The sequence below is a fragment of the Mycobacterium sp. NGS51 genome (assembly GCF_059812525.1).
On the sequence record NZ_JCALCV010000014.1, the window covers coordinates 1 to 56,574 of the forward strand.

The 56,574-nt window shown below is 66.3% G+C and carries 55 protein-coding genes, 1 pseudogene and 2 riboswitches (1 of these 58 only partly in view); of the genes and pseudogenes, 35 read left to right on the forward strand and 21 right to left on the reverse strand.

The window, feature by feature from the left end; all coding sequences use genetic code 11:
- Positions 1-66: 66 nt before the first annotated feature.
- Genes AC5Y5W_RS17060 through AC5Y5W_RS17070 form a run of 3 tightly spaced genes read left to right on the forward strand, consistent with a single transcriptional unit; the run spans position 67 to position 3,027 of the window.
- Positions 67-1,326 (forward strand): molybdopterin-dependent oxidoreductase, encoded by a 1,260-nt coding sequence (locus AC5Y5W_RS17060; RefSeq protein ID WP_500011977.1) that lies wholly within the window; start codon positions 67-69, stop codon positions 1,324-1,326.
- Between the two features lies 1 nt (position 1,327).
- On the forward strand, positions 1,328-1,834 hold the full coding sequence (locus AC5Y5W_RS17065; RefSeq protein ID WP_500011753.1) for a hypothetical protein: 507 nt from the start codon (positions 1,328-1,330) through the stop codon (positions 1,832-1,834).
- 44 nt (positions 1,835-1,878) lie between these two features.
- Positions 1,879-3,027, forward strand: a complete 1,149-nt coding sequence (locus AC5Y5W_RS17070; RefSeq protein ID WP_500011979.1) for an MFS transporter — start codon at positions 1,879-1,881, stop codon at positions 3,025-3,027.
- Here AC5Y5W_RS17070 and AC5Y5W_RS17075 read toward each other — a convergent pair.
- The 5 genes from AC5Y5W_RS17075 to napA form a co-directional block, all read right to left on the reverse strand.
- The gene (locus tag AC5Y5W_RS17075) at positions 3,024-3,671 is read right to left on the reverse strand and encodes an LON peptidase substrate-binding domain-containing protein (RefSeq protein WP_500011754.1); all 648 of its coding nucleotides are present in this window, start codon (positions 3,669-3,671) and stop codon (positions 3,024-3,026) included. The two genes, AC5Y5W_RS17070 and AC5Y5W_RS17075, sit on opposite strands and share 4 nt — an antisense overlap.
- Before the next feature lie 2 nt (positions 3,672-3,673).
- Positions 3,674-4,825, reverse strand: coding sequence for a glutamate--cysteine ligase (locus AC5Y5W_RS17080; RefSeq protein WP_500011756.1), 1,152 nt, complete (start codon positions 4,823-4,825; stop codon positions 3,674-3,676).
- Positions 4,806-5,507: a superoxide dismutase[Cu-Zn] gene (gene sodC / locus AC5Y5W_RS17085; protein ID WP_500011758.1), complete on the reverse strand. Its 702-nt coding sequence runs from the start codon at positions 5,505-5,507 to the stop codon at positions 4,806-4,808. Before sodC ends, AC5Y5W_RS17080 begins: the two co-directional genes overlap by 20 nt.
- 9 nt (positions 5,508-5,516) lie before the next feature.
- Positions 5,517-5,978, reverse strand: a complete 462-nt coding sequence (locus AC5Y5W_RS17090) for a LytR C-terminal domain-containing protein (protein WP_500011760.1) — start codon at positions 5,976-5,978, stop codon at positions 5,517-5,519.
- Positions 5,979-6,049: 71 nt separating this feature from the next.
- Positions 6,050-6,358, reverse strand: a complete 309-nt coding sequence (napA, locus tag AC5Y5W_RS17095; protein WP_065014214.1) for a nucleoid-associated protein NapA — start codon at positions 6,356-6,358, stop codon at positions 6,050-6,052.
- Positions 6,359-6,528: 170 nt separating this feature from the next.
- Between napA and AC5Y5W_RS17100 the strand changes: the two genes are divergently transcribed.
- The 7 genes from AC5Y5W_RS17100 to AC5Y5W_RS17130 all read left to right on the forward strand — a co-directional run bounded on the left by AC5Y5W_RS17100 (position 6,529) and on the right by AC5Y5W_RS17130 (position 18,923).
- Positions 6,529-7,122, forward strand: coding sequence for a peptide deformylase (locus tag AC5Y5W_RS17100; RefSeq protein WP_500011762.1), 594 nt, complete (start codon positions 6,529-6,531; stop codon positions 7,120-7,122).
- The gene (locus AC5Y5W_RS17105; protein WP_500011763.1) at positions 7,122-8,042 is read left to right on the forward strand and encodes an N-acetylglutamate synthase, CG3035 family; all 921 of its coding nucleotides are present in this window, start codon (positions 7,122-7,124) and stop codon (positions 8,040-8,042) included. Before AC5Y5W_RS17100 ends, AC5Y5W_RS17105 begins: the two co-directional genes overlap by 1 nt.
- Before the next feature lie 5 nt (positions 8,043-8,047).
- Complete coding sequence (locus AC5Y5W_RS17110; RefSeq protein ID WP_500011981.1) at positions 8,048-8,854, forward strand: exodeoxyribonuclease III; 807 nt, start codon at positions 8,048-8,050, stop codon at positions 8,852-8,854.
- 143 nt (positions 8,855-8,997) lie between these two features.
- Positions 8,998-9,459 (forward strand): hypothetical protein, encoded by a 462-nt coding sequence (locus AC5Y5W_RS17115; protein WP_500011765.1) that lies wholly within the window; start codon positions 8,998-9,000, stop codon positions 9,457-9,459.
- 37 nt (positions 9,460-9,496) lie between these two features.
- Entirely contained in the window at positions 9,497-13,945 is a 4,449-nt protein-coding gene (locus tag AC5Y5W_RS17120; protein WP_500011983.1) for a cation-translocating P-type ATPase, read from the forward strand.
- 49 nt (positions 13,946-13,994) lie between these two features.
- Positions 13,995-14,441, forward strand: coding sequence for a hypothetical protein (locus AC5Y5W_RS17125; RefSeq protein ID WP_500011766.1), 447 nt, complete (start codon positions 13,995-13,997; stop codon positions 14,439-14,441).
- A gap of 39 nt (positions 14,442-14,480) precedes the next feature.
- On the forward strand, positions 14,481-18,923 hold the full coding sequence (locus tag AC5Y5W_RS17130) for a cation-translocating P-type ATPase (RefSeq protein ID WP_500011985.1): 4,443 nt from the start codon (positions 14,481-14,483) through the stop codon (positions 18,921-18,923).
- Here the strand turns inward: AC5Y5W_RS17130 and AC5Y5W_RS17135 are convergent.
- A pseudogene (locus AC5Y5W_RS17135) lies at positions 18,838-19,026 on the reverse strand (hypothetical protein); the annotation flags it as partial. The gene AC5Y5W_RS17130 and the pseudogene AC5Y5W_RS17135 overlap by 86 nt on opposite strands.
- Between AC5Y5W_RS17135 and AC5Y5W_RS17140 the strand changes: the two are divergent.
- From AC5Y5W_RS17140 to AC5Y5W_RS17165, 6 genes are all read left to right on the forward strand, one after another.
- Positions 18,970-19,248 carry a hypothetical protein gene (locus AC5Y5W_RS17140; RefSeq protein WP_500011768.1) on the forward strand — a complete coding sequence of 93 codons (279 nt, stop codon included), beginning with the start codon at positions 18,970-18,972 and terminating at the stop codon, positions 19,246-19,248. The pseudogene AC5Y5W_RS17135 and the gene AC5Y5W_RS17140 sit on opposite strands and share 57 nt — an antisense overlap.
- A 60-nt stretch (positions 19,249-19,308) precedes the next feature.
- Positions 19,309-19,414: riboswitch (TPP riboswitch) on the forward strand.
- Entirely contained in the window at positions 19,406-21,037 is a 1,632-nt protein-coding gene (gene thiC / locus AC5Y5W_RS17145) for a phosphomethylpyrimidine synthase ThiC (RefSeq protein WP_499887484.1), read from the forward strand. It overlaps the preceding riboswitch by 9 nt.
- Positions 21,034-21,864 (forward strand): bifunctional hydroxymethylpyrimidine kinase/phosphomethylpyrimidine kinase, encoded by an 831-nt coding sequence (thiD, locus tag AC5Y5W_RS17150; protein WP_500011769.1) that lies wholly within the window; start codon positions 21,034-21,036, stop codon positions 21,862-21,864. The genes thiC and thiD overlap by 4 nt, the downstream gene beginning before the upstream one ends.
- Complete coding sequence (locus AC5Y5W_RS17155) at positions 21,861-22,493, forward strand: alpha/beta hydrolase family protein (protein WP_500011771.1); 633 nt, start codon at positions 21,861-21,863, stop codon at positions 22,491-22,493. The genes thiD and AC5Y5W_RS17155 overlap by 4 nt, the downstream gene beginning before the upstream one ends.
- A gap of 156 nt (positions 22,494-22,649) precedes the next feature.
- On the forward strand, positions 22,650-24,134 hold the full coding sequence (locus tag AC5Y5W_RS17160; RefSeq protein WP_500011772.1) for a flavin-containing monooxygenase: 1,485 nt from the start codon (positions 22,650-22,652) through the stop codon (positions 24,132-24,134).
- A 9-nt stretch (positions 24,135-24,143) separates the two neighbouring features.
- The gene (locus AC5Y5W_RS17165; RefSeq protein WP_500011773.1) at positions 24,144-24,419 is read left to right on the forward strand and encodes a hypothetical protein; all 276 of its coding nucleotides are present in this window, start codon (positions 24,144-24,146) and stop codon (positions 24,417-24,419) included.
- Here AC5Y5W_RS17165 and AC5Y5W_RS17170 read toward each other — a convergent pair.
- Positions 24,394-25,626, reverse strand: coding sequence for a TetR/AcrR family transcriptional regulator (locus AC5Y5W_RS17170; protein ID WP_500011774.1), 1,233 nt, complete (start codon positions 25,624-25,626; stop codon positions 24,394-24,396). The two genes, AC5Y5W_RS17165 and AC5Y5W_RS17170, sit on opposite strands and share 26 nt — an antisense overlap.
- Positions 25,627-25,755: 129 nt before the next feature.
- Between AC5Y5W_RS17170 and AC5Y5W_RS17175 the strand changes: the two genes are divergently transcribed.
- Genes AC5Y5W_RS17175 through AC5Y5W_RS17185 form a run of 3 tightly spaced genes read left to right on the forward strand, consistent with a single transcriptional unit; the run spans position 25,756 to position 27,207 of the window.
- Entirely contained in the window at positions 25,756-25,980 is a 225-nt protein-coding gene (locus AC5Y5W_RS17175; protein ID WP_500011775.1) for a hypothetical protein, read from the forward strand.
- Positions 25,977-26,864, forward strand: coding sequence for an oxygenase MpaB family protein (locus tag AC5Y5W_RS17180; protein ID WP_500011776.1), 888 nt, complete (start codon positions 25,977-25,979; stop codon positions 26,862-26,864). The genes AC5Y5W_RS17175 and AC5Y5W_RS17180 overlap by 4 nt, the downstream gene beginning before the upstream one ends.
- A 25-nt stretch (positions 26,865-26,889) precedes the next feature.
- Positions 26,890-27,207, forward strand: coding sequence for a hypothetical protein (locus AC5Y5W_RS17185; protein ID WP_500011778.1), 318 nt, complete (start codon positions 26,890-26,892; stop codon positions 27,205-27,207).
- Between the two features lie 17 nt (positions 27,208-27,224).
- On the opposite strand, the gene AC5Y5W_RS17190 is transcribed toward AC5Y5W_RS17185, so the two are convergent.
- Together AC5Y5W_RS17190 and AC5Y5W_RS17195 are read right to left on the reverse strand one after the other, a co-directional pair.
- Positions 27,225-27,809: an Rv1363c family protein gene (locus AC5Y5W_RS17190; protein WP_500011779.1), complete on the reverse strand. Its 585-nt coding sequence runs from the start codon at positions 27,807-27,809 to the stop codon at positions 27,225-27,227.
- A 24-nt stretch (positions 27,810-27,833) separates the two neighbouring features.
- Positions 27,834-28,442: a hypothetical protein gene (locus AC5Y5W_RS17195; protein ID WP_500022399.1), complete on the reverse strand. Its 609-nt coding sequence runs from the start codon at positions 28,440-28,442 to the stop codon at positions 27,834-27,836.
- Between the two features lie 219 nt (positions 28,443-28,661).
- On the opposite strand from AC5Y5W_RS17195, the gene AC5Y5W_RS17200 reads away from it, so the two are divergent.
- The 12 genes from AC5Y5W_RS17200 to AC5Y5W_RS17255 are packed head-to-tail and all read left to right on the forward strand — an operon-like array spanning position 28,662 to position 40,436.
- Positions 28,662-29,528 carry an MlaE family ABC transporter permease gene (locus AC5Y5W_RS17200; protein ID WP_500011781.1) on the forward strand — a complete coding sequence of 289 codons (867 nt, stop codon included), beginning with the start codon at positions 28,662-28,664 and terminating at the stop codon, positions 29,526-29,528.
- A gap of 51 nt (positions 29,529-29,579) precedes the next feature.
- Complete coding sequence (locus AC5Y5W_RS17205; protein WP_500011782.1) at positions 29,580-30,437, forward strand: ABC transporter permease; 858 nt, start codon at positions 29,580-29,582, stop codon at positions 30,435-30,437.
- Positions 30,438-31,976 (forward strand): MlaD family protein, encoded by a 1,539-nt coding sequence (locus AC5Y5W_RS17210; RefSeq protein ID WP_500011784.1) that lies wholly within the window; start codon positions 30,438-30,440, stop codon positions 31,974-31,976. It begins immediately after the preceding gene.
- Positions 31,973-33,052, forward strand: coding sequence for an MlaD family protein (locus AC5Y5W_RS17215; protein ID WP_500011786.1), 1,080 nt, complete (start codon positions 31,973-31,975; stop codon positions 33,050-33,052). The genes AC5Y5W_RS17210 and AC5Y5W_RS17215 overlap by 4 nt, the downstream gene beginning before the upstream one ends.
- Positions 33,045-34,088, forward strand: coding sequence for an MlaD family protein (locus tag AC5Y5W_RS17220; protein WP_500011787.1), 1,044 nt, complete (start codon positions 33,045-33,047; stop codon positions 34,086-34,088). The genes AC5Y5W_RS17215 and AC5Y5W_RS17220 overlap by 8 nt, the downstream gene beginning before the upstream one ends.
- Positions 34,085-35,200: an MCE family protein gene (locus tag AC5Y5W_RS17225; protein ID WP_500011788.1), complete on the forward strand. Its 1,116-nt coding sequence runs from the start codon at positions 34,085-34,087 to the stop codon at positions 35,198-35,200. The genes AC5Y5W_RS17220 and AC5Y5W_RS17225 overlap by 4 nt, the downstream gene beginning before the upstream one ends.
- A gap of 2 nt (positions 35,201-35,202) precedes the next feature.
- Positions 35,203-36,432 (forward strand): MlaD family protein, encoded by a 1,230-nt coding sequence (locus AC5Y5W_RS17230; protein WP_500011790.1) that lies wholly within the window; start codon positions 35,203-35,205, stop codon positions 36,430-36,432.
- On the forward strand, positions 36,429-37,679 hold the full coding sequence (locus AC5Y5W_RS17235; protein WP_500011791.1) for an MlaD family protein: 1,251 nt from the start codon (positions 36,429-36,431) through the stop codon (positions 37,677-37,679). Before AC5Y5W_RS17230 ends, AC5Y5W_RS17235 begins: the two co-directional genes overlap by 4 nt.
- A 15-nt stretch (positions 37,680-37,694) precedes the next feature.
- Positions 37,695-38,267, forward strand: a complete 573-nt coding sequence (locus tag AC5Y5W_RS17240; protein ID WP_500011793.1) for an Rv1363c family protein — start codon at positions 37,695-37,697, stop codon at positions 38,265-38,267.
- Positions 38,268-38,278: 11 nt separating this feature from the next.
- The gene (locus AC5Y5W_RS17245) at positions 38,279-39,064 is read left to right on the forward strand and encodes a mannan-binding protein (protein ID WP_500011795.1); all 786 of its coding nucleotides are present in this window, start codon (positions 38,279-38,281) and stop codon (positions 39,062-39,064) included.
- Between the two features lie 49 nt (positions 39,065-39,113).
- The gene (locus AC5Y5W_RS17250; RefSeq protein ID WP_500011797.1) at positions 39,114-39,548 is read left to right on the forward strand and encodes a MarR family winged helix-turn-helix transcriptional regulator; all 435 of its coding nucleotides are present in this window, start codon (positions 39,114-39,116) and stop codon (positions 39,546-39,548) included.
- A gap of 18 nt (positions 39,549-39,566) precedes the next feature.
- A complete protein-coding gene (locus tag AC5Y5W_RS17255) occupies positions 39,567-40,436 on the forward strand; it encodes an LLM class F420-dependent oxidoreductase (RefSeq protein WP_500011799.1) in 870 nt (289 codons plus the stop codon).
- A 7-nt stretch (positions 40,437-40,443) separates the two neighbouring features.
- On the opposite strand, the gene AC5Y5W_RS17260 is transcribed toward AC5Y5W_RS17255, so the two are convergent.
- From AC5Y5W_RS17260 to thiO, 9 genes are all read right to left on the reverse strand, one after another.
- Positions 40,444-41,877, reverse strand: coding sequence for an HNH endonuclease signature motif containing protein (locus AC5Y5W_RS17260; protein WP_500011801.1), 1,434 nt, complete (start codon positions 41,875-41,877; stop codon positions 40,444-40,446).
- A gap of 229 nt (positions 41,878-42,106) precedes the next feature.
- A complete protein-coding gene (locus tag AC5Y5W_RS17265; RefSeq protein WP_500011802.1) occupies positions 42,107-43,591 on the reverse strand; it encodes a M28 family metallopeptidase in 1,485 nt (494 codons plus the stop codon).
- Between the two features lie 30 nt (positions 43,592-43,621).
- Entirely contained in the window at positions 43,622-44,488 is an 867-nt protein-coding gene (locus tag AC5Y5W_RS17270) for an MEDS domain-containing protein (protein ID WP_500011803.1), read from the reverse strand.
- Positions 44,485-45,435, reverse strand: a complete 951-nt coding sequence (locus tag AC5Y5W_RS17275) for an anti-sigma factor RsbA family regulatory protein (protein ID WP_500011805.1) — start codon at positions 45,433-45,435, stop codon at positions 44,485-44,487. Before AC5Y5W_RS17275 ends, AC5Y5W_RS17270 begins: the two co-directional genes overlap by 4 nt.
- A gap of 83 nt (positions 45,436-45,518) precedes the next feature.
- Entirely contained in the window at positions 45,519-46,487 is a 969-nt protein-coding gene (locus AC5Y5W_RS17280; RefSeq protein WP_500011807.1) for an anti-sigma factor RsbA family regulatory protein, read from the reverse strand.
- A gap of 87 nt (positions 46,488-46,574) precedes the next feature.
- Positions 46,575-47,327: an SGNH/GDSL hydrolase family protein gene (locus AC5Y5W_RS17285; protein ID WP_500011809.1), complete on the reverse strand. Its 753-nt coding sequence runs from the start codon at positions 47,325-47,327 to the stop codon at positions 46,575-46,577.
- Positions 47,324-48,082: a thiazole synthase gene (locus AC5Y5W_RS17290; RefSeq protein WP_500011810.1), complete on the reverse strand. Its 759-nt coding sequence runs from the start codon at positions 48,080-48,082 to the stop codon at positions 47,324-47,326. Before AC5Y5W_RS17290 ends, AC5Y5W_RS17285 begins: the two co-directional genes overlap by 4 nt.
- Positions 48,075-48,272 (reverse strand): sulfur carrier protein ThiS, encoded by a 198-nt coding sequence (thiS, locus tag AC5Y5W_RS17295; RefSeq protein WP_500011811.1) that lies wholly within the window; start codon positions 48,270-48,272, stop codon positions 48,075-48,077. The genes AC5Y5W_RS17290 and thiS overlap by 8 nt, the downstream gene beginning before the upstream one ends.
- The gene (gene thiO / locus AC5Y5W_RS17300; protein ID WP_500011813.1) at positions 48,269-49,288 is read right to left on the reverse strand and encodes a glycine oxidase ThiO; all 1,020 of its coding nucleotides are present in this window, start codon (positions 49,286-49,288) and stop codon (positions 48,269-48,271) included. The genes thiS and thiO overlap by 4 nt, the downstream gene beginning before the upstream one ends.
- Positions 49,279-49,392, reverse strand: a riboswitch (TPP riboswitch). (Overlaps the previous gene by 10 nt.)
- 32 nt (positions 49,393-49,424) lie before the next feature.
- Here thiO and thiE point away from each other — a divergent pair.
- The gene (thiE, locus tag AC5Y5W_RS17305) at positions 49,425-50,096 is read left to right on the forward strand and encodes a thiamine phosphate synthase (RefSeq protein ID WP_500011815.1); all 672 of its coding nucleotides are present in this window, start codon (positions 49,425-49,427) and stop codon (positions 50,094-50,096) included.
- On the opposite strand, the gene AC5Y5W_RS17310 is transcribed toward thiE, so the two are convergent.
- Positions 50,080-50,688 (reverse strand): NUDIX hydrolase, encoded by a 609-nt coding sequence (locus AC5Y5W_RS17310; protein ID WP_500011817.1) that lies wholly within the window; start codon positions 50,686-50,688, stop codon positions 50,080-50,082. The two genes, thiE and AC5Y5W_RS17310, sit on opposite strands and share 17 nt — an antisense overlap.
- Positions 50,689-50,809: 121 nt before the next feature.
- Between AC5Y5W_RS17310 and glnX the strand changes: the two genes are divergently transcribed.
- Genes glnX through AC5Y5W_RS17325 form a run of 3 tightly spaced genes read left to right on the forward strand, consistent with a single transcriptional unit; the run spans position 50,810 to position 55,364 of the window.
- Complete coding sequence (gene glnX, locus AC5Y5W_RS17315) at positions 50,810-52,129, forward strand: protein kinase G-activating protein GlnX (RefSeq protein WP_500011819.1); 1,320 nt, start codon at positions 50,810-50,812, stop codon at positions 52,127-52,129.
- Positions 52,126-53,097 carry a glutamate ABC transporter substrate-binding protein gene (locus AC5Y5W_RS17320; RefSeq protein WP_500011821.1) on the forward strand — a complete coding sequence of 324 codons (972 nt, stop codon included), beginning with the start codon at positions 52,126-52,128 and terminating at the stop codon, positions 53,095-53,097. The genes glnX and AC5Y5W_RS17320 overlap by 4 nt, the downstream gene beginning before the upstream one ends.
- Positions 53,097-55,364, forward strand: coding sequence for a serine/threonine-protein kinase PknG (locus AC5Y5W_RS17325; protein WP_500011823.1), 2,268 nt, complete (start codon positions 53,097-53,099; stop codon positions 55,362-55,364). The genes AC5Y5W_RS17320 and AC5Y5W_RS17325 overlap by 1 nt, the downstream gene beginning before the upstream one ends.
- Here the strand turns inward: AC5Y5W_RS17325 and AC5Y5W_RS17330 are convergent.
- Together AC5Y5W_RS17330 and AC5Y5W_RS17335 are read right to left on the reverse strand one after the other, a co-directional pair.
- On the reverse strand, positions 55,361-55,666 hold the full coding sequence (locus AC5Y5W_RS17330) for a hypothetical protein (protein ID WP_500011825.1): 306 nt from the start codon (positions 55,664-55,666) through the stop codon (positions 55,361-55,363). The genes AC5Y5W_RS17325 and AC5Y5W_RS17330 overlap by 4 nt on opposite strands.
- Positions 55,667-55,728: 62 nt before the next feature.
- Positions 55,729-56,574 carry the final stretch of a serine/threonine-protein kinase PknD gene (locus AC5Y5W_RS17335; protein ID WP_500011827.1) on the reverse strand. 996 nt of this gene lie beyond the right edge of the window, so 846 of the gene's 1,842 nt are visible here — the last part of the coding sequence; its start codon lies beyond the right edge, outside the window — the gene reads right to left on this strand; it ends in the stop codon at positions 55,729-55,731.

Below are 56,574 nucleotides of genomic sequence, written 5' to 3' on the forward strand. Positions count from 1 at the left end.
GATCACCGCCGAGATCACGACCGTGGCTTCTGTTTGGCGAAAAGGGTGCACGGGTATGGCTGGCGGATGCCGCGCCCGCCCGGAGTCGACCGGTTGCACCGCTGGCGTAGCCCGCTGCGCGGACTATGGCTGACGTCGGTGTTCGGCGCGGTGCTGCTGGCGACGTTGCCGGTCGTCATCGTGACCGGCCTGGTGTCCTACATCGTCTACGCGCCGCAATTCGGAACTGCGGTACCCGCGGACGTGGGGTGGCTGAAGCTACCGACCTTCGACTGGCCAACCCACCCGGCGTGGTTATATCGACTCAGCCAGGGCTTGCATGTGGGCCTGGGACTGGTACTGATCCCGGTCGTGCTGGCCAAACTGTGGTCGGTGATCCCCAAGCTGTTCACGTGGCCACCGGCCCGCTCGATCGCCCAAATGCTGGAACGGCTTTCGATTGCGATGCTGGTCGGTGGCATCCTTTTCGAGATCGTTACCGGTGTGCTCTACATCCAATACGACTACATCTACGGGTTCAGCTTCTTTCCCGCACACTATTACGGCGCCTGGGTGTTCATCGCCGGCTTTTTGATGCACATCGCCATCAAGATCCCCCGCATGGTGGCCGGGCTGCGATCACGGTCACTACGAGAAGTGCTGCGCACCAACACCGCTGACACCACAGCAGATCCACCGGATGCCACCGGTCTGGTCGCCGCCGACCCGGCACCGGCGACGATGAGCCGCCGCGGCGCGCTCGCGCTGGTCGGCGGCGGTGTATTGCTGACGGCTCTGGTCACCGTCGGGCAGACGGTCGGCGGCATCGCCCGCCACTTTCCGCTGATGCTGCCCACCGGTGACACCACCGGCAGCGGGCCCAACGATTTCCGCATCAACAAGACAGCGATGGGAGTGGGCGTCGACCCCGCCCAGACCGGTGACCGCTGGCGGTTGACGCTGCGCGGCGGCCCGGCACCGGTGGTGTTGAGTCGCGGTCAGCTCACGGCAATGTCGCAACACAGCGCACGGCTGCCGATCGCCTGCGTCCAAGGTTGGTCCACCGTCCAAGGCTGGAGCGGAGTGCGACTGGCCGATCTGGCCGCCTTGGCCGGAGTACCGGCACCACGCTCGGCCACGGTGCAGTCACTCGGGCGCAAAGGCAAATTCAACCACGCAACACTGGAGCACAACCAAATCAGCCATCCGGATTCACTTTTGGCGTTGCGGGTCAACGACGCCGACCTGTCCCTCGACCACGGCTATCCTGCGCGGATCATCGTCCCAGCGCTCAATGGCGTCCACAATACCAAGTGGGTGACCTCCATCGAGTTTGAGGCGATCTGAGATGACCAGGGCGGCAACTGCTTTCCGCAGGCTATACGGGTCCAATCCGTTACACCTGCTGACGATGCTGGCCGGCTTCGCGTTGCTGGGTTATATCATCGTCACGGCGAACCCGTCGACGTTGTGGGTGCCGGAAGGCACCTGGTGGAAATCGATGGCGCTGTGGTTCGCCGCCGCAATCATCTCCCATGACCTCGTGTTGTTTCCGATCTACGCGCTCGCCGATCGGCTGCTGGGCATCCCCGGCCGACGGCGCGAGCGCTCCGGTGTCCCGGTGCGCAACTATCTGCGTGTACCGGCGCTGGGCTCCGGGCTGATACTGCTCATCTTCTTTCCCAACATCATCCGGCAAGGCGCGACACTGTATTTCGAAGACACCGGACTGACGCAAGAACCCTTCCTCGGACGGTGGCTGATGCTCACTGCTGTCATGTTCGCCGCCAGCGCGGTTGTTTACGCCGTCCGAGTCACGGTGGCGCACCGGACTACCGGGAGAGCGCGACCTTGAGCACCGAGACGACCGAACGGATCAGCGCCACCAGGCGCTGGTCGATGCTGGCCGTCTCGTTGGCAGCGACGCTGGCCGCCAACGTCTTCATCAACGGAGTGGCCTTCCTGATCCCCGCCCTGGCTCGCCATGGCACCAGCCTGGCCGAGGCTGCGCTGCTGGCGTCGGCGCCGAGCTTCGGCATGATGCTGACTCTGATCCCCTGGGGTTATCTGCTCGACCGGCTCGGTGAACGGATCGTGCTCACGCTGGGTCTGGGGCTCACTGCGGCGGCCGGCTTCGCTGCCGCGTCGGTGCACTCAATGATGGCGATGGGGGCGTTTCTGGTCCTCGGAGGCATGGCCGCGGCCAGCACCATCACGTCCAGCGGCCGGCTGGTGACTGGCTTGTTCGGAGATACTCAACGCGCCCTGGCGATGGGTATCCGCCAGACCGCGCAGCCGCTCGGCATCGCGGTTGCCGCCATCGTGGTGCCGGAATTGGCCAAACGCAATTTCTCGGTAGCGCTGCTGTTTCCGGCAACACTGTGCGCGGTGGCGGCGGTGGTCAGCGCGGTAGGGGTGCACGACCCGCCGCGTCCCGAGCGGCCGAAAGTCAAGCCGCATGAGCTGGCCGACCTCTACCGCGGAACACCGCTGTGGCGAATTCATTTCGCGTCGGCGCTACTGATGGTGCCCCAGCCGGTGGTGCTGACGTTCATGCTGATTTGGTTCATCAGCGAGCACCACCTGTCGCTGGCGTGGGCGGGTGTGTTGGTGGGCACCTCGCAGGTCCTCGGCGCGTTAGGCCGCATCGCCGCCGGCCGATGGGCGGATCGGGTCGGCTCGCGGATGCGGCCGATCCGCAAGATCGCCGTCGCCACGACGGTGGTCATGCTGGCGCTGGCGCTCACGGATCAGCTGGGCTGGCCGATCGCCGTGGCGGTCATGGTCGTCGCAGCCGGAATTACCGGTGACAACGGGTTGCCGTTCACCATGATCCCGGAGATCGCCGGGCCGTTTTGGAGCGGATGGGCGCTGGGCAAACAGAACACCTTCGAGCGACTGGTGGTGGCGGTTGCGCCGCCGCTGTTCGCCGAACTGATCATGGCGGCCGGATACCCGTTGGCGTTCGCGGTAAGCGGCTTGTTCCCGCTGGCGGCGCTGCCACTGGTGCCGGTGTCGTCCGGTGCTGATCAGCAAGACGAAGACTAGTCGGACAGCTGGAACTCGATCATCGCGGCGACGGTCTCGATGGCCTCGTCGAGAGCCGCCAGCCGGTCGGCCGCCGACGGCGCCGACAACACTGCGTAGCGATCTGCTTGGCCGATCGGGACACGCGATGCCAACGCATACAGTCGCGCGCCGGGATCGGCCGCATCGCCGGTACCCAGCAGCACATCGCGACTCGGGAGTGCGACACCGCGTGCGGCAGCAATCCGCTCGAACAGTGCCATCACCCGCTCCTCAAGTTCGCTGAGCTGGTCGTCGGTCACCGACGCGCCCGGCTCATCGGGCCACACCTGCACCATCGCCCGCGGATAGGGGTCGTCGGACAGCCAGTCGCACACCCGGATTCGCTCGCGTGTCCGGCAGCGCAGCGCATACCGCCCAGAACCGAGCTCGGTGCATTCGGTGATTTCGGCCAGCGCGCCCACGTCGCAGCGCGCATCACCGCCGCCCACCTCGCGGCCGCGCGAAATCAACACAACCCCGAACCGCGGATCCGAGCTGCGCATGCAGTCGGCCACCAGTGCGGTATAGCGGGGTTCGAAGATGCGCAGCGGCAAGTCATCGTCGGGCAACAGGGCCGACTCGAGCGGAAACATCGCCAGCTGAACGGCTTCCGCGGCAGCCATGATCAGATATCCAGCTCGGCGACCAGCGAGTCGACGACTGCGCGCAGGTCGCCGTCATGCTCTTCGGCGACGCGGCGCTGCCGCTGATACGACGCCCCTTTCTGCCAGATATCTGCGACAGCAGCCAGTTCATCGGTGCAGCGCAGCGACTTCGCAATGGGCTCAAGGCGGTTGAGCAGGTCGCCCAGATCGTCGGTGACCAGGCGTTCGTTGCTGTCGGCGTCGAGGATGATCACCGCATCCAATCCGTAGCGGGCAGCCCGCCACTTGTTCTCCTGATGGTGCCAGGGCGGCATCGTCGGCAGCGCCTCACCCGCGTCGAGTCGCCGGTCCAGATCGACGATCAAGCAGTGCGTCAACGCCACCAGCGCGCCCAGTTCGCGCACGTTGGACACCCCGTCGCAGACCCGTACCTCCAGGGTGCCGTTGTGCGGTGAAGGTCGGATGTCCCAACGGATTTCGTTGATGTCGTCGATGATGCCGGTCTTCTTCTGGTCGTACACGAACCTTTCGAACTGCGCCCAGGTCTGGAACTGAAACGGCAGCCCGGCGGTGGGCAGCTGCTGAAACATCATCGCTCGATTACTCGGGTATCCGGTGTCCTCGCCGCCCCACCACGGCGACGACGCCGACAGCGCCAGCAGATGCGGATAGTAATTCAACAACGACGACATGATCGGCATCACCTTGTGCGCCGAGGACAGCCCGACGTGCACGTGCACACCCCAGATCAGCATCTGACGTCCCCACCACTGGGTACGTTTGATCAGTTCGGCGTAACGCGGTGCGTCGGTGAACTTTTGAGTAGACCACCGCGCGAACGGGTGTCCACCCGCGCAGAACAATTCCATGCCCCGGTCGCGGACGATCTGGCGGACGGTGCCCAGTGTGACGCGAAGATCCTCCATCGCCTCAGCGGTGTAGTCACAGACACCGCTGACGATTTCAACGGTGTTGCGCAGCAGTTCCTTGTGGACACGCGGGTTTTCGCCGATGTCAGTCATGACGGCGGCGGCTTCGTTGCTCAGGTCACGAGTCTGCGCGTCGACCAGCGCGAACTCCCATTCGACGCCGAGCGTCGGCCGTGGTGAGGCGGCGAAATCCACACGCGTGGGTACCCTGCCAGCCGATTTGCTAACCGGCGCCGATGACACCGCACGCCACCCGCTTGCCGGCGTCGCCGGTGGACATGGTGGTCTGATCGGGACCCGCTGTTCCGTTGACTTGGTAGCGGTCCGGGATGTTACCGAAGTTGTCCGCGTCGGCGTGAATGACGATCGAGGTACCCTCGCCGGACGTCAGGTCTTCCTTGGTGAACGCGTCGGTGGTGGTCACCAGCAGCGCCGCACCGTCCTTACGCACCTGCAGCGACGTCAGGTCGCCGCTCATGGGGCCGCCGCTGTGCCCGGGCGCCTGGTAATGCCCGCCGGCCGAGTTGAAGTTGCCCGACTCTCCGTCGGTCGGGGCGACCGAGTCGGGCTCACACTTACCCACCTTGTGGATGTGCATCCCGTGGAAGCCGGGGGTCAACTGGCCCAGGCCGGTGGTTTCCACTGTCACGGTCACGTAGCCGTGGTCGAACTCGAATTTCGCCGTCGCGACCTTGGTGCCGTCCGGTGACTTCAGGTGCGCGGTCAGCGTGTCTGGCGGGACCGGTCCACCTTCGGGCGGCGTATTGACCGGCCCCGGCGATCCGCTCCACACCGACGGCGTGGTGCCGGGCGACGAGGCGGGCGACTCGTTGGGCGGCGAACACGCACTCAGCAACGCAACGGGAGCGGTAAGCGCTGCGAGTGCAGCGACGACGACGGTGCGGCTCTTGGCGGGCTTCAGCATGGGAAAAGACTAGCCCGTGACGACAACGATCACGCCGGGCGGTTGATCGACGACATCGGGGATTCGCGGTTCGACCGGCGCGCCCAGCACATTGCCCACAGCGTCGGCTGTCTCGTGCTCCCCGGGCGCATCGGTGAAATACACCGTGGTCGCCGTGACATCGTCTAGCGACGGGAGGTTGCCGACTTCGGTGACGTCGTAGCCCTCAGCCTTGAGTTGGTCGGCGGTGCGACCGGCGATGCCCTCTTGATCGGAAATGTTGAACACGCGCACCTGCGCCTTAGCCGGTGCCCGCGTCTTCGGCGGCATGGCGCTGGTCGTCACGGCCGAACCCGACGAGTCGTCGTCGGAGTTTCCGCCCGATCCCATGGCCTGAAAGCCGACCAACAGGAAAATGACGCCGAGAAACAGCAGCACCATCACCATGGCCCGCAGCGGAAGCCCGGAAGAATCCGGAACGCGTTCATTCATCGACGCCACTGTATCCAGGACTGGGCCAGAACCCACAACGACGCAGGGAAGCGTCGCACCTCAACAGGACCTCAGGTGACCTCGAAGCCGAGCCGCCGCGCGGCCCGGGCTTTCTGCCGGCTGGCGCGCAGCCGTCGCAGCCGCTTCACCAGCATCGGGTCGGCGGCTAGCGCTTCGGGTCGATCGACCAGTGCATTGAGCACCTGGTAATAGCGGGTCGCCGACATCGAGAACAACTCTTTGATGGCTTCTTCTTTGGCGCCGGCATATTTCCACCATTGCCGCTCGAAAGCCAGGATGTCGTGTTCGCGGCGGGTTAGCCCATCGGCGATTTCAGAGTCGTCCCCCGATCGATTAGCCCGCGCCATGGCGCTGTCCATATCGCTCCTGTGACCCTTCCAAGACCGTTCGAATGCACGCTGTATCGGCGAATATTCAACCACGGCGGTAACTGTTGACACGTAACCCTCGCCCGCGAGTCGCTCGTCGAAGTTTCGATTGCCACGCCACTTCGCGGCGCATATCGGCGGCAGGCTTAAGCTTGCCGACCATGGCAGTCGTACCCATTCGCATTGTGGGTGATCCGGTCCTGCACACCCCCACCACTCCGGTGCCGGTGGCCGCTGACGGTTCGCTACCGGCCGACTTGCCGGAATTGATCACGACCCTCTACGACACAATGGATGCGGCCCACGGGGTTGGCCTGGCCGCCAATCAGATCGGTGTGGGACTGCGGGTTTTCGTCTACGACTGCGCTGACGACCGCGGGCAGGCCAAACGCCGCCGCGGGGTGGTGGTCAATCCGGTGCTGGAGACCTCCGAGGTGCCCGAGACCATGCCCGATCCGGACCGCGACGACGAGGGTTGCCTATCGGTGCCCGGCGAGTCGTTTCCGACCGGGAGGGCAACCTGGGCGCGAGTGAGCGGGCTCGACGCCGACGCCAATCCGGTCACGATCGAGGGCACCGGGCTGTTCGCCCGCATGCTGCAACACGAAACCGGTCATCTGGACGGTTTCCTATACCTGGACCGGTTGATCGGCCGGCACGCCCGGGCCGCTAAGCGTGCAGTCAAATCGCAGGGCTGGGGCGTTCCCGGGTTGTCCTGGACACCGGGCGAGGGACCGGATCCGTTCGGGCACTGATGGTTTCGTGGCCCCCGATCGGAACCCGGGTGACGGTGCGCTACCGCCGGCCCGCCGGTTCGGTGCCACCACTGACCGACGCGGTAGGTCATCTCCTGCAACTCGACCCGGTGGTGCGGGTGCAGACGCGGGCGGGCGACTTCGTCGAGTTCGCCGCGGCCGATGCGGTGACGGTGCGCCGCCTGACCGATGTGCCGGTGCGCAACTCGCAGATCCGCGCCGTCGAGCACGCTGCCGCACTGGCCTGGCCCGGCGTGGAACAGCACTGGCTCGACGGCTGGTTGTTACGCGCCGGACACGGGTCGACGCGGCGCGCTAACAGTGCTGTGCCACTGGAGTTTACAGCCAGCGCCGCCGCTATCCCCGCGATCGTCGACTGGTATACGAGCCGCCGGCGCAGGCCATTACTGGCCGTTCCAGACCGGCTGCTGCGCCTGCCGGACGACACACCCGCCGAATGTGAAACCCGGATGCTGGTCGGCGAGCTGCCGAACGTCACGCTAGAGCAGCAGTCGCACCCGAGCGTCACGCTGGAGCAACGCCCGACGGCCGACTGGCTGGATTGCTATGCCCGCGACGTGCCGGTCGATGTGCTGACCGCCGTCGTCGACGGCGAGTTGATGTTCGGCAGCCGCGCGGGCGTCGCCATCGGGCGGGCCGCACTGACGGCGGCACCGGACGGCAGCCGATGGGTGGGCCTTTCGGAGGTACGCGTCACCGCCGATCACCGCGGACAGGGTCACGCCCGGGCAGTGTGCGCGGCGCTACTGGCCTGGGGCGCCGATCGCGGCGCCACCCGTGGCTACGCGCAAGTCGCCGACACTGCGGCGGCGCTCGGTCTTTTCGAGTCGCTGGGTTTCACAGCACAGCACCGCTGCCGTTACCTGACGGCGGAATCGCTGCACCGACCTACGCTGTAGGGATGCTGCGGCTGGCCACTTGGAACGTGAATTCGATTCGCTCCCGCCTGTACCGGGTGCTCGATTGGCTGGAACGCGCCGAAGTCGACGTGCTTGCCATGCAGGAGACCAAATGCGCCGACGAGCAGTTTCCGACGCTGCCGTTCTTCGAATTGGGCTACGAGGTGGCGCATTGCGGGTTCAACCAGTGGAACGGCGTGGCGATCGCATCGCGGGTCGGCCTCGACGACATCGAGGTCGGCTTCGAGGGTCAGCCCACCTGGAGCAGCAAAGCGGACATCGAAGCCGCGGCCGAAGCCCGCGCCTTGGGCGCCACCTGCGGTGGGGTACGAGTGTGGAGTCTCTACGTGCCCAACGGCCGGGCCCTGGGTGATCCGCACTACACGTACAAGCTCGATTGGCTTGCCGCACTGCGTGATACGGCGGAGGGTTGGCTTCGCACCGATCCGTCGGCGCCGATCGCGCTGGTGGGCGACTGGAATATCGCTCCAACCGACGACGACATCTGGAGCGTCGAGTACTACCAGGGCTGCACGCATGTCTCCGAGCCGGAACGCAAAGCGTTCAACGCCATCGTCGACGCACAATTCACCGACGTGGTGCGGCCTTTCACACCTGGCCCGGACGTGTACACCTACTGGGACTACACCCGGCTGGCGTTCCCCAAAAGGCGGGGCATGCGTATCGATTTCATCCTCGCCTCACCTGCACTGGCTGACCGGGTCACCGACGCCCAGATCGTCCGCGAAGAACGCAAAGGCAAAGCCCCCAGCGATCACGCGCCGGTGCTGGTGGACGTGCGGGACGCTTGATATGAGTTGTCTATGCGTTCGGCCTCCGCGGCCCACCAGAGCGGCGAATGCGGACACAATCGAGTTCATCGGGTGAACTCTGCGCGCGTACGGGCACACAACCGGCGCAAACGCGAAAAACTATGAAACGTCAAGGAGTCATGATGGGTGTTGTCGACGGCACAGTGCGCAACGTGAGGCGAACGGTGGGCCGCGCGGCAACGACGACCACTGCCGCCGCGAGTGCGGTGGGCGGTGCCGTGGTCAATGGTGTGACGGGCGCCGCGAACGGCATCCAGCGCGGGCTCAACGGTGACAATCGCTCGACGGCGGCGGCCGCACTGACGTTGGGCGCCCTGGGCGCCACCGGTTTGGTCGAGTGGCCGGTGCTGGTGGCCGTCGGTGGTGGCGCATTGGTGCTGCGGCGGCTGAACCGTGCGCGCGACACGACGTCCGCGCCGGTGAAGTCGGCCCCGGCCAAGGCGGCCCCGGCCAAGTCAGGCCCCACCAAATCGACTCGCCCCGCCAAGTCGACGGCGGCGAAATCCCCGGCACGACAAAAGTCTCCGTCCAAGCGGGCACCGGCGCGGCAATCACGCGGCACGCAGTCACGCGGCCGTCGCTAATTCAGGATTGCGTACCGTCGAACCCGTGCAACTATCCATGCCGCTGCGCGCGGCCGCAAAAGGAATGCAGGCGACCACCGCGCTCGTCGGCGCAACGATGCAGGGTGCGGCAGCCGCCACCGAGACCGTGGGGACGGTAGCGTCGGCGGCTCTCGACATCGCGACTATTCCGGTCCGCGAAGGCGTCAAGATACTGTCCGGCGAGGTTTCCAGTTCGACGCTGACGCGGCGCTGCTGGCGCGGTGACAACCGGGCGTGGATCGAGGTGCGCGGGCTGAACGGTGCCGGCGGCCACGAACGCGGGCGCGCTGTGGTCGAAGCCCTGCTGGCACAGCCGGGCGTCACCTCGGCCAGTCTGAACCGCACGCTGTCGCGGGTTGTCGTCGAAATCGACGGTGACCAGGTGTCGCTGCGTGACCTGTGTCCGGTCGTCGACGACGCCGAAAAGCGCTGCCAACCGACCGACGGCGCCGTCGGCGGGGCAGGCAGCCTGCCGGGCGATGGTCTGTTGCTGGCGACCACCGGCGCGATGGTGGGCCTGAACGCAGCGGGCCTCGGCATCGCGCTGGTAGGACGGGCGATGCGGTGGCCGCGCCTGCCGACCGCTGTCGACGCCGCCGTGGCGATCGCCAACTACCAACCGTGGCTGCGCCGCCAGCTCGAGGACCGAATCGGCACCGCCGCCACCGACACCGTGCTGTCGACGGCCACCACGATCGCGCACATAGTCACCTTGTCGCCGGCATCGCTGTCGGTGGATCTGATGATGCAGGCGCTCAAGGCCGCCGAGTGCCGCGCCGAGGCGCAGGCCTGGGCCCGCTACGAACCGGATCTGGCCAAGTATGCCGACCACACCGAGGTTCACCGCTCGTCGCGCCCGGTGCCGGCGCCGGAAGGGCCGGTCGAACGACACACCAAGCGCGTGGCCGTCGTCCAGGCGCTGGGTACTGCGCTGGTCGGCGCGCTCACCCGCAACGTCGGCATGGCGGCGACGGCCGCGGTGGTCACCGCCCCCAAAGCCATGCGCACCACCCGCGAATCGTTCGCGGCGACGCTTGGCCACGGCCTGGCCGACCGGCACGCGGTGCTGCCCTTGCGGCCCGAGAGCCTGCGACGCCTCGACAAGATCGACGCACTGCTCATCGACCCCCGCACGTTGTGCGATGACGCCTTGCGTGTGGTGCGGGTCCGCGGGGCCCGCGACGACGAGCTGGCCGAGGCCTGGGAACACGCTCAACGCCTGCTCGAACAATCCGGCCTGCGTGCCGGTTGGCATTCGGTCCCCGGGATAACGACCCGCAGAGCCCGACAAAACGGCGCGGTCGAGGCGCTGGTCCTGCCCGCGCAGCAGCCCTTGGCGTCCGCTGTGGTGACCGAGGCACGCGCGTCCGGCACGGAGATGGTCTCGGTCGATGCCGACATCCTCGGCGAGTTGCGGCCCGCCTTCGACGACATCCGGCCGGTCCAGGACGGCGCCATCGACGACGCGCTGGCCGACGCGGTGACCGACCTGCAACAGGCCGGCCGCACCGTTGCGGTGCTGTCATCGACCGGCGCACAAGCGCTTTCCCGCGCCGACGTGGCGTTGGGTGTCATGCCCACCGGCGAAGCCGCGCCGCCGTGGGATGCGGATCTGATCCTGGCCGACCTGGCCGGCGCGTGGCAGGTGCTGCGCGCACTCCCCGCCGCCAGGGCCGCAACTGAGCGCGGCATCGCGATCTCCACCGGCGCGTCGTCGCTGGGGGCGCTGCTGATGGTGCCCGGCGTCCGGGGGCTCCGCCGTGGGCGCGGGCATGGGCCCGGGCCCGTGACTCTCGGCGCCGGGGCGGGCATGCTCTCGGGATACCTGCTGGCCCGTGAGGTGGTCCGGATGCCCGCGCCGAGGCCGGCGCCCGCCTACGAGTGGCACGCGATGTCGGTCGAGCAGGTCCGCGAGCTGTTGGTGCCGGCCGACTCCGAGGCAGAGACACAGGTGGCCCGCGATGCCATCCAACCGAGCACGGCGCCACCCAACGCGATCTGGCAATTCGTCAAGGCCGTCCGGGCGGAGTTGTCGGACCCGCTGACCCCGGTGCTGGCATTGTGCTCGGCGGCCACCGCGATGTTGGGGTCGCCGATCGACGCGGTGATGGTGGGCACGGTATTGACCGGAAACTCGATCCTCGCCGCCGCCCAACGGCTGCGGGCCGAGAACCGGCTGAACCTCCTGCTGGCGCAACAGACCCCGTCGGCCCGCAAAGTCGCGGTCGGCGCGGATGGTGCGCAGACGTACAGCGAAGTGATCTCGGAGCAGTTGCTGCCGGGCGATCTCATCGAGGTGCGCAGCAACGAAGTGGTGCCCGCCGACGCCCGGGTGATCGAAGAACAGGACCTCGAGGTTGACGAATCGTCGCTCACCGGTGAGTCGCTGTCGGTGGACAAGCAGGTCGAGGCGACCCCGGGCGCCGATCTCGCCGACCGCCGCTGCATGCTCTACGCTGGCACCACTGTCGTCGCGGGCACCGCGCTCGCGCTGGTCACCGCCGTCGGAGCCGACACCCAGACGCGCCGGGCAGCCGAACTGGCGTCGGGCGACCTGCCCGAGGTTGGCCTGCAGCATCACCTCAGTCAGCTCGTCACTCGGGCCTTCCCGGTCAGCGTCGGCGGTGGCGCGCTGGTCGGTGGGCTCGGGTTGCTGCGCGGCGGGGGTCTGCGCCAAGCGCTGGGTAACGCCATCGCGGTCGCGATCGCCGCGGTCCCGGAGGGGATGCCGCTGATGGCGACGCTGGCGCAACATGCCTCGGCTCAGCGGCTGAGCGGTTCCGGCGCCCTGGTGCGGGTGCCGCGGTCGGTGGAGGCGCTCGGCCGCGTCGAAGTGATCTGCTTCGACAAGACCGGAACCCTGAGCGAAAACCGGCTGCGGGTCGCGCACGTGCATCCGGTGTCGACGTATTCGCGCGAGGACGTGCTGCACTGTGCAGCGCAGGCCGCACCGGCGCCTGAAAGCGCCGCGCATGCGCACGCCACCGACCAGGCCATCGTCGAAGCGGCGGCCGCGGCCAACGGTTCGGGTCACTGGTCTGAACCGGACGCCCACTTGCCGTTCCGCTCCGGTCGGGCCTTCTCGGCATCGGTGTCGGGAGCGGAGTTGACCGTCAAGGGCGCACCGGAAGTGGTGCTGGCGGCTTGCCCGGACGTCGGCGCGAGCATGGACCAAACGGTGCGTGAACTGGCCGCCGAAGGATTGCGGGTCATCGCGGTGGCACGCCGCAAGCTGACCGCCCAACAGGTTCGGGCGGTACAGGCCGACGAAGACACCATCGTGGACTTGTGCGACGACGGGTTGTCGCTGACCGGCTTCCTCGGGCTCGCCGATACCCCGCGAGCCGAAGCGCCCCAGTTGCTCACCGACCTGGCCGAGCGGGGGGTGGCCATCCGGCTGATCACCGGTGATCACCCCATCACCGCCACCGCGATCGTCGCGGAACTGGGCCTGCCGGTGACCGAAGATCAGGTCATCACCGGATCCGAGTGGAACCAGTTGTCCCGCAAAGATCAGGAGCGGGTGGTGTCGGAGCGGGTGATCTTCGCCCGGATGTCGCCGGAGAACAAGGTGCAGATCGTCCAGACGCTGGAGCGCTCCGGACGGGTGACAGCCATGGTGGGCGACGGCGCCAACGACGCGGCGGCGATCCGGGCCGCCACCATCGGCATCGGTGTCGTCGCCCGCGGCAGCGACGCCGCCCACACCGTGGCCGACGTGGTGCTGACCGATGGCCGTATCGAGTCGCTGGTGGCCGCCATCGACGAAGGCCGCCGACTGTGGCGGGGAGTGCAGGCGGCGGTGGCCGGCTTGCTCGGCGGAAACGCCGGCGAGGTGATCTTCTCGGTCATCGGCACTGCGATCACCGGGAACTCGCCGCTGAACACCCGCCAACTGCTGCTGATGAACACGTTGACCGACGCACTGCCGGCCACGGCTCTTGCGGTCAGCACACCCAGCGGACCGGTGCAGCACGTCCGGCAGGGCATCGAGGAACGCACGCTGTGGCGGGCGGTGGCGGTCCGCGGGGCGATCACCGCCGCGGCCGGCACGGCGGCGTGGACGATGGCTTCGGTCACCGGGACGCCGCAACGCGCGTCCACCGTGGCATTGATCGCATTGGTGTCCGCTGAACTGGGCCAAACCCTGGTGGATTCGCAGGCGCCGCTGGTGCTGCTCACCTCCGCCGGCTCGTTGGCCGCATTCATGCTGATGATCAGCACCCCGGGAGTCAGCCAGTTGCTGGGCTGTACGCCTGTCGGCCCGATCGGCTGGGCGCAGGCGATGGGATCGGCGGCTGCGGCGACCGCCGCGTTGGCCGTCGCGAGTCGGCTGCCCGCCGGCCGGTGGGGCTTGGAAACGCCGGCAGGCCACGACGACGCGGACACCGCCCCCAGCGACACCGTCAACGGCCGCGTCATCACCGAAAGCACTGGGTCGGTCCTGACGTCGGCTGTCGGCTGAAGTTCGCGGGTATACAACCGTCGTTAACGCGGGAACAATAGGAGTCATCATGGGTGTCGTCGGCGGCACAGTGCGCAGCGTGACGCGAACGGTGGGTCGCGCCGCGGCAGCGACGACTGCCGCCGCGGGTGCGGTGGGTGGTGCGGCGGTCAGTGGTGTCGTCGGCGGCGTGACGGGAGCCGCGGCCGGCATCCAGCGCGGGATCGACAGCGGTAGTCACTCGAAGGCGGCGGCCGCGTTGACGCTGGGCGCTCTCGGCGTCAGCGGCTTGGTCGAGTGGCCGGTGTTGTTGGCCGTCGGCGGTGGGGCGCTGGTTCTGCGGCAGCTGAATCGTCCGCGCGACACCACGACCGCGCCGGCCAAATCGGCCCCAGCCAAATCGAGCCCGGCCAAACCGACCGGGGCCGCGAAGAAGTCACAGCCTCGGCGACCATCGCCGACCAAACGGGCGCCGGCGCGGCAGTCTCGCAGCACACAATCGCGCGGCCGTCATTAGTTTCCGCGATTGAGTACCGTCGAATCCGTGCGAAGACCCATGCCGCTGCGCGCGGTCGCGGTGGGCATCCAGACTCTGAGCACCGCGGCGTCCATCGGCGCCAGCATGGTCACCATTCCGGTCCGGGAAGGCGTCAGAGCCTTGTCCGGAGAGCTGCCCGGACCACCGTTGAGCCGGCATGCCTGGCGTGGCGAGGGCCGCGCCTGGATCGAGGTGCGCGGACTGGACCGTCCGAACGGCGCTGAACTCGGCCGGGTCGTCCTCGATGCCGTGCGCGCCCGCCCCGGTGTCGCCTCGGCGAGTCTCAACCGCCCGCTGTCGCGGGTGGTCGTCGTCCTCAATGGCGATCAGGTGTCGCTGCACGAGTTGTGCCGGGTGGTCGGCGAAGCCGAAAAACGCTGTCCCAGAACCGGCGTCGCCGGCAGAGACCCTCGCCCTAAACCGCTGCCCGGTGACGGGCTGGTGGTGGCTACCAAGGCGGTGGCGGTCGGTGCCACCGCAGCGGGCATGGCTGCGGCCATGGCGGGCCGCGCGCTGCGCTGGCCGCGACTGCCGGACAGCGTCGAAGCGGCCGTGGTGGCGGTGGACTTCCAGCCCTGGCTGCGGCGTGTGCTCGAAGACCGCATCGGCCACGCGGCAACCGACACCGCGCTGACCGTCGCCATGACTGCGGCACATATCGTTTCGCTGTCGCCGGCGTCGCTGGCGGTGGACCTGATGATGGAGGCGCTCAAGGCCGCCGAGTGCCGCGCCGAAGCGCAAGCATGGCGCCGCCACGAACCGGCGTTGGCCCGGCATGCCGACCACCCCGAAGCCCACCCGTCGTCGCGGCCGGTGCCGCCACCGGCAGGCGCGGCCCAACGGCACGCGCAGCGCTTCGCCATCGCGCAAGCCGTCGCAGCCGCGGCGATCGGTGCGGGCACCCGAAGCCTGAACATGGCGTCTACGGCCGCACTGGTGACCGCGCCCAAAGCGCTGCGCACCACCCGCGAGTCCTTCGCCGCGACACTCGGATACGCCTGGGCCGACCAGCACGGCGTGCTGCCGTTGCGGCCGGAAAGCCTGCGCCGGCTCGACCAGGTGGACGCGCTGCTCGTCGACCCCCGGGTGCTGTGCACCGAGAAACTGCGGGTGGTCCGGGTGCGCGGCGCGCCGGAGAACGAGCTCACCGCGGCGTGGCACCGCGCCCAGGCATTGTTGGACGACGCCGGCCTGAGTTCGGGCTGGCACCCGATTCCCGGCATGCCGGGCCGAAGACCGAGGTCGCGCGTCGAGGCGCTGATCTGCCCGACGCACGATCCGATGGCGCCGGCGATGATGGCCGAGGCGCGCCGCTGCGGGGTGGATCTGATCTCCGTCGACATCGATTCGCTCGGCGAGCTGCGGCCCGCGTTCGACGAGATCCGGCCGCTGGACGTCGGGTCGGTCGACGACGCGCTCACCGACGCCCTGGCCGACCTGCAACAGGACGGTCACGTGGTGGCGGTGCTGTCGACGACCGGCGGCCAGGCGCTGTCGTCGGCCGATGTCGCGTTGGGGATCATGCCGCGCAACGATTCCGAGCCGCCGCCGTGGTACGCCGATCTGCTGTTGCCGGATCTGACCGCTGCGTGGCGGGTGCTGCACGCGCTGCCGGCGGCCAAATCGGCCAGCCGGCGCGGCATCGAGATCTCCACCGGTGCGACGGCACTGGGCGCGTTGCTGATGCTGCCAGGGGTCCGCGGCCGCGGGCCAGGCCCGGTGACCACCGGCGCGGCCGCCGGTCTGCTCTCCGGTTACTGGCTGGCCCGTCAGACGGTTCGGGCATCACCGCCGCGGCCGGCGCCTGTGCACGAGTGGCACGCGATGACGGTCGAGCAGGTCCGCCGTGAGTTGCCGCCGCCCGAAGCGCCCGAAATCGCCACGCCCAGTCGCGCGGTGGCCACCGCTCAACGCGGCGTCGAACTGGAGGGACGCCCACGTCGCGCAGTGTGGCAGTTCGTCACGGCCGTGCGCGCCGAGTTGTCCGATCCATTGACCCCGGTGCTGGCGCTGGGTTCGGCGGCCAGCGCGGTGCTGGGTTCGCCCGTCGACGCGGTGCTCGTCGGTTCGGTGCTGACCGGCAACGCCATCCTGGCGGCCAGCCAGCGGCTGCGCGCCGAGAGCCGGCTCGACCGCTTACTGGCGCAACAGGTTCCGCCGGCCCGGAAGGTGACCACCGGCCCCGACGGCACACCGGTCTACACCGACGTCGCCGCCGAGCAGCTGCGACCCGGCGACGTGATCGAGGTGCGCACCCACGAGGTGGTGCCCGCCGACGCCCGGGTCATCGATGAAGTCGACGTCGAAGTCGACGAGTCGACCCTCACCGGCGAATCACTGTCGGTGGAAAAGCAAGTCGACGCCACCCCGGGCGCCGAATTGGCCGAGCGCCGCTGCCTGCTGTTTGAGGGCACCACGGTGGTGGCGGGCACCGCGGTCGCGGTGGTGACCGCGGTCGGCGCCGACACCCAGGCTCGGCGCGCTGCCGAACTGGCGTCCGGCGAGCTGCCCACCGTCGGACTGCAACACCAGCTCAGCCAGCTCACCAATAGGGCGTTTCCGGTCAGCATGGCCGGTGGTGCGTTGGTCAGCGCGCTGGGAATCTTGCGCCGCCGTGGCTTGCGGGAAGCCGTTGCCAGCGGCATCGCCGTCACCGTGGCGGCGGTCCCGGAAGGGATGCCGCTGGTGGCCACTCTCGCGCAGGCGGCATCGGCGCGGCGGCTCACCACCTTCGGGGCGCTGGTCCGCGTCCCGCGTTCGGTGGAGGCACTCGGCCGCGTCGACGTGGTCTGCTTCGACAAGACCGGAACGCTGTCCGAGAACCGGCTGCGCGTCGCCGAGGTGCATCCCGTCGGCGGACATTCCCGCGAAGAGGTGTTGCGCTACGCGGCACACGCCACCCCACCGTCCAACGGCACGCCCCAGATCCACGCCACCGACCGGGCCATCGCCGAGGCGGCGCTCTCGGTGAACGGCGCCGGCCCCGCCCGCGACCCCGACGCGCATCTGCCGTTCCGCTCCGGCCGGTCGTTCTCGGCATCGGTGTCGGGAGAAGAGCTGACCATCAAGGGCGCACCGGAAGTGGTGTTGGCCAACTGTGCAGACGTCGGCCCGGACATGTGGAAAACCGTCGACGGGCTGGCCGCCGGCGGGCTACGGGTGATTGCGGTGGCGCAGCGACGGCTCACCCCTGCCCAGGCGCAGACCGTGCAGAACGACGACGACGCCATCGCCGGGCTGGCCGACGGCGAGCTGTCGCTAGCCGGACTGGTGGGACTGTCCGACACCCCGCGCCCGGAAGCCGCCGGCCTGCTCGCGGCGCTGTCCGAGCGGAAGGTGGCCGTGCGGCTGATCACCGGCGACCACCCGATCACCGCCACCGCAATCGCCCGGGAACTGGGCATGCCGGTGCCCCCGAGTCAGGTGATCAGCGGTACGGAGTGGGACAACCTGTCCCGCAAGGACCAGGAACGCGCGGTCGCCGAGCGGGTGATCTTCGCCCGGATGTCACCGGAGAACAAGGTGCAGATCGTGCAGACCCTGGAACGCGCCGGCAAGGTCTGCGCGATGGTTGGGGACGGCTCCAACGATGCCGCCGCCATCCGGGCCGCCACCGTCGGGATCGGCGTGGTTGCCCGCGGCAGCGACCCGGCCCGCACCGCGGCGGACGTGGTCCTGGTCGACGGCCGCATTCAGGCGCTACTGCAGGCCATCGAGGAAGGCCGGGAACTCTGGCGGCGGGTGCAGGCGGCGGTGTCGGTGCTGCTCGGCGGCAATGCCGGCGAAGTCGGCTTCTCGATCATCGGCAGCGCGATCACCGGTCGCTCCCCGCTCAACACGCGCCAGCTGCTGCTGGTGAACATGCTTACCGACGCGCTGCCGGCCGCAGCGCTCGCCGTGAGTCAGACGACCGGGGCGGACAACTGGGAGGGACGCGGACCCGATCAGCGTGCGCTGTGGCGTGCGGTCGGGATCCGAGGTGCAACGACGGCGGCCGCTGCGACGGCGGCGTGGGTGATGGCCGGCGTCACCGGGCGCCCCCAGCGCGCGTCGACCGTGGCGCTGGTCGCGCTGGTGGCTGCTCAGCTGGGCCAGACGCTGCTGGACTCACATGCCCCGCTGGTGGTGGGCACCGCCGTCGGCTCGCTGGCCGCAATGGCGACGCTGATCAGTATTCCGGGAGTCAGCCAGCTGCTCGGCTGTACACCGCTTGGCCCGCTCGCGTGGGCACAAGCGCTGGGAGCAGCCGCGGCGGCAACAGTCGCGGTGGCTGTGGCCACCCGGCGATCGGCTGGTCAGCGCCCTGCGGAGTCGGAACCCGATCAGGCTTCCCGACCTCCACAACGCCGACGCGCCACAACACCGCGTACAGCTCGATCACCGGCACCGTCAACAGCTGAGCGAGCGCTGAAGCTAGTGGATCAGCCAGAGCATCGGTCGTCGCCATACGTCCGACAGTGACGGCAACACCCGGCTCAGCGGCAAACTCAACGTTTCGGAAAGGCAAATGATGGTCGAAAAGAAATCGCGCCGCACCGCATCGCAACGCGAAGCGGTCGAACACATCCGCGAAGGCGAGACGTTCGCGGTCAACCTGCCGCTGGTCGGGCAGGTGCAGGTGCCGCGGCCCGAGCAACTGGCGTACTACGGCGGGCTGGCTGCACTGGCCGCATTCGAGCTCATCGACTGGCCGGTGGCGCTGGTCATCGCCGCCGGGCATGTCCTGGCCAGTAACCACCACAACAAGTTGCTCGAAGAACTCGGCCAGGCGATGGAAGAGGTCTAGGAGAGTCGTTTCCGAGCCCTTCTGACACCGCCGCAGTGCTGCGCTAGCGTGGGCAGGGTCCACAATCCACGCGGGAGCGCAGTGCGCTGAGAGGACGGCTCAGGGGCCGTCGACCGTATGAACCTGACCGGGTAATGCCGGCGTAGGGAGAGGAAATATGACCGCAACCGTCGAACCTGCTGTGACCACCGGCCCGATCGCAGGCAGCAGCAAGGCTTACCGCGACCTAGAGGTGCCCGGCGGCGGGGCCGGTCTTCGAGTGCCGTTCCGGCGGGTAAACCTGTCCAACGGCGAACATTTCGACCTCTACGACACCTCCGGCCCCTACACCGACCCGGACGCGGTGATCGACGTACATCGCGGCCTGCCGCCGCGTCCCGGTGTGGTGCGTGACCGAGGCACCCAGCTGCAGCGGGCCCGCGCCGGCGAGATCACCGCGGAGATGGCATTCATCGCCGACCGCGAAGGCATGCCGGCCGAGTTGGTGCGCGACGAGGTGGCCCGCGGCCGCGCGGTGATCCCGGCCAACCACAACCATCCCGAGAGCGAGCCGATGATCATCGGCAAGGCGTTCGCGGTGAAAGTCAATGCCAATATCGGCAACTCGGCGGTGACCTCCTCGATCGCCGAGGAGGTCGACAAGATGGTGTGGGCGACCCGCTGGGGCGCCGACACCATCATGGATCTGTCCACCGGCAAGGACATCCACGAGACCCGCGAGTGGATCATCCGCAATTCGCCGGTTCCGGTCGGCACCGTCCCGATCTACCAGGCGCTGGAGAAGGTCAAGGGCGATCCGACCGAGCTGACGTGGGAGATCTACCGCGACACCGTGCTCGAGCAGTGCGAGCAGGGTGTCGACTACATGACCGTGCATGCCGGAGTGCTGCTGCGGTATGTGCCGCTGACCGCCAAGCGGGTCACCGGCATCGTGTCGCGCGGCGGCTCGATCATGGCCGCCTGGTGCCTGGCGCATCACCAGGAGTCCTTCCTCTACACGCACTTCGAGGAATTGGCCGACATCTTCGCGCGCTACGACGTGACGTTCTCGCTGGGCGACGGGCTGCGGCCCGGCTCGATCGCCGATGCCAACGACGCCGCGCAGTTCGCCGAGCTGCGCACACTGGGCGAGCTGACCAAGATTGCCAAAGCCCATGGCGCCCAAGTGATGATCGAAGGCCCCGGCCACGTCCCGATGCACAAGATCGTCGAGAACGTGCGGCTGGAAGAGGAACTCTGCGAGGAGGCCCCGTTCTACACGCTGGGCCCGCTGGCCACCGACATCGCCCCGGCCTATGACCACATCACCTCGGCAATCGGTGCTGCGATCATCGCGCAGGCCGGCACCGCGATGCTCTGCTACGTCACGCCCAAGGAGCATCTGGGGCTGCCGGATCGCAAAGACGTCAAGGACGGGGTGATCGCCTACAAGATCGCCGCGCATTCCGCCGACCTGGCCAAGGGGCATCCCCGTGCCCAGGAGCGGGACGATGCATTGTCGACGGCGCGGTTCGAGTTCCGCTGGAACGACCAGTTCGCATTGTCGCTGGATCCCGATACCGCAAGGGAATTCCACGACGAGACACTGCCCGCCGAGCCGGCCAAGACTGCGCACTTCTGCTCGATGTGCGGGCCGAAGTTCTGCTCGATGCGCATCACCCAGGACGTGCGGGATTACGCCGCCAAGCACGGACTCGACAGCGAGGAAGCCATCGAAGCCGCCATGGCGGAGAAGTCGGCCGAGTTCGCCGAGCACGGCAATCGGGTGTATCTACCGCTCGCACAGTGAACTACCTGCCGCTGGCGCCGCCGGGCACGACGCCGCTGCGGGTGCTGGCCATCGCCGGATCGGACTCCGGCGGCGGCGCCGGCATGCAGGCCGACGTGCGCACCTGCGCGTTGCTGGGAGTGCATGCGTTGTGCGCCGTGACCGCGGTGACAGTGCAGAACTCGGTGGGCGTCAGGGGTTTCCACAAAGTTCCGGGCAACGTGATCGCTGCCCAGATCGAGGTGGTATGCCACGATATCGGCCTGCAGGCCGCGAAAACCGGGATGCTGGCCTCCGCCGAGATCATCGCCGCCGTAGCGGACAGTTGGCGTGCCCATGGACCCGATGCCCCACTGGTGGTCGATCCGGTGTGCGCGTCGATGCACGGTGACCCGCTGCTGGATGCTGGCGGACTGGAATCGCTTCGCGCCGAACTATTTCCACTGGCAACACTGGTGACACCGAATTTGCACGAAGTACGGCTACTAGTCGACATCGAGGTCATCGATTCCGATTCGCAGCGCGACGCCGCCCGCGCCCTGCATGCGCTGGGGCCGAAGTGGGCGCTGGTCAAGGGCGGGCATCTGCAGGGATCGGCCCACAGCACGGATTTGCTGTTCGACGGCACCGACTTTCACGAGTTCGAGTCGCCACGAGTGGACACCGCCCATGACCACGGTGCCGGTGACACATTGGCCGCCGCGACGGCCTGCGCGCTGGCTCACGGCTACGCCATTCCGGAAGCTGTCGCGTTCGCCAAAGCCTGGGTGACCGAATGCCTCCGCGCCTCGTATCCACTCGGCCACGGCCATGGCCCGGTATCTCCGCTGTTCCGGCTCGACACATGAACCTGGATCAGATCGCCGGGGTCGCGCACGAACCCGAGGGCACACCCATCGGCGTGGTGGTGTTGACACACGGCGCCGGTGGCAGCAGGGAATCTGCTCTGCTGCAACGACTTTGCGACGAATGGGCGCAGCGCGGCTGGCTGGCGGTGCGCTACAACCTGCCCTACCGGCGACGCCGGCCCAAAGGACCGCCGTCGGGTTCGGCAGCCACCGACCGCGCCGGCATCGTGGAGGCGATCACGATGTGCCGCGGACTTGCCGAGGGCCCGCTGATCGCCGGTGGCCACTCCTACGGCGGCCGGCAGACGTCGATGGTGGTTTCCGACGGTTCGGTGTCAGTGGACGTGCTGACGCTGTTCTCCTACCCGCTGCATCCGCCCGGTAAGCCGGACCGCGCCCGCACCGAACACCTGCCCGACATCAGCGCGCCGACGGTCTTCACGCACGGCACGTCAGATCCCTTCGGCACCCTCGACGAGTTGCGCGATGCTGCCGCCCTGATTTCGGCGCCGACCTGGATCGTCGAGATCACCGGCGCACGTCACGATTTGGCATCGAAGACCGTTGACGTGCCGGCGCTGGCGGTCGACGCCGCGCTGCGACTTTTGGGCCGGGCGCTGCCAAACTAACTGTTCACCGGCATCAGGGCTGGCGCACGCCGTCTATTTCGGGCGACGGTTGTCGACAAATGTGGCGAACGGCACTTTTGTGGATTGCCGTGACACGAGCCATTGCTCAGGCGCACCTAATTCCATACTTACTGTCAACTCAGGTACCGTTTTTTTATGACTACGAAGCAGTACGACGGTGTCATCGTCGGGGCGGGCTTCGGGGGAATCGGCGCGGCGATCCAGCTCAAGCGCCTCGGCTTCGACAACATCACCATTCTCGATCGCGAATCAGATCTGGGCGGCACCTGGCATGTCAACCATTATCCGGGCCTGGCCGTCGACGTCCCGTCGACCAGTTACTCGTACTGGTTCGAGCCCAACCCGTACTGGTCGCGGGTGTTCGCACCGGGTGCTGAGCTCAAGCAGTACGTCGACCACGTCGCCGACAAGTACGACGTGCGCCGCCACATGCGGTTCAACACCACCGTGGAGGGCGCCCGCTGGGACGAGGAGACGCAGCTATGGCGGGTCTCGCTGGCCGGCGGGGAGACGCTGACCACGCAATTCTTGGTCACCGCCACCGGTTTCCTGTCCCAGCCGCACACCCCGGATATCCAGGGCATCGGCGGTTTTGCGGGCAAAGTCATCCACACCACGGCGTGGGACCACAGCCAAGACTTCGCGGGCCGTCGGGTAGGGCTGATCGGTACGGGGGCCACCGCGATCCAGCTCATCCCCGAACTGGCGAAGACCGTCGCCGACCTGACGGTTTATCAGCGCACCGCGATCTGGGTGGCGCCCAAGCTGGACTTCCCGATCCCCCCTGCGGTGCAGCGACTGTTCGCTCGGATACCGCTCACCCAGCGGGCGCTGCGGTGGGTCACCGACGGGTTGCTCGAGTTCATGACGCTCACCGCTGTACTGAACTACCGCTATTTCCGGCGAATATCGATCGCCGGAATGGACGTGTGCAAGATGCACCGGTTCGCGCAGGTTCGCGATAAGGAATTGCGGCGCAAGCTGACGCCCAACTACGACCTCGGCTGCAAACGACCGAGCTGGTCCAACGACTACTACCGCAGCTTCACCAAACCCCATGTGCACTTGGAGACCAGCGGCATCGAGCGGATAGAACCGGACGGGATCGTCACCAAGGACGGGCACAAGGCTCCCATCGACACCCTGGTGCTGGCTACCGGATTCGACCTGTGGGAAGCCAACTTCCCCGCTATCGAGGTAATCGGCCGGAAGGGCCGTAACCTGGGCAAGTGGTGGCGCGACCACAGGTTCCAGGCCTATCAGGGTGTTTCCATCCCGTACTTCCCCAACTACCTGAGCCTGGCCAGCCCGTACGCCTTTGCGGGACTGTCGTTCTTCAACACCATGGAATATCAGATGCGGCACATGGACAGGTTGCTCGGCGAGGTAAAGCGCAGGGGCGCAACCTCTTTCGAGGTTACCGAAGAGGCCAATGCCCGTTTCCTGGATCGCATGACCCGGCACCTGGACAGCTCGGTGTTCTACTCCGGCGACTGTGTTACGTCGCGGTCCTACTATTTCAACCCAAGCGGCGAAGCCACGCTGCTACGGCCCACCTCCGTGCGTAATGCGGTGCGGGACGGGTCGCGATTCCCGTTGGACGACTACGCGATCGCGTAAAGGAGATTCATGTCCCGCAACAGCTCGCGCCTGGCCCGGTTCTCCGGTTTGACGCTGGCCGGCGTCGGGTTATCCCATTTCACCAGCCCGCAGCTGTGGGAGCCGATCAGCAAGCCGGTGTTTCCACGAGGCACCCGTCAGCACATCTACACCAACGGCGGTGTCGAGACCATGCTGGGCCTGGGCTTTTCCGATCGGCGCACGCGCAGCCTGGCGATCGTCGGGTTGATCGGCTACGCGGCCTACCTGCTCGGTACGGCTATTCGGAACGGCCAAACACAGTAGCCTGCATCAGCGTTCGCACGCAGGCCTGCGGGTAGGCCGCGTTGTCCGCCGGCACGTCGTACTGCACCAACCGGCCCAGGTCGACCACCAGCGCTATCGCGGCGTGCACCAGAAATCGGGCCTGTGTTTCGCCCAGTGCCGGCCGTGCCGATGCCAGCAGCCGCACCCACGAATCAATCGTTGACCGCTGCACGTCGCGCAGTAGCTCCTGATCGGCCCGGGTCAAATTGACCCGCTCCGTGTAGTAAATGGCGGCCAGTTCGGGGTTGGCGAACGATGTCGCCACGAACGCTTCGATCAGCACTGTCAGCATCTGGTGCGGTTCGGCGAGATCACCCAGGATCGCCGAGAGGTGGCCCGATACCCGGTCGGCCGCCCGCCGCAGACCGGTGGAAAGAATTTCGCACTTGCCCGAGAAGTACCGGTAGATGCCCGACACCGGGATACCGACCGCCGAAGCGATCTGCGCCATGCTGGTCTCGGGGTAGCCGTGGTGGTTGAACAACACCATCGACGCATGTAGCAGCGCTTCGTAAAGCCCGGCATCCGAGGCGAAGATGCGCCAGGTCGGCGGACGGGCGATGGGGTCGTCCGGGTGCGGAAGCTCGGCGTCCAGGACCGCCGCGGCAGCCTCGGCAAGCAACGGGCGGATTTCATCGTCGGGCAGCCGGACACGATGGTCGACGATGCTGCCGATGACGCTGAGCAGCCCTGACGAGAGCATCCACCGCTGCGATGAGGTCAGTGCCGGCCGGATCATCAGCAGCGGTCGTTGGATTCGCCGGTTAACCAGTCGAAGTTGGTCCTTCAACGTGGACTCGTCCTCGCCGTGCAGGTAGCGGGCCTGCCACCGGTAGAGGCCGCCGGACTCCCGGTTGGCCAACGTCACGTCGATCAGTGCGTCGACCAGCCGTCGCAGCGTCGCGGCCGGGTCAGCGTGGGCAGGTTCGATGTCGACGAAGTCGGTGGAGTCGACCAACTGCTGGCTCAGCGCCAACACCGCTCCGCGGAACAACTCGTATTTGCCCGAGTAATGCCGGTATAGCGCCGCCGCGGAAATCCCGACCCTTGCCGCGATGGCTTCCATGCTGACCGCGTGATAGCCCAGCGCGCTGAACGCCTCGGCGGCAGCCCGGGCGATCTGCGCCTTGCGGTCCTTCGGCCGCCGGCGAACTTCGGCTGCCGGGTCGGTACGGGCGGTCGTCACCGCCTAACCCTAGCGTCAGATTTGGGTCTGGAAAAACTTAACCGGAATCTACCGAAGAGTCAGAATTTCCATTAACATAATTGATACTAAACCCGCTTACCGAGGGTGCCGACGAGGAGGGAACCGCCCATGCTGGGCAAGGTACGCCAGCTGCTCAGCTTCCAGCTCACGATCGCCGAGCTGATTGGGCTCGGCTTGCTCGTTGGAACACCGTACCTGCTGGTTGGGGTGATTTGGTCGACCACTCACACCGACCATCTGCACCAGATGCACGGTGCCGATCTAGTGGTGTCCTTCCTCGGGTCGATCGTGTCGTGGCCGGTGCTGCTGTTCGCTGACGTGTGCATGACATGAGCACAGACGTTCCGTCGGCTCCGCTGACCACCGCCGACACCCGCATTCACATCGCTCGGCGTACAGCGCGGTGGGACGACCGTCCTGCCACGGTGGCCGATGCACTGGACTTCTGGTCATTTGCTGCCGGTGCTGCCAATGTCGTCATGCAGCTGTCCTCGCCGGGCGTCGGCTACGGAGTGGTCGAGAGCAAGGTCGACTCCGGGAGCCTGATGAAGCACCCCTGGAAGCGGGCCCGCACCACGTTCAGCTACCTGGCGGTGGCGATCATCGGCAGCCCTACCGAGCGCGCCGCCTACCGCGACGCCGTCGACGTCGCCCACCGCCAGGTTCGATCGGAGCCGTCGAGCCCGGTGAAGTACAGCGGCTTCGATCGTGACCTCCAGATGTGGGTGGCAGCATGCCTTTTCGTCGGTTTGGAGGACACCTATCAACTGCTGCGCGGCCAGCTGTCCGGCGAGCTTGCCGAGCACTTTTACCGGTCGGCGTTCCCGCTGGGCACCACCCTGCAGGTCACCGAGGACCAATGGCCCGCGACCCGAGCCGAATTCGACCAATACTGGAACGACGCTTGCCAACGCGTTGTGATCGACGACGTCGTGCGCAACTACCTACAGGACCTGATCAACCTCACCATGATCACGCCGCTGCTGCGGCCATTCGTGCCATTACTACGGTTTCTCACGTCGGGATTTCTGGCCCCGGTATTCCGGGACACCTTGCAAATCAAGTGGACGCCGGGACAACAGCGCCGATTCGAATACCTGTTTCTGCTGGTGGCTTTCGTCAATCGCTTCCTGCCCAAGTTCATCCGACAGGGCGGCAGCTACGTGTTGCTTGCCGATGTGCGATGGCGAATCCGTCGGCGCCGCAACCTGATCTGAAGGGAGCACCGTGAAGAATCGGCACTTGTTGCTCGCCATCGCAGGCATACTGCTGGTGGTGGTCGGACTCATGGCGTTGTGGTGGCAGGTCTTTCTGGCCCAGTATGACCAGTACGGCATTCAGATCACCTGCGGCAGGGCCTTTAACGCGAACATGTCCCATGCCGCCGATGCAGGCGGCGACAACCTCGTCGCGCAGTGCGGCAAAGCGCTGCTCGTGCGGCGCGCCTGGGCGATCCCAACCGCGATCATCGGGTGGCTGTTACTCACCGCCTTGGTAGCGGGGTGGTTGCACCACGCCCCGACCGACCAGGCACACGAGGAAGAAGCCTCGCGCGTCTGATCGGTCCCAGGCGAATCTCATGGCAGCTCAACCTTGCTGGCCAGCCATCGGCCGTCCACCTTGTCCATGGTCATCGTGACCCTGCTGCGGTCCAACTGGGGTTGCGGAGCAGCGGCGTTGCTTACCGACTGATCGACGAACAGCACAACCTCGACCTGGTTTTCAGTGGCGGACTTGACCGCCGCGTCGATCACAGTGCCGTGCGCCGCCGCCTTGTTTTCGACCAGCACCTGGCGCAGTTGTGCACTTGATTCGGTGTACATGTCTTTGAACTCACCGGTCGCCCCGTCGAGAACCTCGGTGAAGTTTTTGTCGAGCGCATTGGTGTCGACGCTGGTCAGTGTCAGTGTGTATTTCATTGCCGCGTCGAGCGCCTGGGCAGCGGCGACATCCCGCTGATGGTGTTGAAACAACAGCCAGCCTTCGTAGCCTGTCGCCGCCAGCAAGGCAGCCAGCACAATGGCCGCAGCCCACCGAATGGGCTTGGCCTGACGCGCTTTTCGCTTTGACTGCTCATTTTCAGCGCGCTCGGCGACAGAATCCTCGTCCGCATCGCTGGAGTCGTCGGCGGCCGCCTCCGCAGTATCTTCCGAGAGCTTCATCTCACATCTCACCTCCCATATTGGTCACGAGCTGCATGCTCCGGAGTCGCGGAGCGCGTCGCCCCACCCGGTGGCCGCAACGATGTTGGCGTGTGTCACTCCTGATGAGTCCTTCTTCTTGATGCTGGCACTGATTCGGGATAGCTGAAATGCCATGCTGGTCATCGACTCTCCGCCGTATATCGGCGAATACGGGCCGAAGTTGTCCAGGTTGTTGGTGATGACCAACGGCTTCACCCGGGGCGCCAAGAAGGCAGTCGACTGGTCGATGTTGGCGACGACGGCATCGGCTTGCCGTTGCACTCCGCCGGCCGAGTAATCGTCGTGTTGGTCGCCGAGGTGGCGGTTGAACTCGTTGATCTGGCCGATCAATGGGTCGAACTGGGCATTGAACCACTGACATGAGTCCGACATGCCGCTGACCATCTCGGGCGTCACCCGGTACGCGAACGTGTTGTACGGCCAAAGGTCGAAGTTCGGTGACCAGTCGCTCGGCGACGGGGCGAACACCGGCAGCGGCGGCGGCGGACTGGTATCAGCGGTGGCGTGGCCGGACAGCACCAGAGCGGTGGCGAGGACCGGCCCGGCGCACGCCACGCTGGCACTTCCCCGCCGCAAGCTTTTCGGCCGCATTCGCATCCTCTCCACCTTGACGGTCGGAAATTGCCATTCACATGCTCGACGTGCACCGGATCTTCCCGCGAACCTCGCAGGAGGTCAAGCGGGGTCTCACTAAACATATGTCTGATGGCGGCCGAGGTCAGTAGGCATTTGCGCGCCCACTGTGCGGTTCGGCCGGCCAAGCATCCAGGTTTCGCCGAAACCTTTCGCTTAATCAGAATGATGATTAACATGCTCGCCGTGGAGCCTGGTATCGGCAGCGTTCAAGCACGCGACGATGTGGCCGCCATCGAGCAATGGACCGTTGGTTACGTCAGACGCCATCCGGTTGCCTCGCTGACCACCGTGGGCGAGCAGTACGTCCTGGCGGTCCGTACCATCCAGTACTTCTTCATCGACCTGTTCACCGGCCGCTTCCAGTGGATCGAGTTTCTGCGGCAAGGCGCGTTCATGGCGGGCACGGCCGTACTGCCGACCGTCTTGGTCGCACTACCGATCGGCGTGACGCTGTCCATCCAGTTCGCGCTGCTGGCCAATCAGGTCGGCGCCACGTCACTGGCCGGTGCCGCCAGTGGGCTGGCGGTCATCCGCCAAGCCGCCTCGTTGGTGGCCGCGGTACTGATGGCCTCGGCTGTCGGATCCGCAATCACCGCCGACCTCGGCTCCCGCACCATGCGCGAGGAAACCGACGCCATGGAGGTCATGGGCGTGTCGGTGATTCGCCGCCTGGTCGTGCCACGCTTTGCCGCCGCGGTCATGATCGGTGTCGCGTTGACGGGAATCACTTGCTTCGTAGGCTTTTTGGCCAGCTACCTGTTCAACGTGTACTTCCAGCGCGGCGCTCCGGGCAGCTTCGTGGCCACCTTCTCGTCGTTCGCCACTACCGGCGACATGATCGTGGCGCTCCTCAAAGCCGTTGTGTACGGCGGCATCGTGGCGGTGGTGGCCTGCCAGAAGGGTCTGTCCACCAAAGGCGGCCCGACCGGCGTCGCCGACTCGGTGAATGCGGCCGTCGTTGAATCGATTTTGGTGCTGATGATCGTCAACGTCGGCATCAGCCAGCTCTACAACGTGCTGTTCCCCCGGACGGGGCTGTGACATGCGCGCCGGCGACGATGCAGAGCGCAGCGATGCTGAGGAGCGGCACAAATGACCGTGTCGACCTATGTACCGACGATCGCGCGGCCGGTCGTCGCTGTTTACCGCCGGGCAGCGACACCGACTGTCCGCTTGGGGCACATGCTGGTGTTCTTCGTCCGGGCCGTGCTTGCGGTGCCCGCATCGTTGCGTCAGTACCGGAAGGAATTCCTGCGGCTGCTGTCGGATATTGCCTGGGGCAATGGCTCGATCGTGGTGGGCGGCGGCACCGCCGGCGTCGCGGTCGTGCTCGGTTTCACTGCCGGCGCCCTGGTCGCCGTGGAGGGCTACAACTTTCTGAACCTGCTCGGCTTGGGTCCGGCGACCGGCATCATCTCATCGCTGGTGAACACCCGAGAGCTCGCGCCGATCATGGCATCACTGGCCTTCGCGATGCAGGCCGGTTGCCGGTTCACCGCACAGTTGGGCGCGATGCGCATCGCCGACGAGATCGACGCCCTGGAATCGCTGGCGATCCGTCCGATCCCGTTTCTGGTCACCACCCGGCTGATGGCGTCCGTGATCGCCGTCGTTCCCCTCTACGTGGCCTGCTTGGCAGTCACCTACCTCACCTGTCAGGTCGTCGCAGGTGTCATCAGTGGCGGCTCCGTCGGGCCCTACCTGCACTACTTCACGATGATGTTGAGCGGCAAGGACATCATCTATTCGGTTCTCAAATGTGTTGTTTTCGTGTGGATTTCATCCACTGTGCAGTGCTACTACGGGTTCTACGCCGGTGGCGGCCCGGAAGGCGTCGGGGTGGCTGCCGGGCATGCGATGCGCGCCAGCATCACCGTCGTGATCATGGTCAACATGCTGCTCACCATGGCGTTGTGGAGCATCGATGCCGGCGCGAGATTTGGTGGCTAGATGGCGAATTCGTTGGATCTGGACGGCCGCGGCCCCTCCGAGCCGCAGTTGTTGGCATGCGGGGTGACTGTGCTGCTGGTCGTCGCAATGGTCACCGGCAGCCTGCTGCTGAAGTCCACCGGGAAACTCAACGACTACGTCCGGGTGGTTGCCGAGCTGGTGAACGTCGGCGACGGGCTGCCTGCGCGTTCCGACGTCAAGTACCACGGATTGCTGGTCGGCGCCGTCGACAATGTCATTCCGGCCACCTACGGCAAGCCCAACTTCGTTCACATCAACCTCAAACCCGAGTACGCCAAGGACATCCCGGCCACAGTGACCGCACGGGTAGTACCCAGCAATGTGTTCGCGGTGTCGTCGGTGCAGCTGGTCGACGGCGTGCGTAGCGCGAGCATCCGCAACGGTGCGCACATCCCGGAAAACACCGATCTGTCAACGGTGATCTTCCAGACGACCATCAGCAAGCTACGTGACATCCTCGCCGCGACCGGCCGGGGGCGCGAGGATCACAGCGTCGGCATTCTGGCCGCCGTCGGGGCGGCCACCGAAAACCGCCGCGGCACCCTACTCACGGCTGGCGCTCAATTATCCCGCATGCTCAACGAACTCAATGCCATCGTCACCACCGACCCGGGACCGTCGACGGTCTCAGCCCTGCTGGATGCCACCCGTGGTTTGCAGGCCACCGCGCCGGAACTCGTCGATGTGCTGCATGACGCGGTCAAACCAATGCAGACCTTGGCCGAGAAGCGGGCACAATTCACGTCATTGATCGCCGGCTCCCAGCACACGTTCAGCGTGAACCGGCAGGCCTTCGACAACCACACCGACCAGCTGATCGAAATGACCCAGAACCTCACCCCCGTGCTGGGCGTGCTCGCATTGCACAGCGACCAATTCCTGCCGATCTTCACCAGATTGAATCGGCTGTCCAACAAATTCTTCGAAGAGGTGTGGGACCCCGATCTCGACACCGGGAACATGCGGGTCAACCTGGCGCTCACCCCCACCTACACCTACACGCGGGCCGACTGCCCGCGCTACGGCGAGCTGAAGGGTCCGAGTTGCTTCACCGCCCCGGAGATCGCGGTGCGCGCCGATCTACCCGAGGCGTTGCTGCCGCAGAACTATCACCCGCCTGCTGATCTCGCGCCGCCGCCGGGCACCGAGTTCGGGCCGGACGGGAACTTGGCCGCGGTCGCGCCGCCACTGGTCAATCCCAATTCCAGCCTGCAGGATCCCAACCCACCGCTGCCGTGGTGGCCGTGGCCCACCGGCCCGGCTCCCAGGGTCCCGGGAACCGCCGACCCAGATGATGCACCGCCGCCGCCCGCGGGGCAGCCGCTGCCTGCCGAGGCTGCGCCGGCGTCGTATGGCGGAAACGTCGGCCCGGTCGGCAGCCAACAGGAGCGCAACCAGCTCGGACTGATCACCGGCCAGCCTCATCCCGCGTCTGTGGCCACCCAACTGTTGCTGGGCCCGGTGGCCCGCGGAACGACGGTCTCGCTGCGGCCCGAGCCAGCCGGGAAGCCGAAATGACCTTCCGCGGACCGCTGATCGGCTTATCGATCTTCATGGCAATCGCCACCGCCGTCACCTGGCTGGTGTACGCCACCCTGCGGCGCGACGTGGCCGGAACGACGACGCCGTATGCGGCGATGTTCACCGACGTGTACGGCCTGCGGGTTGGCGACGATGTCCGGATGGCCGGCGTGCGGGTCGGCCGGGTCGAAAGCATCGAGCTTGCCGGGAAACTGGCCAAGGTCTCGTTCATCGTCCAAGACGACCAACACCTCTACGGCAACACCGTGGCCTCGGTGACCTATCAAAACATCATCGGGCAGCGCTATCTCGGCTTGTCGCTCGGCGAAATCGGCAACCACGACCTGCTCCCCGCGAAAAGCGTCATCCCGGTGCAGCAGACGGATCCGTCATTCGATGTCGGAAAGCTGCTCAATGGTTTCGAGCCGCTGTTTTCCCTGCTGAATCCCAAGCAAGCCGACGACCTCACCAAAGGTGTTCTGCAGTCGCTGCAAGGCGACCGCGCATCCATCCCGCTGCTGGTGGAGCAGACGTCGACGCTCAGCAAGACCTTGTCCGCACGCGATCAAGCCCTCGGTGACCTCATCTCCAGCCTCACCAAAGTCAGCGACTCCGTGGCTGTGCAAAACGACGAACTGGATCATGCCCTCACCCAAACCCTCGGCGTAGTAGGCGATTTCGATGCCCGCCGACCTTCGCTGCAGTCCTCGGTCGGCTCGCTGGCCCAGGTCACGCGACGGCTCTCCGCGATCGCTGACGACGTCTACCCCGCATTGGACCAGCTCATCACCCGCCAGCCCGGTTTCAGCAAGCACATGGCCGGCATCGAACCTCAGCTGGCGTTCACCGGCGACAACCTGCCGCTGTTGTTGAAGGGCTTTGCCCGGGCCACCGGTGAGGGCTCCTACGGCAACGCCTATGCCTGCGACCTCAACGCCGCCGGGTTCTTCCCCGGGCTCAACGACTTGACCACCTTCATCGTCAACGCGGCGACGCCGGGCAACGCCTACCCGATTACCACTCAGAACCTTGGCTGGCATACGCCCCGATGCAGGAACATGGCCAATGGCTAAAACCTTGTTGCCGCGGTTGCGGCGCCGTCCGCTGGAGTCCTACAACACGACATTGCTCGGCTTCGTCGCATTGGCCGTAGTCGCGGTGCTTGTCGCGGCATCGCTGTTGGTGAAGCTGCTCGGTGCCGGCTATACGCGCTACACCGCCGAGTTTCTCCAAGCCGCTTCGCTGCGCCCGGGCAACCCCATCACCATTGCCGGCATCGAAGTGGGCAACGTCTCGAGCATGAAGCTCGTCGGCGATCACGTCGAGGCCGGCTTGAAGGTGCGAGACAACATTGTGTTGGGCAAGAACACCACGGCAGTCATCAAGGTCATGACCATCCTCGGCTCCCGCTACCTGGAGCTATTGCCGGACGGCCCCGGCTCGCTGCCGGGCAAGACGATCGGCCTGGCCCACACCGAGGTTCCCTACGATTTACAGTCGCTACTAGAAGACGCCACAACGACATTCGAGCAGGTTGACTCCGACCAGTTCGCGCAATCACTGGCCGTCCTGGGCACGCAACTCGACGGGGTGCCGCCCCTGGTTCCGCAAGCCATGGCCAACCTGCACACGTTGTCGACGATCACCGCCGACCGGCGAGATCAGCTCGGCACCCTGCTGGCCAGTACCCAACGGGTGGTCAACACGCTGCGGGCACAGCAGACAAATCTGGGTAACTTGATGGACCAGGGCCAGGACCTACTCGGCCATTTGGTGGCGCGAGAGGCCACCTTTCACGCCATGTTGGCGGCCTTGACCCAACTCGTCGACAAGCTCGAGAAGATCGTGGTCAACGACCGGCCGATGCTCGACGAGTTGTTCACCAATCTGCATGAGCTCACCAATATGGTCGGCCACCACGACGACCTGTTGCGCAGTCTCTTGCAGGCCGCTCCCTTACCGCTGCGTGGCTTGACCAACGCCACCGGCTATGGTCCCGTCGTCGAGTTCAATCTTCCCAACGGGTTGGCTATCGACTCGTGGATGTGCGCGATCAGTGGCCGCGCCAAGGAATTCGGCATGATCCAGTACTTCAAGGACTGCAAATGATTACCCGTAGGCGCAGGATCATTGCGCTCGTCGCCGCCTTCACTGTCCTGGCCGCCGTGGGCACCGGGGTGGTCAGCTACTACGTCAAGTCACAGCTCGACACCATCAGCCTGACCGCTCAATTCGACAGCGCCGCGGGGCTTTATGAGGGCAATGCAGTCGCGGTCCTTGGCATGCCGGTGGGGAAAGTCACCAAGGTCACCTCAAGGGGGAGCTACGTCGAGGTTGACTTCACCGTGGACAAACACGTCAAAGTCCCCGCCGCCGCGCACGCGGTGACCCTTACCACCTCGATTCTCACCGATCGCCAGATCGAATTGACGCCGCCCTATCGCGGGGGCCCGGTGATGAAGAACCACGACACGATCGGCCTGACCAGAACCAAGACGCCCGTCGCCTTCGATCGGGTGCTCGACATGCTCGACAAAGTTTCGAAGTCACTCAAAGGCGACGGCAAAGGTGGTGGGCCGATGGCCGACGTGACCGATGCCGCAGTCGGAATCGCCGACGGCAACGGCCAAAAGATCCTGTCCGCACTCGACGAACTCTCTAAGGCGTTGCGGCTCAGCTCGGAGCGCGGTGTAACCACCCGGCAGCAGTTGACCACCATCATCACTGACCTCAGCTCGATCGTGGAGGCCACCGCCCGCAACGACGCCAAGGTGCGGCAGTTCGGGTCCACAACCCACCAGCTCAGCCAGATGCTCTCCGAGGAGCAATTCGGTACCGGCGTCACCGGCCGCACCATGAACAAGATCCTTGATCAGGTAGCCACCTTGATCGAGGCGAATCGGGAAAACCTGAAAGAAGCCGTCCGCAACGGCGATACCGCCGCGAAGACTCTCATCGACAACCAGCGCGGGGTAGCCGAAATGCTCGACGTACTACCGCTGACGCTGGAGAACCTCTACAACACCGTCGACCAGAACAACGGCGCCATCCGCGTGCACGGCCTTCTCGTCAAGGCACTCACCGACAGTCAGAGCACCAAGGAAATGTGCAACCTGATGCATCTACGCCAATTGGGCTGCAGCACGGGGACATTGCAAGACTACGGTCCCGACTTTGGCTTGACCTATATTCTCGACGGCCTGTCAGCGATGGGGCAGTAGTGATGAGCCTGGGGAAGAAGGTGTTTGCGGCAACACTGACGGTCGCGGTCCTCACCTCTGGCTGTGCGACCAATGGGCTGAGCAGTCTGCCGCTGCCGGCGCCGGGCATGGGCGGTGGAGGTTATCTGCTCAACGCCGAATTCTCGAACGCGCTGAACCTGCCCGCACACGCCAAGGTCAAACTCGCCGGCGCCGACGTCGGGCAACTCGAGACAATGACCGCGCGAAACTACACCGCGGTCACCACATTGCGGATCATGGACGGCGTCCGAGTCCCGGCCGGAAGCACGGCGGAGTTGCGATCAGCGACGCCTCTTGGCGACGTGTTCGTCGCGATCAAGCCACCGAACCCGCTGCAGCCCAATGCGCCGCTGCTGAAGAACGGTGACACCATCGGCCTGGATTCCACCAGGGCGGCCGCCACGGTGGAATCCGTGCTCAGTTCGGCGGCACTGCTCGTCAATGGCGGGGCGGTCCGTAATTTCACGAATATCGTCAACGGCGCCGGCAAGGCGACCGGCGACCAGGGGCAGGCGTTCGGTGACTTGATCAACCAGACCAATGCGCTGTTGGTCAAGCTCAACACCCGGTCCGATCAAATCGACGCGGCAGTGACACATACCGCACGGCTTGCCGATCGGCTCGACGAAAAGAACCAGGCCATCACCGACGTCTTGCAGGCCATCGGGCCGGCGACCAATGTGTTGTCCAGCGACGCTGACGAGGTCGCCGATGTCGTCGAGCTATTAGGCGCTACGACACGACAGCTGAACAGGTTCCCGTCGATCGCCGGAACTGACAAGTCCGGTCGCAGCGTTATCAAAGATGCCAATAGCATTGCCGGCGCGTGGAATGACGTCGCGCTGAGCCCCGACACCAGCCTGGCCGGCTTGAACCGGTTGATGCCACCGTTCGTCAAAACCACGACGAGCTCGGCGATATCGGTACGCGGCAGCTTCGACCGGCTGGTCATGGGATCGCGGCCGGGTACCGGGGCGGAGTCCGGGGGATTCAAAGGAGATCCGGCCTTCCACGGCCCGATGCACCGTGACATCAACAAATTCATCGGCTCGCTCAAATACGCCCTGTGGCGGCTGCAGGAACGGGTCGTCGGTCGGGGCCCGGATACCCCGATGGGCCAGGACCAATGGGCGCCGGTCGGCCCGCCGCTTCCTCCCGCGCCGCCCGGCGAAGCGCCGCCGGATCCGTTCGGTCAGGAGCCCCCGGGATGATCGACACGGTCAGCCGGTTGATCGTCGCCATTGTCCGAGCCGGGCATCGCCGGCGGGCGTGGCTCTCCGGGATAGCGCTCGGGATGACATTCGTTGTCGCGGTGGCCTATCTGTTGGTCGGTGCCCTGCGGGTGAACCCCTTCGACTCGACCTACCAGATCAGGGTGCAGCTGCCCGAATCCGGTGGCCTGCTGGCCAATCAGGACGTCGCGGTGCGCGGGATTCGGGTCGGGCGCATTGAATCGCTGCAGGCCACGTCGAGCGGCGTTGAGGTAATCGCAAATATCAAGACGAGCGTCAAAATCCCGGCCGCCAGCCAGGTACGCGTGTCGGGGTTGTCTCCGGCAGGAGAGCAGTACGTCGATTTCGAGCCCGCGTCAAACACCGGCCCGTTTTTGGCCGACGGCAGTGTGATCGGCCCGCAGCGGACCACCACACCGGTTCCACTGTCGCAGCTGCTCGCCGACGCCGATGGCCTGCTAGCTCAAACCGATCCGAAGAAGCTTGAAATCGTCAAGCGCGAGCTGAGCCTAAGCGTGGCAGGCCCGCAGAAGCTCACCGACATCATCGATGGCGGTACTTTTCTGCTGTCCACCATGGACCCAGTGCTGCCGGAGACCGTCAGCGTATTGAAAACCAGCCGGGTTGTATTGACCACGTTCGCCGACAAGAACACCGGGCTGGCTGCCACCACACGGAATCTCGGTCAGCTGATGACCGGCGTCAACAAGATGGACGCCGGGTTCCGCAAGTTCGTCGATCAAACACCGGGAGTGCTGGCGTCGGTGGACAACCTGTTTGACGACAACTCCGACACCATGGTCGGGCTGCTGGCCAACTTGGTCTCGACAGCGCGACTGGTCTACGTCCGAGTTCCGGCGCTCAATGCGCTCTTCCCGAACTATCGCGGCTCGACGCTGGAGGCTTTGACCACCACCATGCATGAGCACGGGCTATGGGCAACCGCCGACATCTACCCCCGCTACACCTGCGACTACGGCACCCCGCGCCGACCGTCGTCGTCGGCGGACTATCCCGAACCATTCCTGTACACCTATTGCCGAGACGACGACCCCGAGGTGCTGATCCGTGGGGCGAAGAACGCTCCCCGGCCAGGCGGTGACGACACCGCTGGACCGCCTCCCGGTGCGGACTTGGGCCAGACCACCGATCCAACGCCCAAGGGTCGCTACACGATTCCCACACCGTACGGCGGGCCGACACTGCCCGTCGAGCCACCCCGATAACCAAGGAACATCAGTATGACCGTGACAACTGATCAGGAGCTGGAGCTCGACGAAACGGAATGCACCGCCGAGCCCGACACCCACGCCGACGTCGAAGCCACCCGACGACCTTGGAAACGCTATGCCCGTCTAGGGCTGGTGGCCGCGGTCTTCGCCGGAGCGTTCGGCACCACCGCGGTGCTGGGGTGGACGTTGTGGCACGAGCACACTGTGACCCAGGCCGCTCAGACTGCCCGCCAGACCGCAGTCGACTACGCCCAAGTACTGACCAGCATCGACTCGAATCAGGTGGATCAGAACTTCGCGGCGGTACTCGCCGGTGCCACAGGTCAATTCAAGGACACGTACACCAAGGCGAGTGTGCAGCTTCGCCAGTTGCTGATCGACAACAAGGCCGCCGCGCACGGCGTCGTCGTTGAGTCCGCGGTCCAGTCGGAAGCCAAAGACAAGGTGGTGGTGCTGTTGATGGTCGACCAGACGGTCAGCAACACCGGGCGGCCGGACGGGCGGGTCGACCGCACCCGGATGAAGGTCACGATGGAAAAGGTCGATGGTCATTGGCTGGCAAGCAAAGTCGAACTCCCGTAAGACCTACTGACATGTGGACGGCGCGGCTTACGGTGAGCGTGGCAACGGTAATGGCGGTGGTCCTGACCGCACCGCCCGCGTCAGCCTCGGCGCCTTCGTTGTGCGGCGACTTCGGCGGCGAATGGGACGGGCAATATTGCCACGCCTCGGTGCTGTCGGAGCGAAAAGCGGTCCGCGACATCAAGATGGCCATCCCGGGTGATCTGGTGGACAACCCTACCGCCGGGCCGGTGATCCGCGACTACTTGCGCACTTTGTTCAGCAGTTGGCGAACCAAGGGATCCTCGATGGTTCAAGACAGTTGGGGCGAAGAGAACTATCAGGTGTTCCAACATGGACCCGCACTCAGTGTGGTGCTCCATGAGGACTACCACGCCGACGGGCCGTGGATCAACAACGCCTACCGCACGTTCACGTTCGATATGGTCGGCGGCAAGCGGTTGGAGCTCACCGATATCACCAAACCCGGGGTGGATCCTCGGGTGGCCATTCCGCCGTTGGCCGAACCGTTCATCCAGGAGGCACTGGACCGGGCGGCGTGGCAACACTCGCCCGGAAGCTATCCGTTCACACTCGACCGTTGGACACCTGACAAGGTGTACTCCGGCGGCTACAAAGCCTGGGTCATCACACCCGACGAGCTGATCCTCTATATGCCCGATTACCCAGTCGGACAAGACTCCCCAATCCAGTACGGCCAGTCACAGCAATGGTCGATGGACGGCGGCACCGTCGAGCCGCACATCCCGCTCAGTGCGTTGAACGCGATCCTGCGGCCCGAGTTCGGCGGTGTGTAATAGCCAGTCTGAACTGTTCAGCCTGGACTGTCTAATGTAGAGTAGGGGCGTGGACGGGGTAAGCGACTCCGCCGCGCGGGCGGCGCGCGATCTACGGGTCTTCTTCAGCCGGCTGCGCCGCCGAATGCGTGAGGTCGGCACTGACGACGACCTCACCCCATCACAGACGGCGGTGCTGACGCGGCTCTGGAAAGACGGCCCGTCGTCGACGAGCGTGCTGGCCAGCGCCGAGCGGGTGCGGCCGCAGTCGATGGCCGCCACGCTAGCCGCATTGGATCGACACGGATTGATCCGACGGGCGCCGGATCCCGACGACGGTCGGCGACAAATGCTCTCGTTGACTGCCAGCGGCCGACGGCGCATGGAAAGCCATCGCCAACTGCGCGGGGAATGGCTGGCTCGCGCCATACAGGAGCAGTACTCGGATAGAGAACGCCGCGTCATCACCGAGGCCCTGTCACTGCTGGAACGCTTAACCGAATGAGAGGGTGGGCTTTTCACCATGGAAGTAGGAGTACACTTCATCGATTTTCTACCGGGCAATTCGGCGCAGCTGGCGCCGACGCTGGCGGCGACCGCCAAGGCCGCCGAAGACATCGGCGCCACGATGTTCACGCTGGCAGATCACTTCTTCCAGATGGAAGGCGTTGGGCGCGCTGAAGATCCGTTTCTCGAGGGCTACACGTCGCTGGGCTACTTGGCCGGTCAGACGTCCAAGATCACCCTGGCCATGCTCGTCAGCGGGGTCACTTACCGGTATCCAGGGCTGCTGGCCCAAACCGTCACCACGCTTGATGTGCTTTCGCAGGGCCGCTCGATGTTCGGCATCGGGGCGGCCTGGTACGAGCGTGAACATCTTGCACTGGGTGTCCCCTATCCGCCGGTGCGCGAGCGGTTCGAGATGCTGGAAGAGACGCTGCAGATCTGCCAGCAGATGTGGAGCGACGACAACGGGCCCTACAACGGCAAGCATTACCAGTTGGCCGAGACAATCTGTGAGCCGCAGCCGATTCGGCGCCCGCCAGTGCTTATCGGCGGGCAGGGCGAGAAGAAGACGCTACGGCTGGTCGCGCAGTACGCCGATGTCTGGAACACCACGGTGTCCGAACCCGATGAGCTCAAACACAAAATCGACGTGTTGTCCCGGCACTGCGCAACCGTGGGCCGCGACCCCGCCGAGATCCGGAAGACCGTCGGCTTGTTCGCCGATCCGTTTCCCGAGCCCAGCGCATACCTGAAAACCGTCGAACGATATGCCGAGCTGGGTATCGAGATGATCGTTGTCGGTCCTCTGCCGGGCAGCCCGGATCCGGCCGCTTTCGTGACGCGGTTCGGCCAGGAACTCATGCCGCGACTCGCTGAGATCGGTTGATTCCCAACTAGAATGGCGGAGGCTCATCCCCGTCACTCGAAGGTGGTGGTGCCGGGCCCAACGCGGCGGCTTGGCGGGCTTGCCGTGCTTCTCGGTTGCGTTTGCGTTCGGCGCGGATGTAGGCGGCGCGGTTTTGCGCGCGGGTGCGTCGACGCTTGGGCATCATCACGCCGCGATCGCCGCACCGGTCGGTGCGGGGGGATGTCGGCTGAGTCAGCTCTCCGGTCGGCACACACAGGGTCGGGAACAGCAGCGCACTGCCGGGGGTGGTCACATAGATCTGCCCCGCCGGCGAGGTCCAAACAACCGTGCCATCCGGTAGCTGTTTGTCTCGCCAGCCCCAGAACGTTTTCAGCAGATGGTGCTGTCGGCAAAGGCATTTAAGGTTCGACGCATGCGTGGGGCCACCATCACCATAGGGGATGGTGTGGTCAATATCAGTCGCGGTCGCCGGCCGATCACAGCCCGGGAACCGACACGTCAGATCGCGGCACCGGATAAAGTCGGCCAACGCGTCCGAGGGCCGATAGCCCGGCTCAGCCGGCGCGTCGGCGGGATGAATCAATGGCCGCAGCTTGGCCGAACTCGCAAGTTCAGCAATCAACTCGGCAGGTATGAGCTCATCGGCGCCGATCATCGATCCTGGCGTTGACGCCGCACCGTCCAGCGTGGTCTGCTCGGCAATCACGTGCACCACCACCGGGCCGGGCGCCGGGCGCGCGGCGGCCGGACAATCCGGTCGCCCGCAGCGGCAGTGCAGCCGATCGCCCCCGGCCGCCAAGGCCCCCATCGCGTCGGCACGGCGCTGCTTGCGGGTCCGCGGGTCATCGGCACACACCGTGTCGGCCAACGCATCCAAGCGGGCATCCACCGCGTGGGCGTCGGTAGTGACCAACCGGCCGAACACTTCGGTCACGCCGTTGGGGCCATCCGAGATGGAAAACTCCCGATCGGCCTGCGCCTTCCGCCGTTGGCGCACCGCATCGCGATCGGCCCTCGCCACGATCCGGTCGACGTAGGTAGCCAACCGGCCCTGCGTCAGCCCGGGCCAACGCGAAACCCGTGCCGCCAGCCGCGCATCGACCCCGGCCATCACGTCGGGGTCGGTGATCAGATCGGTGCGGTAGACCATCGTCTGAAACATCCAATAGGTGATATCGCCGGCGCACAGCAGCGCCCCCACCCGCGGCAGCCGGCTGCGCATCACCCGCGCGTAATACAAATAGCTGGTCGCCAGCGCGTGGGTGATGGTCAGCGCCGCGGCCACCTCGGCGCTCACCGCCTCCTGGGTATCGGTCATCCAGGTCTCCCGCTCACCGAGCTCCCGCAACCGCACCGCATCCAACTCCGCGATCGCCGCCAGCCGCTGCCCGGCCGCTTGGTTCTCGGCCCGCGCCGCCGCACACATGCGCTCCAACGGGTCAGGAATCTGTTCGAACATACGTTCGATATTATCACAATCCACACGCACTGACTCATACTTTTTGGCAGGGTCGCGTTATCCACATCGCGGCCACCGTTGAAGACGGTTGGGTGGGTGTCATGGCCAGGTCACGGCGATCGAAGGTCGCACCGGAGGGCAAGCTGCGGAGGGTGTTGTCGGTGCTGGGTGGTGAGATGAGTTGCCGCGAAGCGGCGCGACGCTTGGGCGTGGACTCGGCCGACCGCCGTCACTTGGCCAGCTCGTGCCGGACGCGGTCCGCGCGAACCGGACTACCGTTGTGGCCGCCGAGATCCAGAGCGTAGAGCCCGGTCACATACGCGACGCCGCCCCCGTGGATACCCAGCGCGGTGCTGTCGACGTGGTCGTAGGTGTCAGTGTCCTTGTGGTAGTTGGGGTCGAACGGTTGGTCCGCGTCGCCGCCCCACAGCTTGGCTTGCTCCTCGGACATCTTGGCTTCCGCGCCGGAGAACAGCCCGCCGGCCGGGATGCCGGCCAGCGTGAAACCGTCGTAATCCGACCGGCCGTCGAATGCGAAGTCCTGCGGTGACTTGCCGGCCGAATTCAGGTAGGCAGCCAGCGACCGCTCGATGCCGGCCGAGCCTTCGGGCACCACCGGCTGGCCTCGCTGGTCCAACGGCAGCGACTGGTCCCCGTCGTAGGTGAAGTAGCCCGGATTGGGCGAGCCGAGCATGTCGAAGTTCATGTAGAGCGCAATGTCCTTGAGCGCGTCGGTATCCAGCGACTCCACGTACTTCCGTGAGCCGATCAGCCCGAGTTCTTCTGCGCCCCAGAATCCGAACCGCACCGCGTTGTGCACCTGCGGCGAGCTACCCAGCTGCAGCGCGGTTTCCAGCACAGCGGCCACCCCAGAGCCGTTGTCGTTGATGCCCGGCCCCTCGGGAACGCTGTCGAGGTGTGCACCGATCATCACCACATCGTTGGCCGACCCGGTTTTGGTTTGCGCGATCACGTTGCGGGCCTGGATGTTCTTGGTCTCGGCCTTGAGTTTGACCGTGATCGGGCCCGGCTTGCGTCGCAGCTCCGCGCCGGCGGCTTTGGTGACACTGACCACCGGGATCTTCACATCGGTCTTCTCGCCCAGCGTTCCGCCCATTTTCTCTTCGAGGACGTTGTCGGCGATGATCAGCGCGACGGCGCCGCGCTGCACCGCGGCGTCCTCCTTCTCCGAAAACGGGCAGGTGCCGCGATCCACCAGCACGACCGCGCCTTTCACCGGCAGCTTGTCGTAGTCGGAGGGAGTGCAGCCCGGGCTGTCCTCGATCGGCGCAGGCACCAACGGCCCGGTCACCCCGTCGGGCGCAGTGGGCAGGCTGAACTCCAACGCACGCGCCTCGAAGGTGTTGTCCCCGATCGCCACCGACCCGGTCTCGGCATGGAACACCCGAGCCTCGAATTGTGGGGTTTGCACGTCAAAACCCTTGTCGCGCAACTTACCCACGACGTAGTCGATGCTGGCGTCATAACCCGGAGTACCGACCGCGCGGGTGTTGTTATTCGCCCCGGCAATATCCTGCAGCTTCGACAGGTGCGCCATCATCGCATCGGTGCTGACTCTCTCCCGCAGCGCGGAAGCGAAATTGGCAGCCGACGACGAGGCGGCCGGCCTGGAATCCGGTGAGTCACCGCACCCGCCGATCAGCAACGCAACGGCGGCGGTCACAACGAGGATGAGCTTTGGCTTAGTGTCCACGCGCCCACGTTAGCCGCTGCCGACGGTGCGTCAGCCGGCGGCAAAGAACGGCGGCAGTATTTCCGTCCGCAGGTTGGTCAGCTCCAGCAGGTCAGCCAGTCGCGCGACCATCGGCTGGTCGGTTCGAAACACCACCTGCCGACCGTCGGCCCCGGCCAACTGATCCAGAGCAAACAGCTGCCGGTGGGTGACGAAGTCGAGACAGTGCGCGCCGACAGTCACCTCATCCGCGCTGGCTAATGGCCAGATCCGTTGCAGCGCAACGCTGAACGCCTCGTCGCCGGCTGCATCAATCTCACCGGCCAATGCGAAATCGCTGCCTTCTTCAGCGTAGATGCGAAAGCTCGATGCGCCCCGACTGACAAATGGGTGTAGGCAAACCACTTCTTTGGCGGCGTCAGCCAAGATCTTTAGGTTGTAGGCGCACAGCGCCGAGAACGGCAGCGCTGTCATCTTCTGGTCGACGAGGTACTCCAGGCGGCTGAATGCATCGCGTTGCTCCGGTGTGCGGACGAACGCGGCCCCGTCGACCACCGCCCGGCAGCCGCTGCATCCCGCTGCGACAACACGCTGCAGGGCCGTCACGGCGTCGGCCACGGTTGCCTCCGGATCAACCACGTCGCTGCCGGGAACAAACCGGTAGTGCTCGTCCACTGGTGTCGCCGAGATCAGCCCGGCCCGGAGTGCGTCGGCGAACCCCATGTCGACCAGCTCGTTCAGTAGCTCAGTGCGGCTACCGTCGCTGGCATACAAGATCCGGTGGTTTCGCCGAAGGCCGTCGGCAATGTACTCGGCGGCGCGGGCCAGAAACACCGACCGGTCGTGATAGCCCCAGCCCACGTGCGCGTGCGCCCCAAGGCCCGCGACGGAGGTGACAGCGCCTTGGCGGCGTGTCATGCCTCGACCAACGGACGGTCAAGCCGCAGGTAGGCCTGGATGGTGGTGCCGGCCGGTGTGGCGTGGGTGCGCACCAGATCCGCGATCGCGTTGACAACGAACAGCCCGTAGGGGCCTGCTTGCCGGTCTTTCGGCGGCCGGCGCCCGGCCAACGGGTCAGTCAAATGCCCCATATCGCGAGCCTCGCAGACCAAGTGCCCAGCCTCATGCCAAAACGCCAGCCGGCAAACCCCGCCGGTGTGATCAAGGCTGTTGGTGGCCAGTTCGGTGGTGATCAACTTTAAATCCGCGAGCCGGTCTGCGGACATGCCCAGCAATCGGCCATATCGCGTGCTACAGCGGCGCGCGCTGGCCAGATCTGCCGGCTCGCAGACGGTGTGTGTCACCGCGACGGGACTGGTCGAGAGCGGCTGGTTGCACTGATCCAGCGCGGCGTCGACCGCATAGTCGGGGTTGTCCTGGTGCGAGCCGTCCTGCCAGATCATCGGGTGGGTGCGCCGTGCATCCGCCAACGCGCGGTCGTCCAGTCGTGTCGCGTCGTAGAGGCACACGCCGGTCACGTCCCGGCCGGCAAGCGCGATATTGACCAGCGCCTCGTGCTGCACGCAGGCCGGGTATTCGACCGCGCTGCGCTCGGGCCAAACCGGCTCGCCGACGATCCGCACCGGCCGGTGGCTGTGGCGTTCCATGAAGGTGGTGAGCAGCCCGAGGAGCCGGCCGGGATTACGCCCGGCCTCGGTGATGTCGATCATCGTCACTTCCCTCGCCGCGGCGCCCAACGCGTCGCGCAGCAAAGGGATCTTGTCCCCGGGCACTGCGACCAGCACCGGTTGGGGCACACTCAACCACCCGCTGACGAAGCGCACCACGGAATCGACATATTCGCGCTCTGAGCTGTAGAAGAGCGCGCCGTGCACCAGCCGGTTCGCGCTATAGGTCGTTGTCATGCCGGCAGGGAGGGTACCCATTCATGCCGCCACACTCACATTGGTCAGCTCGAGCAGCTGGACCAACCGGCCGTTGACGGGCATCACATATCCTCGCCGGCGCACCGGTCGATTCGCAGATAAGCATGAATGGCCGTGCCGGCCGGGGTGGTGTGCATGCGCACCAGATCCGCGATCGCATTGACGACGAAGAGCCCGGCCGGACTTGGTCGGTCGCTGCTCGGCGGCCGCCGGCCGGCCAGCGGATCGGCGATGAACCCGGTGTCGCGTGCCTCGCAGACCAGATTGCCGTCGTCCTCCCAAAACGCCAGCCGGCAGGCGTCCCCGCCGTGCTGGATGCTGTTGGTGGCCAACTCCGTGATGATCAGCTGTAGATCGGCGATTCTGTCGGCGGACAATCCGAGCAGCCGGCCGTATCGAGTACCGTGCCGCCGGGCCCCGGCCAATTCGCGTGCTACCGAAACGGTGTAGGTCACTGCAGCCGGGCTGCGGACCAACGGTTGGTTGCAGCGCTCCAGCGCGGCGTCGACGGCGAAGCCCGTGCTGGGCTCCTGCGATCCCGCCCGGCGGATCAACGGATGAGTGGCCCGGACGTCGGCCAGCACACCGATCTCGTCGTCGTCGAGGAGGGCCGCGTCATACAGGCACAAACCTGTTACCTCGCATTCGCCGAACGCGAGATTCGTCAGGGCTTCGTGCTGGATGCAGGCGCAGTACTCGGCTCTGCTGCGTCCCGGCCACAACGGCTCGGCGATCATCCGAACAGGCCGATCCGGGTGGCGCTCCAGGAAAGCCAGCTCCGCCGCCAGAATCCGTCCGGGATTACGGCCCATCTCAGTGATGTCGACCAGCGTCGCGCCATCTGCCGTGTCGCCCAATGCACGACGCAAGAAAGCCATCCGGCCCTCGGGTACTGCCACCCACACCGGCTGCTTTGCGCGCAGCCCTTCGCTGATGAACGGCACCACAGCGGCGAGATATTCGTCTTGTGCACAATAAAACAACGCCGTGTGATCGAAGCGGGGCTGTGCAGCCGGCTTGCTCACTGTCACGTCAGCGGCTCCGCTCGAGTCGGCCGTCCAACTAGTGACGGCGCATGTGGCGTCCGCGATCGCCTACCCGCTGCGGCGGTGCACTAATCAGTGCGTTGCAGCCACAAGCAACTCGGCGACGGCGCGCATTCCGGCGGCGTTGGGATGAAACGGTGCCGGACGCCAGGGCAGTGGCCAGGCCGCACCGACCACCCAGGCGTCGGCCGACCAGGCGTGATGGTCACGGCTGGCCTGTCCGGCGCGCACGATGCCGCAGCCGGTGGCCTGCGCTGCGGCCGCGGTGAGTTCCTCCAGTCGCGCGGCGATGTGGCGGCCGAGTCCGGCGTCGGCGTCCGAGAGCGGTGCCGCGCGTTGCCCGTTCGGTGGCAGCATCGTCAGATAGTCGACGAAAATCACCCGAGCGTTGGGAGCGCGCCGGCGCACCGTTGCACCGACCGCGCGCAACGAATCGCCGACCTGGCGCAGCGCTTGGTCGCGGGCAGCGCGGTCCAGCAGGGCTGCGACGTTCGGCAACAGCCGCGCGACGCGCGGCACGGACGCGGCCATCAGCGTCGGGATGTAGCCGACGTCGTTGCCGCCGATCGTGATGGAGACCAACTGTTCAGAGCCATCCAGCGCATCCACCTGTGGCGGTGCGCCACGCTGACGCTCCGCCAGCACATGCGCGGTGGTCGCCCCGGAAAACGTGACATCGACCAGGTCGAGGTCGAGTTGCTCGGCGACGAGGTGGGCGTAGTTGCGCGCCGACCGTCCCGATCCCCAGGGCGCACCTTTGGCGCGGGGCTGGATACCGGGACCGGCAGCCATTGAACTACCCAGCGCCACATACCGTTTCGTCATAGCTCCGGACTGGAGGCTTGCGCCCAGAATCGTTTCGGGATACGTCCGGCTTTGCGCGCCAGATAGCCTGCGGTGACGGCGGCGGCCATCGCGGCGGCCATCGCGGGCGGGTCGGCGGCCCGAGTCACCGCGGTAGCCAACAACACCGCGTCACAGCCCAACTCCATCGCCCGCGCGGCGTCACTGGCGGTCCCGATACCGGCGTCCAGCACCACCGGAACATCGGCGGCGTCGACGATCATCTCGATGTTGTGCGGATTGGCAATACCCAGCCCGGTGCCGATCGGCGACCCGAGCGGCATCACCGCGGCGCAACCGGTGTCCTCCAGCCGTCGGGCCAGCACCGGGTCGTCGTTGGTGTAGGGCAACACCACAAAGCCGTCATCCACCAATTGCTCAGCAGCCCGGACTAATTCGACGGCGTCGGGCAGCAGCGTGCGTTCGTCGGCGATCACTTCCAGCTTGACCCATTCGGTATGCAGTGCTTCGCGGGCCAGTTGCGCGGTGAGCACCGCCTCCGCGGCGCTTCGGCAGCCCGCGGTGTTGGGCAACGGCGTGATACCCAGCCGGCCCAGCAGGTCGAGCATGCCGGTGCCGCCTTCGGCGTCGACGCGGCGCATCGCCACGGTGGTCAGTTCGGTGCCCGACGCGACCAGCGCCTCCTCCAGCACTGCCAGGTTGGTCGCACCGCCGGTGCCCATGATCAGCCGGGACGCGAACTCACGGCCCGCAATGGTCAGTTTCGAGTCAGCCACCCTGCACCGCCGTCACCACCTCGAGTTGCGCACCATCGGAAAGCGTTGTCGCCCAGTCGGACCGCGGCAGTACCGCCCGGTCCAGCGCGACCGCAATACCACGGTCGGGATAGCCGAGCGACCGTAGCAGCGCGGCCACGGTGGTCTGATCTTCGATTTCGACCTGTTCTGCGTTGACAACGATGATCATGGGAGGGCTCCCGCCATAGAAGGAAGTTCGGACACAATCTGTTCGGCGGTCCATGGGGCCAGCAGAAAGCCATTGCGGCCATGCCCGGCAGCCACCAGCGTGCGGGCGTCGAGACGTCCCACCAGCGGCAGGTTGTCCGGTGTCATCGGGCGCAACCCGGCGGCGCACTCCGCCAGTTCGTACTCGCCCAGCGCCGGGCACACCGCGCACGCGTCGTCGAGCAGGTCGCGCACACCGGACACCGTCGGGGCGGTGTCGCGACCGTGCTCGTACTGGGTGGCACCGACCACCACACCGTCGGCGCGCGGCACCAGATACACGGCCCGGCCATGCACCCGCGCCCGAATGACACGCTGGGGCACCGGCATACAGCCCTTACGCCACGCAAGCCGCAGTACTTCGCCCTTCACCGGCCGGATCGGCAGGCCCGGCCACAGCGCCGGGGCGTCGATTCCGTTGGCGATCACCACCGCATCGGCCTCGACGGCGGCCAGGTCATTCACCGGTCCGGCCCATTGCACATCGAGTTGCCGGCAGGCCGCTTCCAGGGCATCCAACACGGCACGGTTGTCTACCGCCAACTCGGTGGGCGCCCGGAAACCATGCCGAATACCCTGCGCCAGCAAAGGTTCCACGTCGCGCGCGGCTGACTCCCAGATCACCGGGTGGCCCTGCGCGGTCAGCCAGTCCGCGACCGTGTGCAAATCGGCGACGTCGGCGCGGTCAACGGCAACCACCAGCGACTCGTGCGCGGTGATCACCTGAGCCGGTAAGCCGTTCAGAAAGCCACTTTCATGCCAGAGCCGCAGCGACTGCAATCCGCGCTGCAGCAGCTGTTCCTCGCCGGGCCAGCCTTCGCTGTGCGGGGCCAGCATCCCGGCGGCCACCCAGGATGCGCCGTGCTCGCCGCTGCGGTGTACCCGCACCGACCAGCCGGCCTGAGCCGCCCGGCGCGCCACCGACAGTCCGATGACGCCGCCGCCGACGACGGCCAGCGATCCGAGGTCGGGTGCCATGTTCTGCTCCCTTCGCCGGCATGATCCGGATCAGGTCGAACGGTAAGGGCAGGCGTGCCCACTCTCAGCCCCCGTAGCAATAACCTGGGACTCCCGTGATTCGTCAGCTTTCCACGCTAGCCGCTAGCGTCGCGGTGTGCACGAACCTCGTAGGCGGCTTGCCGACGCACGGCTGTATTTGTGCACCGACGCCCGCCGGGAGCGCGGCGACCTGGCCGAATTCGCCGACGCCGCGCTGGCCGGCGGTGTGGACGTCATCCAGCTGCGCGACAAGGGCTCGGTGGGCGAGCAGCGGTTCGGCCCGCTGGAGGCACGCGACGAGCTCACGGCGCTGGAGCTGCTCGCCGACGCGGCCCGCCGGCACGGTGCGCTGCTCGCCGTCAACGACCGCGCCGATATCGCCCGTGCCGCCCGCGCCGACGTGCTGCACCTGGGTCAAGACGACCTGCCGCTGACGGTGGCGCGCGACATCGTCGGGGCCGACGTGGTGATCGGCCGGTCCGCCCACGACCCCGAGCAGGTCGCCGCCGCGGTCGCCGAGGATGTCGACTATTTCTGCGCGGGGCCGTGCTGGCCGACTCCCACCAAACCCGGCCGCCCGGCGCCGGGGCTGCCCCTGGTACAGGCGACCGCCGCACTGGCCGGCGACAAACCGTGGTTCGCGATCGGGGGGATCGACGCCGAGCGACTGCCCCAGGTGCTGGCCGCGGGTGCTCGCCGGATCGTGGTGGTCCGCGCGATCACCGCCGCCCAGGATCCGCAAGCGGCCGCCGAGCAGCTCAGTTCGGCGCTTACAGCAGCGCGCTGATCCGGTAACTCAGCTGCGAAGGCGCTTGGTCGGGCAGTCCGGCGGTACACCACAGGAAATCGCCCCCGATCTGCACTGTGCGGGGCAGGTGGCGGCGCCGTTCGTCGCCGGCGCCCAGCGGCACGCTCGCCGGAGCGGTCCGCAGCCGTTGCCAACTGGCGGCGAACCCCGGATGCAGCGGCAGGGCGGCCACGTCGTCCTCGCCCACCCACCGCAGCTCGGCGCTTTCCCGGTTCGGCACGGTGTGCAGCAACTCGCCGGCATCGGCGATCACCGTGGTGTAGGTCCAGCCGGTGCCGCTGACGCTGGCCGTGACCAGTGTCGACCGCACCGACAACCGCTCACCGGGCAGCCCGGCCTCCTCGAAAGCTTCCCGGACGGCAGCCTGCTCGGCGGTCTCGTGGCTGTCGCGTGCCCCGCCGGGCAACCCCCACGTTCCGCCCTGATGACTCCACGGCGCTCGGTGCTGCAACAACACCGCCGGAGTGCCGTCCGAGCGCGGCGCGCGCAACAGCAGACCGGCCGCGCCGTGGCGGCCCCAGTACGGCACGCCGGTGTCGGAGACCACCCAGCCGTCACCGTCGCCGCGCACGCGTTCAGGATAAGCAGGGGTGTTAAGCGCCGAGCTTCCACGCATCGGTACGACCAACTCTTAGACTTCGCTTATAGAGTTCGTAGGACGCACGTCCTGAAGAATTGGGGTCCGAACCGACGTGACCGTTGAGCTGGCGCATCCATCGACTGAGCCGCTGGGATTGCGGTCGTCCACGGAACCGGCCCATCCCCGCTGGTGGTTCATCTCGACGACGCCGGGCCGCATTCTGTCCATCGGCGTGATCCTGGCGATGCTGGGCGGGCTCAGCGCGTTCGCCACCTCGACGACGATCAACCAGCGCCGGCAGGCGCTGGCCACCGTGCTGAATCACACCGAGCCGCTGGCGTTCGCGGCCGGACGGCTCTACACCACGCTGTCCGTCGCCGACGCGGCTGCAGCCACCGCGTTCATCGCCCAGGCCGAGCCGCGCACCGTTCGGGCGCGTTACGAACAAGCCATCACCGATGCCGCGGTCGCGGTGACCCGCGCGTCGAGCGGGCTGACCGATGAGCCGCTGGTGGAGCTGCTGGGCCGGATCAACGCCGAATTGGCCGTCTACACCGGGCTGATCGAGATTGCGCGGACCAACAACCGGGCCGGTAATCCCGTCGGTTCGTCGTATCTGTCCGAGGCGTCGGCGCTGATGCAGTCCAGGATCCTGCCGGACGCACAGCAGCTCTACACCGCGACCTCGGAGCGAGTCGACGCCGAAACCAGTGCGTCCACTCAGATCCCGGCGCCGGTGATTCTCATTGTCGTCACCACGGTGTTCTTCGGTGCGTTCGCGCACCGCTGGCTGGGCCGTCGCACCCAACGGCGTATCAACCCCGGACTTGTCGCGGGCGCCCTCGCCATTCTCATTATGGTGGTGTGGGTGGGGACGGCTCTGTGGATTTCCACCTCCGGCAGTCAGAGCGCGAAAGACACTGCGGCAGAATCGCTCAAGACCGTCACCAACCTGTCGATCACCGCCCAACAAGCGCGTGCCGACGAGACGCTGTCCTTGATCCGGCGCGGGGACGAAGAAGACCGCCAGCAGTCCTTTTACCGAAACATCGACAAGATGCACCAGCAGCTCGACCAATACCTCGCCCGCCCGGACGTCGTCGACAAAACCGACTTGCGCGACGCCGACGAGCTGCTGATCCGATGGCGCCGGGCCAATGACCGGATCAACTCCTACATCTCGGTGGGCAACTATCAAGCCGCCACCCAGGTCGCGCTCGGCAGCGGTGAGAACGACTCCAGCCCGGCGTTCGACAAAATCGACAGCGCATTGCGCAAGACGATGGAGCAAAGCCGCAATCAATTGCGCAACGACGTCCTCAACGCACGTCGCGGGCTGTCCGGCGCCACAGCCGGGGGCGCGGTGCTCAGTCTCAGTGCTGCCATCGCGGTCGCCCTGGGCCTGTGGCCGCGGCTGAACGAGTACCGATGACCCGCGTGTCCCGGATCCTGTGTGCCGCGCTGGTGATCGCCACGGTGCTGGCCGGCTGCGGCCGCTCGGAGTCCATGGTGATGGCGACGGCGCCGACCCTGCCGCCGCCCACCCCGGCCGGTATGCAGGAGCTGCCGCCGCAGCCGCCGCAATCGCCGCCGAAATCCGGTGACGACTGCAACGCCACCGCAAGCCTGCGACCGTTTCCCACCAAAGCCGAGGCCGATGCCGCCGTGGCCGCGATCCAGCAGCGGGGCCGGTTGATCGTCGGCCTCGACATCGGCAGCAACCTGCTGTCGTTCCGCGACCCGATCACCGGTCAGATCACCGGGTTCGACGTCGACATCGCCGGCGAGGTGGCCCGCGACATCTTCGGTAGCCCCTCGGCGACCGAGTACCGGATCCTCTCGTCGGCCGAGCGCATCACCGCGTTGCAGAAATCGGAGGTCGACATCGTCGTCAAAACCATGACGATCACCTGCGAGCGCCGCAAGCTGGTGAACTTCTCCACCGTTTACCTCGATGCCAACCAACGCATTCTGGCGCCCGGCGATTCGGCGATCACCAAGCCGTCGGACCTGTCGGGCAAGCGGGTCTGCGTGGCCCAGGGCACCACGTCATTGCGCCGAATCCGTGAGATCACCCCGCCGCCGATGGTCGTGTCGGTGGTCAACTGGGCCGACTGCCTGGTGACATTGCAACAGCGGCAGGTTGACGCGGTCAGCACCGATGACACGATCCTGGCCGGGCTGGTGTCCCAGGATCCGTATCTGAAAATCGTCGGGCCCAACATGGACACCCAGCCGTACGGCATCGGCGTCAATCTGGACAACACCGGGCTGGTCCGCTTCGTCAACGGCACCCTGGAACGCATCCGGCGCGACGGAACGTGGAACACGTTGTACCGCAAGTGGTTGAACGTGCTCGGTCCGGCGCCGGCCCCGCCGGGCCCGAGGTATCTGGACTGATGAGCACATCCGGTTCAGAACGCAGGCAAGTCGGAGACGACGACAACGCCCCCGGCACCCAGCCCGCCGACGCGACATCCGACTCCCTCCCGACGATGCGACCAGTGTCGACCCAGGCGCTCTACCGCCCGCATTTCGACGACGACGAGGACTTCACCTCGGAGGGCGCCGTCGACACCGAACCGCGAGAACGCGTGACGACGCCGACCCGAGTTGTCCAGCCGGTTCGGCGGCTCGGCGGCGGCTTGGTGGAGATTCCGCGGATACCCGACACCAACCCGCGCGAAGCTCTGATGGTCAACCCTGTGGTACCGGAGTCCAAGCGGTTCTGCTGGAACTGCGGGCGGCCGGTGGGCCGGTCCAGCCCGGACGGCAAAGCCCTGTCAGAGGGTTGGTGCCCGTATTGCGGTAGCCCGTATTCGTTTCTGCCGCAATTGAATCCGGGTGATGTCGTCGCCGGCCAATACGAGATCAAGGGCTGCATTGCGCACGGCGGGCTGGGCTGGGTGTACCTGGCCGTCGACCGCAACGTCAACGACCGCCCGGTGGTGCTCAAAGGTTTGGTGCATTCCGGCGACGCCGAAGCGCAGGCGATCGCGATGGCCGAGCGGCAGTTCCTCGCCGAGGTGGTGCACCCGTCGATCGTGCAGATCTTCAACTTCGTCGAGCACACCGATCGGCACGGCAATCCAGTCGGCTACATCGTCATGGAGTATGTGGGCGGGCAGTCGCTCAAGCGTGGCCGCGGTGAGAACCTGTCGGTCGCCGAGGCCATCGCCTACGTATTGGAAATCCTGCCCGCGCTGGGGTATCTGCATTCCATCGGCTTGGTCTACAACGACCTCAAGCCGGAGAACATCATGCTCACCGAAGAGCAGCTCAAGCTGATCGACCTGGGCGCGGTGTCGCGGATCAACTCGTTCGGCTACCTCTACGGCACGCCCGGCTACCAAGCGCCGGAGATCGTGCGCACCGGACCGACGGTGGCTACCGACATCTACACGGTGGGACGCACGCTGGCGGCCCTGACGATGAAGTTGCGCACCCGCAGCGGTCGCTATGTCGACGGGCTACCCGAGGACGACCCACTGCTGGCCGAATACGACTCGTTCGCCCGGTTGCTGCGCCGTGCAATCGATCCCGACCCGCGACGGCGGTTCGCCAGCGCCGAGGAGATGTCGGGCCAGTTGATCGGTGTGCTGCGCGAGGTGGTCGCCCAGGACACCGGGGTGCCGCGGCCGGGTCTGTCGACGATCTTCACCCGCTCGCGCGCCACATTCGGAGTGGACCTGCTGGTCGCCCACACCGATGTGTATCTGGACGGGCGGGTGCATTCGGAGAAGCTGACCGCCAAGGAGATCGTCACCGCGTTGCAGGTGCCGGTGGTCGATCCGGCCGATGTCGCGGCACCGGTGCTGTCGGCGACGGTGCTCTCCCAGCCGGTGCAAACCCTGGACTCGTTGCGCGCGGTCCGGCACGGCTCGCTGGAGTCGGAGGGCATCGACTTGTCCGAGTCGGTGGAGTTGCCGCTGATGGAAGTGCGTGCGCTGCTCGACCTCGGCGACGTCGCCAAGGCGACCCGCAAACTCGACGACCTGGCCGAGCGGGTCGGCTGGCGGTGGCGGCTGGTGTGGTATCGCGCCGTCGCCGAGTTGCTCACCGGCGACTACGACTCGGCGATCAAGCATTTCACTGAGGTACTCGACACCTTCCCCGGTGAATTGGCCCCCAAAATGGCGCTGGCCGCCACCGCGGAGTTGGCCGGCGGCTCTGACGAGCACAAGTTCTACGAAACGGTGTGGAACACCGACGAGGGCGTGATCTCGGCGGCCTTCGGGCTGGCGCGGGCGTTGTCGGTGGAGGGCGACCGGGCGGGCGCCGTACGCACACTCGACGAAGTACCCGCCAGCTCAAGGCATTTCACCACTGCGCGGCTGACCAGCGCGGTGACGTTGCTGTCCGGTCGGTCGACCGGCGAGATCACCGAAGAGCAGATCCGCGACGCCGCGCGACGGGTGGAGGCGCTGCCGCCGACCGAACCGCGGGTGTTGCAAATCCGCGCCCTGGTGTTGGGCAGCGCGATGGACTGGCTGCAGGAGCACGAGGCCAGCACCAACCACATTCTGGGTTTTCCGTTCACCGAGCACGGGTTACGGCTGGGTGTGGAGGCGTCGCTGCGCGGCCTGGCCCGGGTGGCGCCCACCCAACAACACCGTTACACGCTGGTCGACATGGCGAACCGGGTGCGGCCGCCCAGCACCTTCTAGTGCGCCCGCCTCCCCCCCGCGTTGAGTGTGAATCGTTGGCGGAATTTTTGCCTGCCGATTTTTCGCCCTGAGTACACACTGAAAACCCCTAGCGCACAGTCGATGCCCGTGCATGTAGCGCGCGGCGGACCCGCGTCGCGATCCGACCATAGCCAGGCCGCCGCAATGCGCTGCTCCAGCGACACCTGGAGGTCCTTCGGCAGGTAGACATCCGGATACACGACGCGATAGCGCGACCGCAGTTGATGACGGCTCAGCACACCACGCGCCATCGCCGCACTGCCGATGAAAGGCTGCGCCACGTCCCGCACACGCTGAAGGATCGCACGCAGACCCGAAACGGCGTCGACCTCAGTCCACAGGCTCAGCCCGGCACCAGTTTCACCACCTGATCATTGCCGTAATCGGTGACGTAGACGTTGCCGGAGGCATCCACCGCCACGCCCCTGGTGTAGCCGAGGTCGGTGACCGGCAGCACGGTTTGCTTGGTCGAACCGGCCGCCATCTTCACCAGCCTGCTGCCATCGGTGACGTAGACGTTGCCCGCTGCATCGGCCGCCAAACCGGACGGATCTTTGAGGCTGGTGAACGACATCACCGTCTGGCCGGCCGCCCCCGCCGCCAGCTTCAGCACCCGATTGTTGCCGGTGTCGACGACGTAGACGCTGCCCGACCCGTCCACCGCCACGCCCTTCGGCCGTTCCAGGTCGTTGAACGGCAACACCGTCTGGTCCTCCGACCCGGCCTGCAGCTTCAGCACCCGATCGTGACCGGTATCGACGACGTAGACGCTGCCCGACCCATCCACCGCCAAACCCGCCGGGCGTTTGAGACCGGTGAACGGCACCACCGTCTGGCTATCCGACCCGGCCGCCACCTTCAGCACCCGATCGTTGTCGGTGTCGGCGACGTACACGCCGCCGTCCGCGTCTACCGCCAAGCCATACGGTTCCTTCAGACCGGTGAATGGCAGCACGGTCTGGTGGGTCGAGCCGGCCGTCAGCTTCATCACCCGGTCGTTGTCGATGTTGGTGACGTATACGTTGCCCGACGCGTCCACGGCCACACCCTCCGGTCCGGTGAGACCGCTGAACGGCAGCACGTCTGGTTGATACGTCGTCGGTGTGGATCCCGCCCCTTGGCCGTGCTGGTCATTGCCCGATGACGCGATCCACCACACCAGGAGGCCGATGACGGTCAACAGCAGCAC

Coding starts and splice junctions, on each gene's coding strand:
- thiO (WP_500011813.1), bottom strand. CDS start 49,288: ATGGCACCCGACCTCGGATCGCTGGCCGTCGTCGGCGGCGGCGTCATC.
- AC5Y5W_RS17255 (WP_500011799.1), top strand. CDS start 39,567: ATGGAAGTAGGAGTACACTTCATCGATTTTCTACCGGGCAATTCGGCG.
- AC5Y5W_RS17180 (WP_500011776.1), top strand. CDS start 25,977: ATGAGCACAGACGTTCCGTCGGCTCCGCTGACCACCGCCGACACCCGC.
- AC5Y5W_RS17190 (WP_500011779.1), bottom strand. CDS start 27,809: ATGAAGCTCTCGGAAGATACTGCGGAGGCGGCCGCCGACGACTCCAGC.
- AC5Y5W_RS17160 (WP_500011772.1), top strand. CDS start 22,650: ATGACTACGAAGCAGTACGACGGTGTCATCGTCGGGGCGGGCTTCGGG.
- AC5Y5W_RS17220 (WP_500011787.1), top strand. CDS start 33,045: ATGGCTAAAACCTTGTTGCCGCGGTTGCGGCGCCGTCCGCTGGAGTCC.
- AC5Y5W_RS17105 (WP_500011763.1), top strand. CDS start 7,122: ATGGTTTCGTGGCCCCCGATCGGAACCCGGGTGACGGTGCGCTACCGC.
- AC5Y5W_RS17215 (WP_500011786.1), top strand. CDS start 31,973: ATGACCTTCCGCGGACCGCTGATCGGCTTATCGATCTTCATGGCAATC.
- AC5Y5W_RS17125 (WP_500011766.1), top strand. CDS start 13,995: ATGGGTGTCGTCGGCGGCACAGTGCGCAGCGTGACGCGAACGGTGGGT.
- AC5Y5W_RS17075 (WP_500011754.1), bottom strand. CDS start 3,671: ATGGCTGCCGCGGAAGCCGTTCAGCTGGCGATGTTTCCGCTCGAGTCG.
- AC5Y5W_RS17165 (WP_500011773.1), top strand. CDS start 24,144: ATGTCCCGCAACAGCTCGCGCCTGGCCCGGTTCTCCGGTTTGACGCTG.
- AC5Y5W_RS17115 (WP_500011765.1), top strand. CDS start 8,998: ATGGGTGTTGTCGACGGCACAGTGCGCAACGTGAGGCGAACGGTGGGC.
- sodC (WP_500011758.1), bottom strand. CDS start 5,507: ATGCTGAAGCCCGCCAAGAGCCGCACCGTCGTCGTCGCTGCACTCGCA.
- AC5Y5W_RS17200 (WP_500011781.1), top strand. CDS start 28,662: ATGCTCGCCGTGGAGCCTGGTATCGGCAGCGTTCAAGCACGCGACGAT.
- AC5Y5W_RS17270 (WP_500011803.1), bottom strand. CDS start 44,488: ATGACACGCCGCCAAGGCGCTGTCACCTCCGTCGCGGGCCTTGGGGCG.
- AC5Y5W_RS17235 (WP_500011791.1), top strand. CDS start 36,429: ATGATCGACACGGTCAGCCGGTTGATCGTCGCCATTGTCCGAGCCGGG.
- AC5Y5W_RS17320 (WP_500011821.1), top strand. CDS start 52,126: ATGACCCGCGTGTCCCGGATCCTGTGTGCCGCGCTGGTGATCGCCACG.
- AC5Y5W_RS17275 (WP_500011805.1), bottom strand. CDS start 45,435: ATGACAACGACCTATAGCGCGAACCGGCTGGTGCACGGCGCGCTCTTC.
- AC5Y5W_RS17130 (WP_500011985.1), top strand. CDS start 14,481: ATGCCGCTGCGCGCGGTCGCGGTGGGCATCCAGACTCTGAGCACCGCG.
- AC5Y5W_RS17205 (WP_500011782.1), top strand. CDS start 29,580: ATGACCGTGTCGACCTATGTACCGACGATCGCGCGGCCGGTCGTCGCT.
- AC5Y5W_RS17070 (WP_500011979.1), top strand. CDS start 1,879: ATGCTGGCCGTCTCGTTGGCAGCGACGCTGGCCGCCAACGTCTTCATC.
- AC5Y5W_RS17325 (WP_500011823.1), top strand. CDS start 53,097: ATGAGCACATCCGGTTCAGAACGCAGGCAAGTCGGAGACGACGACAAC.
- AC5Y5W_RS17060 (WP_500011977.1), top strand. CDS start 67: ATGCCGCGCCCGCCCGGAGTCGACCGGTTGCACCGCTGGCGTAGCCCG.
- AC5Y5W_RS17155 (WP_500011771.1), top strand. CDS start 21,861: ATGAACCTGGATCAGATCGCCGGGGTCGCGCACGAACCCGAGGGCACA.
- AC5Y5W_RS17100 (WP_500011762.1), top strand. CDS start 6,529: ATGGCAGTCGTACCCATTCGCATTGTGGGTGATCCGGTCCTGCACACC.
- napA (WP_065014214.1), bottom strand. CDS start 6,358: ATGGACAGCGCCATGGCGCGGGCTAATCGATCGGGGGACGACTCTGAA.
- AC5Y5W_RS17140 (WP_500011768.1), top strand. CDS start 18,970: ATGATGGTCGAAAAGAAATCGCGCCGCACCGCATCGCAACGCGAAGCG.
- AC5Y5W_RS17230 (WP_500011790.1), top strand. CDS start 35,203: ATGAGCCTGGGGAAGAAGGTGTTTGCGGCAACACTGACGGTCGCGGTC.
- AC5Y5W_RS17225 (WP_500011788.1), top strand. CDS start 34,085: ATGATTACCCGTAGGCGCAGGATCATTGCGCTCGTCGCCGCCTTCACT.
- AC5Y5W_RS17120 (WP_500011983.1), top strand. CDS start 9,497: ATGCCGCTGCGCGCGGCCGCAAAAGGAATGCAGGCGACCACCGCGCTC.
- AC5Y5W_RS17260 (WP_500011801.1), bottom strand. CDS start 41,877: ATGTTCGAACAGATTCCTGACCCGTTGGAGCGCATGTGTGCGGCGGCG.
- AC5Y5W_RS17210 (WP_500011784.1), top strand. CDS start 30,438: ATGGCGAATTCGTTGGATCTGGACGGCCGCGGCCCCTCCGAGCCGCAG.
- AC5Y5W_RS17245 (WP_500011795.1), top strand. CDS start 38,279: ATGTGGACGGCGCGGCTTACGGTGAGCGTGGCAACGGTAATGGCGGTG.
- AC5Y5W_RS17195 (WP_500022399.1), bottom strand. CDS start 28,442: ATGCGGCCGAAAAGCTTGCGGCGGGGAAGTGCCAGCGTGGCGTGCGCC.
- AC5Y5W_RS17175 (WP_500011775.1), top strand. CDS start 25,756: ATGCTGGGCAAGGTACGCCAGCTGCTCAGCTTCCAGCTCACGATCGCC.
- thiS (WP_500011811.1), bottom strand. CDS start 48,272: ATGATCATCGTTGTCAACGCAGAACAGGTCGAAATCGAAGATCAGACC.
- thiC (WP_499887484.1), top strand. CDS start 19,406: ATGACCGCAACCGTCGAACCTGCTGTGACCACCGGCCCGATCGCAGGC.
- AC5Y5W_RS17090 (WP_500011760.1), bottom strand. CDS start 5,978: ATGAATGAACGCGTTCCGGATTCTTCCGGGCTTCCGCTGCGGGCCATG.
- AC5Y5W_RS17240 (WP_500011793.1), top strand. CDS start 37,695: ATGACCGTGACAACTGATCAGGAGCTGGAGCTCGACGAAACGGAATGC.
- AC5Y5W_RS17285 (WP_500011809.1), bottom strand. CDS start 47,327: ATGACGAAACGGTATGTGGCGCTGGGTAGTTCAATGGCTGCCGGTCCC.
- AC5Y5W_RS17065 (WP_500011753.1), top strand. CDS start 1,328: ATGACCAGGGCGGCAACTGCTTTCCGCAGGCTATACGGGTCCAATCCG.